Source organism: Corynebacterium vitaeruminis DSM 20294 (genome assembly GCF_000550805.1).
Lineage (GTDB): Bacteria > Actinomycetota > Actinomycetes > Mycobacteriales > Mycobacteriaceae > Corynebacterium > Corynebacterium vitaeruminis.
Map to the genome: position 1 here is coordinate 1,650,694 of NZ_CP004353.1, position 57,671 is coordinate 1,708,364.

Consider the following 57,671-nt stretch of genomic DNA (forward strand, 5'->3'; position numbering starts at 1 on the left):
GACATCGGCATCCGCGCTGTGCTCGAGCATCGCCTCGCGCATCTCGCGGGCGGAGACCACCTTGACGATCCTCGCGCCGCTCGGGCAGTCGAGCTTGTCCGTGGCACCTGCCACGATGGTGACCTCGGCCCCCTTGTGCGCAGCGATCTCCGCGAGCGCGAATCCCTGCTTGCCGCTCGAGCGGTTGCCGACGTAGCGCACCGGATCGATGGCCTCCTGGGTGCCGCCAGCCGAGATGACCACCTTCTTGCCCTCCAGCGTGCGGTCCAGCCGGTGCCCGGCGAGCACCGTGCGGGCCAGCTCGGCGATCTGCTCGGGCTCCGTTAGGCGGCCCGGACCGGAGTCCTTGCCCGTCAGTCGCCCGTGGGCAGGCTCGAGCACGGTGATGCCCCGCGAGCGCAGCGTGGCCACGTTCGCCTGGGTGGCGGGGTTGAGCCACATCTCGGTGTGCATGGCGGGAGCAAGGACCACCGGGCACGTGGCCACGAGCAGGGTCGCCGAGAGCAGGTCGTCTCCCCTGCCAGCGGCCACGCGGGCCATGAAGTCGGCGGTGGCCGGGGCGACGACCACGAGGTCGGCCTCCTGCCCGATCTTGACGTGTCGGACCTCGTCGACGGCCTCGAAGACCGTGGTGGAAACGGGGTTACCCGAAAGCGCCTCGAAGGTAGCCTTGCCGACGAAGTTGAGCGCGCTTGCGGTGGGAACCACCCAGACGTCGTCGCCGGTTTCCTTGAAGTTGCGGATCAGGTGGCAGGCCTTGTAGGCGGCGATCCCTCCCGCGACGCCGACAACGATCTTTGACTGTCGTTCCACTTCTTCCCCTTCGCTACGGTCACCGTCGGTGACAAGATTCCTCATTCAAAAATACAGGCCTGCATGCCAAAAGGCCCCCACATCCTCGGATTTGGAAGAAATCCGGGAGTGAAGGCCTGAAGGTTCACACCGTAGGGCTTAGCCCTCTTCGTGATCGAGCAGTCCAGCCTCGATCTCGCGCAGTGCGATAGACAGCGGCTTCTCCTGCGCCTCTGGGGTGACCAGAGGACCGACGAACTCGAAAACGCCCTCGTCCGCCTGCTGGTAGTAGCTGTTGATCTGGCGCGCGCGCTTGGCCGCGAAGATCACCAGCGCGTACTTGGAAGACACGCGCTTGAGCAGCTCATCGATCGGAGGCGCGGTAATGCCGGTTGGCGGGTCGAAAACACCGTCGTTGCTGTCGTTCACGTTAGTCACGTTACTCACAGTCACCTTTTCTAGAAAGCTTGTGGTCAAGTAGCAAGACCGTCCACGCCGGGGTTACAGCCCCAGCAGGATATCTCGGATCTCTGCTACGGTCTCGTCGACGTCATCGTTGACGACGACGTGAGTGAACTCGTCCTGAGCGGCAAGTTCGGTCCGAGCGGTCTCGAGGCGGCGTCGGATGACGTCCTCCGGCTCGGTTCCGCGACCGGTGAGCCGCTCGACGAGCACGTCCCACGACGGCGGCGCCAAAAACACCGTCGCCGCTTCCGGCTTCAGGGCAGCCACGTTGCGGGCGCCCTCGAGATCGACCTCCACCAACACGGGACGTCCTTCAGTCAAGGCCTGATCCACTGGCCCCGAGGGGGTTCCAGATCGCTGCAGACCGCCGTGGATGTCCGCCCATTCGAGCATCTCCCCACGGTCGATGTGCTCCTGGAACTCTTCCGGAGTCACGAAGAAGTAATCCCTACCGTGCACCTCGCCGGGGCGAGGCTTGCGAGTGGTCATTGAGACGCTGAAGTAGAGATTGGGGACTTCCTCGCGGAGGCGACTAACCACGGTGGACTTTCCCACTGCAGAGGGGCCGGCTAGGACAACCAGCCTGCCGTTTTGGTCATCGCCCGGCATGGATTAGTCCTCCGAGAAGCCGAAACGCTCCAGCAGGGCGCGACGCTGACGGTCGCCGAGGCCGCGCAGACGGCGGGTCTGGGCGATCTCGAGCTCGTCCATGATCTCCTTGGCCTTCACCTTGCCGACCTTGGGCAGGGACTCAAGCAACGCAGAAACCTTGGTCTTGCCGATGATCTCATCGGTGGAAGCCTTGGCGAGCACCTCCTTCAGGGTGATATCGCCGCGCTTGAGCTGCTCCTTCAGCTCTGCACGTGCCTTGCGGGCCTCAGCAGCCTTTGCAAGGGCTTCCTTACGCTGCTCATCAGTCAACTGGGGAAGGGCCACGGGGTTCCTCCGATTCAAATTCTTATAGCTAACAATGCTGGCGCGGTACACGCCGAGAATCAACCATACACACGAACACCGGACGGGACACGGCTCAAGGGCTAAGTCCCGCTCATGAAGCGCCGGTGCACCGGCCACAGTTTCCCTGGTCCGAGGACCTAGAAACTCACGCCGAAAAGTCGCCGCAAACCGGTTGCGATTTGCTGGTGCATGAGCGATTTCCGCCTAGTGTACCACTGATTGACAAAAGTCTAGCCCGAGTTAGGTCAGATTAGTGCCGAAATTAGGGTTGGAGGATTTTGGTGACGATGGCTTGGGTGTCAGCGGGTAGCGGTGTCGCGGCGTGGATGGCGCGGCCGGCGACGGTGAGTTCGAAACTCCGGTACTTTTTCAAGGTTCTCACGAGTCGTTTGATGGTTTCCCCTGTGGCGTTTTCCATCATTTTGCTGATCGCGAGTGCAGCCATCACGATGTTGAGGTGAGCGTTGATGGAGTCGTGCTTGCGCGCGTATATCGGCCTGGCCTGGAGGTCTGATTTTGCCATCCGAAACGACCGCTCAATGTTGAGCAGTCGACGGTACATCCCCAACACATCAGAAGCAGACATGCTGGTCAGGGTGGTTTCGTATCCTTTGATTCCTGCTAGCTGCCGGTGTTTGGCAGCGAGTGTGAAGTTGACTTGTTTGTTCGGGGCTTTCAAATCAACGTAGCGATTGCGTTTGATGGCTACCTCACCGTTGACAGCACGCTTGGCTTTGGCGAGCTGCTCGTCGATCCCACGGACGGTTCGCCTAGCTCGATCAAACGAGTAGTGATAATGCGTCACCGAGTTCGGGGTACCGCTTTGACGTCCGTCGGAAAACGACGGCTGTGACCAGATCTGCCCGTGGGTGTACTCCAGTCCGGGATGTTGACGTACCCAGGAGGCAATAACCTCAGGCACGTTGGGCACTTTGGTGGACAAAATATAGTCCAGACCAGCATCGATAATCGCTTGCTTGTTACCAGCAGAAAACATGCCCGCATCAGCGACGACAGTGACCTCGTTTAAGTTGTAGGCCTGCTGGAAAGCTCGAATCATCGGCAGCATCGTGTGCGTTTCTGCTTTGTTGCCTTCGAACGCCCCAATATGCAGTGGAAAACCGGTTTGGTCGGCGAGCAACCCGACCAAGATTTGGGGTTCGACTCGCCGTTCTTTGGAGTACCCAGATTTGCGAAGATCATCCGGGGTGTCAGTTTCGAAATACAAGGTCGTGACATCGTAGAGAATGAAACTTCCCCGACCAACACCTGCGTGACGAGCCAAGCACTGGGACAGGATTTCCCGGAAATCATCCGTCGCGTACCCGGGTAGTCGGCGTTGGATCGTTTTGTAGCTTGCCGACGCAACACCTACTTCCGCAAGAGTTTCAATCGAGTCCAATTTCGATCCGGGTTGGATAATCCGAGCCCTGACTAGATCCAAAAACACCTGATCGTCACCGGTTGCAACATCCAAACCAAGCCGCTGGTAACACGCGTCAATACAGTCAAGTAGATACCCGGCCTTCTGCCCCGTCACCGGGAGTGGATTGTCCTTCGAACCGGATCCGCCTAGGGCTGTGCCCAAGCCCCCTAAGGGGAGATCTAAGACCAGCTGGTCCCCGTCGATGATGCGCTGCGCTTGAGCCTTTAACAACGACAATTCATGCTCATCGTGAGCTGATCCGACATGCCGCAGCGTCTTTTTGCCCGCATGCTCACCAAAAACAACTTGCACAGCGGTAGCCCCAGAAGCAGTCTTCACAGTACGGACATAGGGACTCATAAAAGATCACACTAACAGCTACCCCCACGACCGCACCCTTAGTGCCGAAAAACCACCACCAACCAACACAAACCACCAGGTCAACACGTCAAGGACTAATATGTCACACCAAAATGACCTAAGTCAGGTTTCCCTGGTCCGAGGACCTAGAAACTCACGCCGAAAAGTCGCCGCAAACCGGTTGCGATTTGCTGGTGCATGAGCGATTTCCGCCTAGTGTACCACTGATTGACAAAAGTCTAGGTAAAGGGGCATAAACTTTCCAAACACGCAGGTCGCGCCGTTTTGTGCGACCTGCGGTTTTAGGATTAAATCCCACCGACGTAATTTATCCTACAAGCTGAAACCGATTGCGTTTTGCCGCGCGTTTTGGGGTGCTTTATTTAAAGCTCGCCCCAGCCTCCACGACCGCTTGCGTTAGCTTGTCGACGCCAGGGCCTTGCCGCAAAATGGCGCGAGACACGTTCGGGAATCCGAGCTCCACGACGCCCTCGGTCAGCCGGAGCACGTTCTCGGCCGTCGCCCCCTGAGCGCCCACGCCAGGAAGCAGAATCGGGCCGTTGAGCTCCGAGAGCGCAGGCGGCGTGGCCAGGGTCGCGCCCACCACGACGCCAACATTGCCGTAGTGCCCATCCGCCTTCCACTGGGCGTTTGAGGCCGCGGCAGCGTCGACGACCTGCTGCGAGATGGAGCGACCGTCACCGCCCCGCTGATCCTGCAGCTCACGGGCCTCGGGGTTGGAGGTGGCCGCGAGGACAAACACGCCCTTTGCTTGTTCCTCAGCAAGCTCCAAGATTGGCTTGAGGGAACCGTAACCGAGGTACGGGGAAACCGTGACCGCGTCCGCGACCAGCGGCGAGTCCGGATCCAGCCACGCGTGGGCGTACCCGGCCATCGTCGATCCGATGTCGCCCCGCTTGGCGTCCGCGACGACGAGCGTGCCCGCCTCCCGCAGCTCGGCCAGTGCCTCTTCGAGCACCGCGAAGCCGGCGGAGCCGAACGCCTCGTAGAAGGCGACCTGGGGCTTGACCAGCGCCACGTTTCCCTTGAAAGCAGCCACGCAGGCCTGGGTGAAGGCCCGCAGGCCCTCGACCGTGGTGCCGAGCCCCCACTGCTCCAGCAGCGCCGCGTGCGGGTCGATTCCCACGCACAGGCGCCCGTGGCGTCGGCCCGCCTCAACGAGCTTGTCACCAAAAGTCTTCATGAGTGATCCCTGTCCTAAGTAAGTATGTAGACGAAAGCCGCCGTCGTTTCGAGAAACGAACGTGACGGCGGCTTCATGGGTGTCAACCGCGTTTAGGCGGAGTGGTCGAGCTCCTGGAGCGCGCGGACCTTGATCTCGCCCTCGCGCAGAGCCTCGATGCCCTGGACCGCAGCGGTAACGCCCTGGACGGTGGTCACCAGGGACACGCCGACGTTGACGGCGGCGGCGCGAATCTCGTAGCCGTCGTGGCGCGCACCGGCGGAACCAGCCGGGGTGTTGAGGATGAGGTCAACCTCGCCAGCCTTGATGAGGTCGACGATTGAGCGCTTCCCGCTCTGCTCCTCGCCGCGGACCTCGCTCTGCTTTGCCACGGTCTCGCAGTCCACGCCGTTGCGGCGCAGCATGGCCGCGGTGCCGCTGGTGGCGAGGATCTTGAAGCCCATGGAGGCTAGGCGCTGGATCGGGAAGATCAGCGTGCGCTTGTCGCGGTTGGCAACGGAGACGAACACGGTTCCCTCGGTGGGCAGCGGGCCGAAGGCACCGAGCTCTGCCTTGCCGTAGGCGGCACCAAAGTTATCTGCCAGGCCCATGACCTCGCCGGTGGACTTCATCTCGGGGCTGAGCAGGGTGTCCATCATCGTGCCGTCCGGGCGGCGGAAGCGGTTGAACGGAAGCACCGCCTCCTTCACCGCGATCGGCGCGTCCAGCGGCAGGGAGCCGCCGTCGTACTCGGTCGGGATGAGCCCCTCGGCCTGCAGGTCCTTGATGGAGGAACCGGTCATGATGCGCGCCGCGGCCTTGGCCAGGTGCACGCCGGTGGCCTTGGAGACGAACGGCACCGTGCGCGAGGCGCGCGGGTTCGCCTCGATGACGTAGAGGATGTCGTCCTTCAGCGCGTACTGGACGTTCATGAGGCCCTTGACGCCGATACCATGCGCGAGCGCGGCGGTCGAGCGGCGGACGTTTTCGATGTCCTCCGGGCCGAGCGTCATCGGCGGCAGAGCGCAGGCGGAGTCACCGGAGTGGATGCCCGCCTCCTCGATGTGCTCCATGACGCCGGCGAGGTAGACGTCCTCGCCGTCGCACAGCGCGTCGACGTCGATCTCGATGGCGTTGTCGAGGAACCGGTCGACCAGCACCGGGTGGTCCGAGGTGATCTCGGTGGCGCGGTCGATGTAGTCGTGCAGGGAGGCCTCGTCGTAGACGATCTCCATGCCGCGGCCGCCCAAGACGTAGGACGGGCGAACGAGGACCGGGTAGCCGATCTCGGAGGCCACGGCCTTTGCCTCATCGAAGGAGGTGGCGGTGCCGAACTTCGGGGCGGGCAGGTTCGCCTTGCGCAGGACCTCGCCGAACTCGCCGCGATCCTCGGCCAGGTCGATCGCCTCCGGGGTGGTGCCGATGATCGGCACGCCAGCGTCGCGCAGCTTCTCCGCCAGGCCCAGCGGGGTCTGGCCGCCGAGCTGGACGATGACGCCCGCCACGTTTCCGGACAGGGTCTCGGCGTGGTAGACCTCCATGACGTCCTCGAAGGTCAAGGGCTCGAAGTAGAGGCGGTCGGCGGTGTCGTAGTCGGTGGAGACGGTCTCCGGGTTGCAGTTGACCATGACGGTCTCGTAGCCGACGCGGGAGAGCTCCAAGGCGGCGTGGACGCAGGAGTAGTCAAACTCGATGCCCTGGCCGATGCGGTTCGGGCCGGAGCCCAGGATGATGATCTTGTCCTTCTCAGTCTGCGGGCGCACCTCGGACTCGGCGGCCGGGTCGAGCTCGTAGGCCGAGTAGTGGTACGGGGTGGTCGCCTCGAACTCGGCGGCGCAGGTGTCGACGGTCTTGAACACCGGGCGGATGCCTAGCGACCAGCGCAGGCGGCGCACGCCGTCCTCGCCCGCGAACTCCGGGCGCAGGGCCGCGATCTGGCGGTCGGAGAGGCCAAAGAACTTTGCGCGACGCAGGAGCTTTTCGTCGAGCACCTTGGCGTCGACAAGCTCAGTGCGGAAATCGACGAGCGACTTCAGCTCCTCGAGGAACCACGGATCAATGCCGGAAGCCTCGTGGACCTGCTCGACGGTGGCGCCCAGGCGCAGCGCGAGCTCGGCGTCGTACATGCGGCCCTCGGTGGGGCGGACGAGGTCCTTGAGCACCGCGTCGAGGTCGCCCGCACGCTCGCCGGCGAAGGACTCGTCGGAGACGGTCCAGAAACCGGCCTGCTTGTTCTCGAGCGAGCGCATGACCTTGCCGAGGGCGGCGATGTAGTTGCGGCCCAGGCTCATGGCCTCGCCGACCGACTTCATCGTTGTGGTCAGGGTGTCGTCGGCGCCGACGAACTTCTCGAAGGCAAAGCGCGGGGCCTTGACCACGACGTAGTCGAGGGTCGGCTCGAAGGCGGCCGGGGTGACGCCGGTGATGTCGTTGGTGATCTCGTCGAGGGTGTAGCCGATGGCGAGCTTCGCGGCGATCTTCGCGATCGGGAAGCCGGTGGCCTTCGAGGCCAGCGCCGAGGAGCGGGACACGCGCGGGTTCATCTCGATGGTGATGAGGCGGCCGTCGTTGGGGTTGACGGCGAACTGGATGTTGCATCCGCCGGTGTCCACGCCGACCTCGCGGATGATCGCGATGCCCTGGTTGCGCATCTTCTGGTACTCGCGGTCGGTCAGCGTCAGCGCCGGGGCGACGGTCACGGAGTCACCGGTGTGGACGCCGAGGGCGTCGACGTTCTCGATGGAGCAGATGACGACCACGTTGTCCGCGCCGTCACGCATGAGCTCGAGCTCGTACTCCTTCCAGCCGAGGATGGACTCCTCGATCAGGACGTTCGCCTCGGGCGAGGCGGCCAGGCCACCGCCCGCGATGCGGTCTAGGTCCTCCTGGTTGAAGGCGAGGCCGGAGCCCAGGCCACCCATGGTGAACGAGGGGCGGACGACGACCGGCAGACCGAGCTCGGCGACGGTCTCGTGGACCTCGTCCATGTTGTGGCACACGCGCGAGCGGGCAGACTCGCCGCCGATCTTGGCCACGATGTCCTTGAACTTCTGGCGGTCCTCGCCGCGCTCGATGGCGTCGATGTCGGCACCGATGAGCTCGACGCCGTACTTCTTCAGGGAGCCGCGGCGATCCAGCTGGATGGCGGCGTTGAGAGCGGTCTGGCCGCCCAGGGTGGCCAGCACGGCGTCGATCGGGTGGCCCTGCTCGATCTCCTTCTCGAAGATCTTCTCGATGTACTCGGGCTGGATCGGCTCGACGTAGGTGTGGTCGGCGAACTCCGGGTCGGTCATGATGGTGGCCGGGTTGGAGTTGATGAGGGTGACCCGCAGGCCCTCCTCCTTGAGCACGCGGCACGCCTGGGTGCCGGAGTAGTCAAACTCGCAGGCCTGGCCGATGACGATCGGTCCGGAACCGATGACCAGGACGTGGTTGATGTCAGTGCGCTTTGGCATAAGTTCTTCTTGCTCCTGGTCTCTGCTTACTTGGCAGCCTTGGTGGACTGCATGAGTTCAATGAACTGGTCGAACAGCGGGTTCGCGTCGTGCGGGCCGGCGGCGGCCTCCGGGTGGTACTGGACCGAGTAGGCCATGCCGTTCTTCAGGGCCACGCCCTCGACCGTGCCGTCGTTGAGGCAGGTGTGGGTGACCAGGGCGGTGCCGAAGGGGGTCTCGAACTCCTTGCCCGCCTCGCCCTTGAGCGCGAAGCCGTGGTTCTGTGCGGTGATGTCGATCTTGCCGGTGAGGTGGTTGAGCACCGGGACGTTGATGCCGCGGTGGCCGAACTTCATCTTGTAGGTGTCAAGTCCCAGCGCGCGGCCCAGGATCTGGTTGCCGAAGCAGATGCCGAACAGCGGGATCTTGGCGTCTAGGATCTCCCGAACGATGCCGACCATCACGTCGGCGGTGGCCGGGTCGCCCGGGCCGTTGGAGATGAACACGCCGTCCGGGTTGTAGGCCTTGATGTCCTCGAAGGAGGTGTTGGCCGGGACCACGATCGTCTTGATGCCGCGCTTGGCGAAGTTGCGCGGGGTGTTGGTCTTGATACCCATGTCGTAGGCGACCACGGTGAAGGTGGGCTCGCCCTCCGGCTCGACGACGTAGGCGGCCTCGGTGGAAACCTCCTTGGCCAGGTCGGAGCCCGCCATGGACGGCTGGGAGTTGACGATGGCCACGAGCTCTTCTTCCGGCTTCTCCGCGTCGGCGCCGGAGAAGACGCCAGCCGCGATCGAGCCGAAGTTGCGGAGGTGGCGAACGATCGCGCGGGTGTCGACACCGGAGATGCCCACGATGCCCTGGGCGATCATCTCGTCCTCGAGGCTGCGGTTGGCGCGCCAGTTGGACACGCGGTGGGAAAGATCGCGGATGACGAGGCCTGCGACCCAGATCTTATCGCCGTGGGACTCACCGTCCTCGTCGTTCCAGCCGGTGTTGCCGATCTGCGGGGCGGTAGCCACGACGATCTGGCGGTGGTAGGAAGGATCGGTCATCGTCTCCTGGTAACCCGTCATGGCGGTGGTGAACACTGCCTCACCCAGGGTGGTGCCCACGGCACCAAAGCTCTGGCCACGGAACACGCGGCCGTCTGCCAACACGAGGACAGCTTCCGAACGGGGGTTGGACGTCACTGCGTCGCCTTTCTGCTGATCTTTCGATTCACGTTTCTATGCGGTCCGTCTCAGTGGAGGTCGCATATTATTTTGGTTTTCTATTATATAGGGCGGTTCTTGTGCCGTCTTAGGCACCCGTGCGCGGAGCCGCGGCCTCGCCGTCCTCGCAGGTCACGCGGCCGCGAAGGATCGTAGCCACGACCTTGGTGTCGAACTCCATGCCCTCATAAGGCGTGTTGCTTGCCTTGGAGGCCAGCTCGGCACCGGAAACGGTCCAGGTCTCACCCGGCTTGACCACGGTGAGGTTGGCGGGCTCGCCGACGGCGACCGGACGGCCGTGGTCGGGCAGGCGGGTGATCTCGGCGGGACGCTCGCTCATCACCTTGGCGACGAAGCGCCAGTCGGCGAGTCCCGGCTTGACGAAGATCTCGGCGATGATCGCCAGCGAGGTCTCCAGGCCCAGCATGCCGGGACGTGCGTGCTCGAACTCGCAGCACTTCTCCTCCGAGCCGTGCGGGGCGTGGTCGGTGGCCACGCAGTCGACGGTGCCGTCGAGGAGTGCGTCGCGCAGCGCGAGGGTGTCGCGCTGCTCGCGCAGCGGCGGGTTAACGCGGTAGACACCGTCGTAGGACTCCAGGCGCTCGTCGGTGAGCAGCAGGTGGTGCGGGGTGACCTCGGCGGTCAGCGGGATGCCGTGATCCTTGGCCCACTTGACCAGCTCGACGGTCCCTTCCGTGGAGGCGTGGCAGATGTGCATGCGGCTGCCGTAGTCGCGGGCGAGGATCGCGTCGCGGGCGACGATCGACTCCTCCGCCACGCGCGGCCAACCGCGCAGGCCGAGGCGGGCGGCGACCTCGCCCTCGTGGGCGCAGGCGCCCTCAGTCAGGCGCGGGTCCTCGCAGTGCTGGGCGAGCAGGACGTCCATGCCGCGGGCATACTCGATGGCGCGGCGCATGATGAGCGGGTTGTCCACGCACTTGCCGTCGTCGGAGAACATGCGCACCTTCGCTTCGGAGCGGGCCATCATGCCGATCTCGGTGATCTCCTTGCCCTGCAGCCCCTTGGTGATGGAGCCTACCGGGTGGACGTCGCAGAGGTTGATGTTCTGGCCCTTGAACCACACCGACTCGGCGATGACCGGTTGATCCATGACGGGCTGGGTGTTGGCCATGGTGAACACGGCGGTGAAGCCGCCGCGTGCGGCCGCGGCCGAGCCGGTGGCGATGGTCTCGGTGTCCTCGCGGCCAGGCTCGCGCAGGTGCACGTGCATGTCCACGAGGCCCGGCAGCAGCACGCCGCCCTGGCCGTCAACCTCGCGGTCGGCCGAGGTCTCCTCGGTGCCGATCTCGGTGATGACGCCGTCGGTGATCAGCACGTCGAGCGGCTCGCCCTCGCCGTAGGGGCGGACGTTCTTGAGAAGCAGGGTTCCCGCCTGCGCGGGTGCAAGCTCGCCGGTGGCCGGGTAGTTGTTTTCGGTCTGGGTGTTCGACATCGTGTCCAAGATTCCTTTCTAGTCCAGTCGTTTTCGCGTATCCGGGCTAGAAGCCTGGGGTGTCGGTGCTTGCGATGAGGCTAAACAGCACGGCCATGCGGGTGTGCACACCGTTGTTGACCTGCTGCAGGACGGCCGTGCGCGGGGCGTCGGCCACGCCGAAGTTGATCTCCATGCCGCGCAGCATCGGGCCGGGGTGCATGATGATCGCGGAGTCCTTGAGCTTGGACTCGCGCTCGGCGGACATGCCGTAGAGTGCCGCGTACTCGCGGTGGGACGGGAAAAATCCGCCGTGCATGCGCTCCTGCTGGACCCGCAGCATCATGACGACATCGGCGTCGTAGATCTCGGCGTCCATGTCGTAGGAGTAACGCACCGGCCAGTTGTCCACCCCCGGCGGGAGCAGGGTCGGCGGACCAACGAGGACGACCTCGGCGCCGAGGACGCTCAAAAGGTCGACGTTCGAGCGCACGACGCGCGAGTGCAGGCAGTCACCGACGATGACGACCTTCTTGCCGTTCGCATCGCCGATGCGCTCGCGCATGGTCACCGCGTCGAGCAGCGCCTGGGTCGGGTGCTGGTGCGCGCCGTCGCCGGCGTTGATGACCGAGGGGCCGTTGCCCTCGGGGGCCACCCACCCGGCCAGCTGCTGGGCTGCGCCGGAGGACGGGTGGCGGATGATGATCGCGTCAGCGCCGATGGCGGTGAGCGTAAGCCCGGTGTCCTTCAGGGACTCGCCCTTCTTCACTGAAGAGGAGGAGGCGGAGATGTTGATGACGTCGGCGCTCATCCACTTGCCCGCGGTCTCGAAGGAGGAACGGGTGCGGGTGGAGTTCTCGTAGAAGAGAGTAAAGATGGTGCGCCCGCGGAGGGTGGGCAGCTTCTTCAGCTCGCGGCCCTCGAGCGCCTCGCGGAAGCGGTCGGCCTCGTCCATGAGCCCGATGATTTCGTCCTTGGTGAGATCGGAAATGGAGAGTAGGTGCTTCACTGGTACTCTCACTCCCCCTTCTTCGTGAGCAGTACTGCGTCGCGGCCGTCAATCTCCTTGGCCAGCACCGTGACGTCTTCGTTGCGGGCCGTGGGGATGTTCTTACCCACGTAGTCGGCCCGGATGGGTAGCTGGCGGTGACCGCGGTCGACGAGGACGGCGAGCTGGACCTGCTCGGGGCGTCCGATGTCGCGGAGGGCATCCAGCGCCGCACGGATGGTGCGACCGGAGTACAAGACGTCGTCGACGAGCACGACGGTCACGCCGTCGATCCCGCCCTGCGGGATGCGCGTCGGTTGGAGGGCGCGGTGCGGCTTGCCGCGCAGGTCGTCTCGGTACAAAGTTATGTCGATCGAGCCGGTCGGGACGGTAGTTCCCGTGAACTCGGCGATCTTCGATGCCAGCTTTTCTGCCAACGGCACTCCACCAGAAGGAATGCCCAAAAGAATGATTGGCACGGCGTCCTTGGAATCCAACGCCGTCTTTTCAATAATCTGGTGCGCGATGCGTGCAACGGTTCGCGAGACATCGTCGCTGCTCAGCAGCACGACGCTCTCTCCACTGTTATCGCTCATCGTGACCTCCTTCCCCGCCTCTCTGTGCGGTCCGTTAAAGGATGTCTGTTTTCAGTTCGAGTGCCCTGCGGCGCGTGCGCCACACGGCGGTGAAATAGGTGAACCACTATTTACCCGATCCGAAAACGAACACGAAAATAGCTTAAGTCAAACCAAATTTCTTGAGAGAGGGCTCATTTACTCTCACCTCAGTCGCCCAGCATATCAGCTCCTCCCCCGGCGTCGGAAACCTTTGCCCTCTTTTTGGCGGCGGTCAGCGCGAATTGCCCCCAAACGCGTATCGACGCCCAGCGGCGGGCAACCGCGGCTGCCAGGGGTACCCGTCGATAAGCGACCGCAACCGCGCACCGCTCGGGCCGCGACAATACGACGCCGTGTCGGGGCCGCGAACTAGACTTGCGGGAAACGACCGTTACGAGACCTCCCAGCAGCACAAAAGGGGCGAAACATTGAGCATCTCCACCACCCACATCGTCGCGGCACCGCGCGAGCTGGTGTGGCGCTGGCACGAGCAGCCGGGCGCGGTCGCACGCCTGACCGCGCCATTTTTCCCGCTCACCCCGAAGAAGGTCTCCGCCAACCTCGCCGAGGGCACCGACCTCTTCTCCCTCCCCGCGGGGCTGCGCTGGGAGTCCCGGCACGACCTCTCCGGCTATGTCAAGGGTTACCGCTTTACCGACGTCTGCGTCGCCTCCCCCATCAGGGCCTTCGCGCAGTGGCGCCACGTCCACTCCTTCTCCGATCACCCGGACGGCACCCGCATCAGCGACGAGGTCACAACGCGCGTGCCCAAGTCGACGCTGGTACCCATGTTCGCCTACCGGCAGCAGCAGCTCATTCGGGACCTCGCATTCGCCACAAGCCTCCACGAACGCCTCGGGGCCGTGCCCTTGTTCTCTGAGCTCCCAGGTGCCTCGGGCCCCGCGGAACAGCCCGAAGTGGACGAAACCGCATCCGGTGTGCCCGCTCGCCCGCTGACTATCGCGATCACCGGCTCGCGCAGCACCACCGGCCGCGCGCTGTCCGCCCAGCTCACCACGCTCGGGCACACCGTCATTCAGCTCGTGCGCCCCACCAAGTCCCGGCCCAACGCCAAGCCCGGCCAGCGCCTCTGGGACTCGGCGAACCCCGATCCACGCCTGCTCGAGGGCGTCGATGCGCTGGTCCACCTCGTGGGCGAGTCGCTGCTGGGCAGGGGCGCGGAGGTGCAAAAACTCGATAGCCTGGCCGAACGCATCGCCGCAACCCGCAGGCTCGCGGACCTCGTGGCGCACAGCCCCAGCTGCCGCGTCGCCCTCGTGGCCAGCGCGATCGGCGCCTACGGTTCCGACCGCGGCGAAGAGCCGCTGACCGAGGAATCCGGCATGGGCAAGGACGAGCTGGCCACGGCCGTCGGCCGGTGGGAAAGCGCCTTCTCCCCCGCGGTTGCCGCCGGTGCCCGGGTCGCGTTCGTCCGCACCGGCATCGTGCTCAGCGGCTCGGGCGGCGTCCTGCCCGTGCTGCGCACGCTCTTCTCGGCCGGCCTCGGCGGGAGCGTCTCCCGCACCGGCGAGTGGTTCTCGTGGATCTCGCTCGACGATCTGACCGACATCTACGTCACGGCGCTCGCCGACCCGCGTTACTCGGGCACGATCAACGCCGTCTCCCCCAACACGGTGCGCAACAACGAGCTGGCCAGCTCGCTCAACCTCCAGCTTCGTCGCCCGGCGTCGTTCCCGATCCCCGGGCTTCGTCCCAAGGCGCTGCCCGGCACGGGCGGCACCGCGCCGCTCGAGCTCGCGCCGCAGCGCGTCTTGCCCACCTTCCTCGTCGCCGCCGAGTTCTCCTTCCGCTACCCTGAGCTAGGCGCCGCGCTCGCCCACGAGGTGGGCACGGAGCGGCTCTTCGACGCCAGCTAGCAGGTCGCTTTCGCGCTTGTTTTGTGCTTTTCGACGTATCACCCCCTATCCAAGGAACCCCATGACCCCCGCAGGCTCCAGCCCCGATCCCGAGCTCAACCTTGACTTTGCCCCAGTGGATGCCGACCGCATCGCCGCGATCCTCGCCGACGAGTCCCTCGAGTACGCCATCGAGGTCCCCCACCCCGAGGCGTCGTTTAGCTCCCAGGTGCGCACCGGCTTCATCAACCAATCGATCCTCCTGCAGGCGGGCGACAACGGGCTGGGCGCGGTGTCCACCTGGCGCGGGCGGCTCGCGCCCGAGGACGCGGCCAAGGGGCTGGCCATGGTCAACGAGTGGAACCTCCACCAGATCGCGCCCACGGTGTACATGCTCGAGTCCGAGTCCCACGAGATCGCCTTCGCCGCGCGCAGGACCCTGGGCAGCCCGCGGGCGAGCACGAACCAGCTGGGGGCCTTCCTCGTGTCCACGATCGACTCCTTCGTCGCGGTGTGGGACTACTTCGAGTCCGCCCTGCCCGACTCGGTCACCTGGACCGAGCCCGAAGCAGACTAGACCCCTCACCCGGCACCCCTTAAGGAGACCCCATGACTTCCTCCCCCGAAAGCGACAACACCCGATCCTTCGACGACCTCAAGGTCACCATCGAGCGCGTCACCGCCGCCATGAGCGAGTTCGGCATCACCCTTGATAGCGCGGGAAGCGGCGACCAACCCGTCGCCTTCGCCAACCTCAACGGCGTGTCCATGCTGTTCGCGGCGATGCCCTCGGTGCTGCTCGTCCGCGGCGACGTGAGCACCACGTCCCGCTCGGTCGATGCCGAGCCCAGCTACTACCTCGCGGCCAACCAGCTCAACGCCACCTCCGACGCCGCCAAGATGTGCATCGTGGACAAGACGAGCACGCTCATCGTCCGCGCCGAGGCCGAGACCATGAGCGCCGCTGGCCTCGACGACCGACAGCTGCGCCACGCGCTGAAGTCCGGCGTGGACGCCGTGCTGGGGCTGCACGAGGCCTTCGAGAAGGCCCACGCCGCCGCCCGCGCCTAGCGAGCACAAAGGCCCGGCACACTTGCGGTGCCGGGCGTGTGTCGAAGTGCTAGTCCATGGCCTCAAGCTTTGCCTTTTGCTCCTCCACGTCGAAGTCGGCGGGAGGCCAGGACAGGTTCATGTCCTCTAGCGCCCCGAGGAGCAAGTACTTCACGGCCATGCGGGCGTACTGCTTGTTGTCGCTCGGGATGCAGTACCAGGGGGCATCCTCGGTGGAGGTCTCCGTCAGGGCGATCTGATACGCCTCTTGGTAGGCGTCCCACTTCGAGCGGGTGTCCAAGTCGCCGGGGTTGTACTTCCAGTACTTCGCCGGGTTCTCAAGTCGCTCCAAGAGGTTGTCCTTCTGGAACTGCTTGGAGATGTGCAGCATCACCTTGATGATCTTGGTGCCGCCCGCGACCAGCTCCTTCTCGAACTGGCGGATGGCCTCATAGCGCTCGGTGAGCACCTGCTCGTTGGCCCAGCCCTCCACGCGGTGGATGAGCACGTCCTCGTAGTGGGAGCGGTCGAACACGCCGACCATGCCGTTGTCCGGCAGCTGCTTGCGGATGCGCCACAGGAAGTCGTGCGCCTTCTCCTCGTCGGTGGGCACGCCGAAGGAGGCGAGCTTCACGCCCTGCGGGTCCAGCACGCCGACGGAGTGCTTGATGATGCCGCCCTTGCCCGAGGTGTCCATGCCCTGGAGCACGAGCAAGACGTTGCCGACTTTGATCCCCGAGCGGTGGTTCGCGTAGAGCTTCTGCTGCAGCTCGTAGAGCTGGGCGTCGATCTCGGAGTTTTCTTCCGCGACCTTGTTCTTGCCGCCCTTGAGGCCGGGGGTGGAGGCAGGGTCGACATCGGCGAGAACGAAGCCGGGGCCCACGAAGGTCTTGCGGGCGTCTTTAACGTCAAAATCACTCATGCTGGACATGCTAGTGCACATCCGGCATGAGTGATTCGGCATTGAGCACGCGATTTTCGCTCGCGCGGCCTATGGGCGGAAGCCTTGGCCGTCGACAAGCGAAAAAGCGTTGACCAAGCGGCTACTCCTTACCCGCGGCGTCTTCGGCGTCTACGGGGTCTTCAGCACCCTCGACGTCCTCCGGCCCGACCAGGTCGTCGAGACCGGCGTCGGAGTCCTGCGCCTCGCCAGCGGCGTCCTCGATCGGCTCGACCGGGGCGTCGGTGCGCAGCTCCTCGATGTTCTTCGCCATCGAATCGAGCACAGCGTGGATGTAGGACGGAGCCTCGTCGCCCGAGTACTGGGAGGCCAGCTCCACGGCCTCGACGACGGCGGTGGCCACCGGCACGTCCTCGTTGAAGATGAGCTCCCACACGGCCACGCGCAGGATCGCGCGGTCGACGGCCGGGATGCGGTCGAGCTCCCAGTCCTCGCTCAGGTGCGCGCCGATGAGCGAGTCGATGCGTTCGAGCTCCTGGGCCGCGCCCTCCACGATCGCCTTCGTGTACGGGTTCACCGGGGCGACGGCGTTGTCGATGTCGCGCGACAGGGCGATGCGATCGCTAACGATCGCGACCGGGTCGATGTCGCGGGCCTCGGCCTCGAAGAGGATGTCCGCGGCACGGCGACGCGCCTTGTAGCGGGACCCGTGGCGCTTGTACTCGCGCGACGCGGCCCCGGACTTCTTGTCTTCGCTCACCTTAGTTGTTCACTCGGGACAGGTAGGAGCCGTCGCGGGTGTCGACCTTCACCACGTTGCCGGTCTCGATGAACAGCGGGACCTGGATCTCGGCGCCGGTCTCGAGGGTGGCGGGCTTGGTGCCGCCGGTGGAGCGGTCGCCCTGCAGGCCCGGATCGGTGTGCTCGACCTTGAGGTCGAGGGAGATCGGGAGCTCGGCGAACAGCGGCTCGCCCTCGTGGAAGGAGACCTGAACGGTGGTGTTCTCCAGCAGGAAGCGGGCGGCGTCACCGAAGACGTGCGGTGCCAGCTCGACCTGCTCGTAGGTCTTCTCGTCCATGACGACGTAGGAGGTGCCGTCGTTGTACAGGTAGGTCATGTCGCGGCGGTCGACCGTTGCGGTCTCGACCTTCACGCCAGCGTTGAAGGTCTTGTCGGTGACCTTGCCGGTGACAACGTCCTTGAGCTTGGTGCGCACGAAGGCCGGGCCCTTGCCTGGCTTGACGTGCTGGAACTCGACGATCTGCTGAAGCTTGTTGTCGATCTTGAGGACAAGACCGTTCTTGAAATCAGAGGTAGTTGCCACGCGCAAAACTTCCTTATTTTCGATTGTCAATGGAGCGAACCCTCAGGCGACCTCCTGCCACCCGCGGTACCGAAGCGGGCGCAACCGCCTTGTGGGGCGCCCGGATTAGCCTACTTATGCTAGCAAACCCAAGCTCACGATGCACGCACGAGGGCCCCGGCGAGTCGAAGGTCACCGCCGGGGCCCCGGGTTGCTCGCGCGGTCAACGCTTCAAGCGGACGCGCCGTGAAAAGCCCCGTCTAGTCGAGGACGAGCAGCCGCTTGTCCAGCTTGGTGAGGTTCTCCGGCACGCCGTTGGTGATGATGAGCGAATCTTCGATGCGCACGCCGCCCTTTCCCGGGACGTAGATGCCGGGTTCGATGGTCAGCGTCATGTTCTCCTGGAGCACGCCGGTGCCGGTCCGCGCAGCGGACGGCGCCTCGTGGACATCGAGGCCGAAGCCGTGCCCGGTGGAGTGCACGAAGTACTCGCCGTAGCCCGCCTTCTCGATGACTTCGCGGGAGGCCCAGTCGACGTCGACGAGCGCTGTGCCCGGCGTGGCCGCGGCGCAGCCGGCGAGCTGGGCCTCGAGCACGACCCCGTAGATCTCCTTGGCGAACTCGCTGGCCTCCCCGAGCACGACCGTGCGGGTGGTGTCCGAGTTGAAGCCCTTGGCGTGGGCGCCGAAGTCGACCGTGACGAGGTCGCCGCGCTCCAGCACGCGGTCGCCCGCGCCGTGGTGGGGCTTGGCCGAGTTCGGGCCCGAGGCGACGATGGTGTCGAAGCTCGTGCGCTCGGCGCCCTTCATCCGCATGCGGTACTCTAGGTCGGCCGCGATCTCGTACTCCCTGCGCCCCACGGCGATCCCGCCGTCGGCGATGAGCTCCGCGAACGCCGAGTTGGCGAGCTCCGCGACCTCCCTCAGGCGCAGCAGCTCGAGCGGGTCTTTGCGCAGGCGGATGCCCTCGATGACGCCGCTGATGGGGACCAGCGCCACGTCCTCGCCCGCGGCCTCCTTCAGCTTCTCCAGCTGCGCGTATGAGACGTAGTCGGCCTCGAAGCCCACGCGGCGCGGTCCGGTGACCTCGCGCAAGAGGGCGACGGCGGTATCGCGGGCCTCAAGGCACTCGAGGTCGCGGACCTCCTCGGCGATCTGGGTGAGGTAGCGACCGTCGGTGGACGCCCTTGCGGTCAAGTCCTTGGACAGGATCACGGAGCCGTTCGAGCCGCTGAACCCCGAGAGGTAGCGCACGTGCGTGAGGTGGGTGACCAGCATCATGTCCACGCGCTGCCCCGCCAGCTTCGCCGCCAGCGCCCTCCGCCTCGTGGCAAATCGAGTATCCGACAGCGCCATGTCCTGCCCCACTTTCTTCTCTTCTCGCGGCCCCCTTTAGGGCCCACTCCAGCGTCGATGGCCTCGACTAGAGTCAACCTTACCCACTTTGCGCAGGCGTCGAGCGAGGTTGCGATTGCTTGTCGACGCCTACGGCGACCGCGGTGGGCGCAAAGCGTGCCGCCCGCGCTGCGCTAGCTACTGCGCGAAGTAGCGCAGCGCGTACTCGTAGCCCGCGATGCCCAGGCCGGCGATGACGCCGCGGGCGATCGGCGAGAGGTAGCTGAAGTGGCGGAACTCCTCGCGCGCGTGCACGTTGGAGATGTGTACCTCGACGAATCCGGCGCCGTCGGCGACCTCGGCGAGCGCGTCACGCAGCGCGACGGAGGTGTGGGTGAACCCGCCGGGGTTGATCACCACGGGCCAGCCCTCGTCGGCGGCCTCGTGCGCCCAGTCGATGAGGTCGCCCTCGTGGTTGGACTGGCGGAACTCAATCGAGATCCCCAGCTCACCGGCCAGCTCCCGCAGTCGCTTTTCGACGTCCACCAGGGTGGTGTGGCCGTAGACCTCCGGCTGGCGCTTTCCCAGGCGGTTGAGGTTCGGGCCGTTGAGGACGAGGACGGTGGTCATGGGGTCTCCTTGATGCGAGTGCGGGCGTGGCCCTAGTTGGCGATGGCGTTGTAGGCGGCTTCCAGCTCGGCGTCGGTGGCGTCCTCCAAGCGCGTGGTCTTGGCCAGGCCCTCGAGCGCCACGAAGCGGATGTGTCCGCCCTTGTTCTTCTTGTCGCGGCGCATGCCCTCGAGCAGCTCCGCGAAGTGACCCCCATCATAGCTAGTCGGCAGGCCGACCGAGCGCAGGATGGACTCGTGGCGGGCGACGAGTCCCTCGTCGATGAGCCCGCGGGAGTGCGCGAGCTGGGCGATGAACATCATGCCCACCGCCACCGCGCGCCCGTGGCGCCACGTGAAGTTCTCGCGCAGCTCCACGGCGTGGCCGAAGGTGTGGCCGTAGTTGAGGATCTCGCGCAGGCTCGACTCCTTGAGGTCCTGGCTCACGACGTTGGCCTTGACTGCCACCGAGCGGGCGATGAGCTCGGGCAGGTGGCCGTCGGCGCGCAGGCACGCAGCAGGGTCCGACTCGTAGAGCTCGATGATCTTCGGGTCGGCGATGAACCCGGTCTTGATGATCTCAGCGCTGCCAGCGACGATCTCGTCCGCGGGGAGCGTGCCCAGGAAGTCAAGGTCGATGTAGACCGCCGAGGGCTCGTGGAAGGCGCCCACGAGGTTCTTGCCCGCATGGGTGTTGATGCCGGTCTTCCCGCCCACGGCCGCATCAACCATGGCGAGCAGGGTCGTGGGGACCTGGATGAACTTGATGCCGCGCATCCAGGCCGCGGCCACGAACCCTGCCAGATCGGTCGCGGCGCCGCCGCCCAGGCCGATCACCGCGTCCCCGCGGGAGAAGTTGTGCGCGCCGAGCTCGTCCCAGCAGCGACCTGCCACCTCGAGGGTCTTGCCCGCCTCGGCGTCGGGCACCTCGATAATGAGCGGGGTGACCCCGGCGGCGGAAAGGGCCTCTGACAGCGCGTCGGCGTAGGCGCGAACGCTCGGCTGCGTGACCACGGCGACGTTGCGCACGCCAAGGCCCGCGGTGAACCCCACGATGGAGTCCTTCAGTCCGCTCTCGATGGTGACTGCGTAGGGCGAGTTTCCATTGACTTCAATGACGGTCACGATGTTCTCCTTCATCGATCGCAGGCCCCGGGGTCCTCGCCGGAGCGCTGGTTCTCCTGTAGGTGGCTGTAGCTACGTGGGCTTGTAGGGCTTCTAGTTGGCGCTCTCGAGGAACCCGAGGATGTCGGCGACGACCTTCTGCGGGCTGCGGCGGTCGGTGCGTGCGCGGAAGCGGGAGACCTCGCGATAGAGCGGGCGGCGCTCCTCCACGAGCATCCGGTAGTGTTCCGCGGGGTCGGAGGCAGCGAGCACCGGGCGGGTGTTCTCGCTGGCGGTGCGGCGCGCCCCCTCCTCCGGGGAGACATCGATCCACACCACGTTGTGGCGCTTGAGCAGCTCGCGAATGGACGGCGTGAGCACCGCACCCCCTCCGAGGCTGACCACGCCGGTGGTCCGCAGCGCCTCGGCGACGCGCGCCGCCTCGAGCTCCCGGAAGGCGGGCTCGCCGAGCTCCGTGAACACCTCGCCGCAGGTCTTGCCCTCGGCCTCCTCGATGAGGACGTCGGAATCGGTAAGTCCCAGGTTGAGCGCGCGGGCGAGGCGGCGGCCGATGGTGGACTTTCCGGCACCGGGCGGCCCCACGAGGACGACGACGGGGCACGGCCGCGGCTGCTCGAGCTCGGAGTCGATGTACTCGCTCTGCGTCACCTGGACGACCCCGCTGGATTCGGGCATGTCGTTGGGCGTTGCCCCCTCGCGGTCGAGGAGGCCTTCCGGCTGGTCACCGGCGGCGACTAATTCGTCTTGTGCGATCGACATCGTCGCTTAAGCCTCCTCGCCGAACGCCAGGCGCTCGGCCACGTACGCCTGGTAGGACTCGATGTTGCGCTTGGTCTCGCCCAGGCTGTCGCCCCCGAACTTCGCGAGCACGGCGCGGGCGAGGACGAGCGCCACCATCGCCTCGGCGACGACGCCGGCGGCGGGGACCGCGCACACGTCGGAGCGCTGGTGGATGCCGGTGGCGGGCTTGCCCGAGGACATGTCGATGGTCTTGAGGGCACGCGGCACCGTGGAGATCGGCTTCATGGCCGCGCGGACGCGGAGCACCTCGCCGTTGGTCATGCCGCCCTCGAGGCCGCCGGCGCGGTTCGAGCGTCGGACGATCGCGCCGTCGACACGCTCGATCTCGTCGTGCGCCTCGGAGCCGCGGCGGCGGGCCTCCTCGAAGCCGTCGCCGATCTCGACGCCCTTGATGGCCTGGATACCCATGAGCGCGGCGGCGAGCTGCGCGTCCAGGCGGTCGTCGCCGGAGATGTGGGAACCGAGCCCGATGGGCAGGCCCTTGACCACGACCTCGACGATGCCGCCTAGGGTGTCGCCCTGCTTCTTGGCGGCCTCGATCTCGGCGATCATGGATTCCTCGGCGGCCTTGGAGAAGGCGCGCACCGGGGAGGCGTCGATCGCCTCAAGGTCGGCGAAGTCCGGCTCCGGGCCCGCGTAGGCCTCGGAGCGGCCAATGGAAATGACGTGGGAGACCACCTCGACGCCGAGGGTCTCGCGCAGGAAGGAGCGGGCGACGGTGGCGGCGGCCACGCGCGCCGCGGTCTCGCGGGCGGAGGAACGCTCGAGGACCGGTCGGGCCTCGTCGAAGTCGTACTTGAGCATGCCCGAGAAGTCGGCGTGGCCAGGCCGCGGGCGGGTGAGCTTGGCACCGCGGCCGGAGCTCATCGCGGCCGCGACCTCCGGATCCTCCATGTCGATGGGGTCCGCGGACATGATCGTGGTCCACTTCGGCCACTCGGTGTTGCCCACCATGATGGCGATCGGGCTGCCCAGGGTCTTTCCGTGGCGGACACCGCCCAACAGGGTCACCTCGTCGGCCTCGAACTTCATGCGCGCCCCGCGGCCGTAGCCCAGGCGGCGGCGCGCCAGCTGATAAGAGATCTCCTCGCGAGTGATCGGAACGCCAGCCGGCATGTGTTCGATCATGCTCACGAGAGCCTGGCCGTGCGATTCTCCTGCAGTAGTCCAACGAAGCATAGAGGTCATTATGTCATGTCCCCGCCCCATCACCTGTTTCGCCCCTCACATGGCGTCACCCCCGGCCACGGGCTCACGCGAGCGGCTCACAACAGGACGAAACCGGCGCAGGAGGCCACCGCCGCGGCGATCATGTGCGGTCCGTGAGCCAGCGTCCCTCCCCTCCCCGACGCTCCCACGCACACGCGCCGGATGCCGAACTCGCACAGCGCCAAAAGGCTCGCACCGGCGCTGGCGAGCAAGACCAGCGGCACCGAGAACACCCCCACCAGCGTCCCGAGCCCCGCGGCGAGCTTAACGTCTCCCCCTCCGATTCCCCCGCGCAGACCCGCCGCCAGGTACACCCCGGCCCAGACCGCTCCCCCGAGAATCGCGGCCTCCCGGCCCGCCGCGAGCGACCATCCCACGGCCTGGAGGAACAGGAGGGCCGTCCACTGGTTCGGTAGGCGTCGACACGCACAATCCCACGCCGCGAGCACCGCAAGCGTGACAAGCAGCGCCGCGCCGAAGAAGGCGAGCGCAAAAGGGCTAAGCGAAACGGCGTGTAAAGGCTCCATGCCCGAAACGCTAGGCGGGGCCGAGAAGGCGTGCCACCGGAAACCCCGGAGGCTGTGGACAGTGGTGCTGGTGGGATCTAGGCGGCCCCGAGAGCACAAAACCAGCAGGTCACAACCCTAAGAAGTTATTCACAGGCCTCCGGTCACGAGACCCTTAACGTTTAGAAGCTGGGCTAGCTCTCGTCGACCCCGTCGAGGCTCGCCATGAGCGCCGCGCGCATGGCGGCCTCCGGCGCAGGGTGCCCGGTGTACTGCTCGAACTGGCTCAGCCCCTGGTGCAGGAGCATGGAGTGCCCGCCGACGGCCGAGTAGCCCTTCGCGCGCGCGGCCGTGACCAGCGGCGTCGGCCACGGATCGTAGATGACGTCGAGGACCGGTCCCCCGGCGAGCTGTTCCTCCCAGCCCGCGATCGCGGCCGACGGCACGGTGGAGATGACCACGGCGGCGCCAGCGCACAGGTCTCCGATGCCCTCCTCGAAGCCGCTGTAGCTGAACTCGGCCCCGCCGCGCTCTGCCAGCGGACGCAGCTCATCGGACTTGTCGGTGCGGTTGATGAGCAGGATCTGGCCCACGCCCAGCTCCGTCAGCGCCCAGAGCGCGGGCCTGGCGGTGCCGCCGCCGCCCACGACGACGGCGGCGTCCGTCTTGCTCAGGCTCGTGATGCCCAGTTCCGCCAGCGCGCCCAGGACGCCGAGGCAGTCGGTGTTGTCCGCGCGCCAGCCGGAGTCGGTGCGCACGAGCGTGTTCGCCGAGCCGATGAGCCGGGCCCGCTCCGTGAGCTCGTCGGCGAACTCGAGGGCAGCGAACTTCGCCGGCATGGTGACCGAGAACCCCCGGTAGCTCTCGTCGGCCCCGCCGACGATTCCCGCCAGGTCGCCCGCGGCGCACTCGAAGCGGCCATACTCCCAGTCGTCGAGCCCCGCGGCCGCGTAGCCCGCGTTGTGGATCACCGGCGAGAGCGAGTGCTCGATGGGCTGGCCCAGTACTGCGGCCCGCTTGATTGCGTTCACGGAAATTCCTTCGTTCCTAAAGTTTTCGGTTCGTTGTTGGTGCGCCGCCACGAGAGCAGACGGATAAAGAAAGAGCCCCGCCTGCCGCAAGGGGAGGCGAGGCGCCGGAGGCCGCCCGGCAATGTGGTGGCTTGGCGGGAAGAGCTTAGCGGTTGGAGTCCAACACGCCATTCTGGATCGACTGCTGCACCGCGGCCTCGTGCTCCTCGAAGGTGTTGCTGAAGACGGTGGTACCGTTCTTGTCCACGGTCACGAAGTACAGCCAGTCGCCCTGAGCCGGGTTTTCGATCGCCTCGATGGCCTGCAGCGAGGCGCTCGCGATCGGGGTGGACGGCAGCCCCTCCATGGCGTAGGTGTTCCATGGGGTCACCCGCGCGCGGTCCTCGTCGGTGGTGGCCACCTCCTGCTCGCTCAGGTCGTAGTTGACCGTGGAGTCGAACTCCAGGCGCTGGTTCTTGGCCAGGCGGTTGAGGATGACGCGGGCGACCTTGTTGAAGTCGTTGGCCGGGGACTCGCGTTCCACGAGGGAGGCGGCGGTGAGCAGCTGGTACGGCGTGAGGTTGATCGCCTGCGCGCGCGACTCGATGTTGGTCGACTCGAACTGCTTGGCCGAACGCGTGATGAGGTCCTTGAGGATCGCCACCGCGTCGGCGCTCGGGTCGACCACGTAGCTACCCGGGATGATGAGCCCCTCGAGCCGGCGCGGGTCGTTGCCGCGCGCGGTGACGGCGTCGATGGCCCAGGACGGAACGCCGAGGTCGGCCGGGGCGGTGTTGGCTGCCGCCTGCTGCAGCTGCTCGGCGGTGACGCAGTTGTCGCTGTTTTCCTGGCAGCTCACCTGGGAGATCTGCGAGTAGATGCCGGACCGGGTGCTGCCGCCGACGACGTTGACGTCCATGAGCGTGGAACCGCCCTGGATCTCGAGCATCTGCACCTTATTATTCGGGTCGAGCAGGGCCGCCACGGCGGACGACGCGCTCATGTGTTCCTGCAGGCGGTAGAAGCCGGGCTTGACGTCGGCCGCGCCCTTGTTGGAAAAGGCCGCTGATTGGAAGGCGCCGTCGGAGGCGACGATCCCCTTGCTCACCAGATCCGGCCCGAGCTCGGAGAGGCTGGAGCCCTCCGGGATCTCGACCAGCTGCACCACTCCGTTGCCGGAACCACGGTAGTCCTCGTTTCCCCGATTGACCACGGCAACACCGATGTAGATCACCGAGCCAATCAAAAGAACAAGCGCCGCAATCAACACGGCCAGGCCCCGCTGGCGGCGCTTGACGTACTTGGGTTCCATTCTCATCGTGGAATTGCCTTTCCCTTCCCTACTGCACCCCACAAGACACAGGGGTAAACAGAACTATCTCGCAAGCGTACCGTAGAACACACTTAACACTGTCTTTTACGCACCATGTCCGCGGGCGAAGGTGAGGTTTTTCTCACTTCTGCGGCGCCTTCGGCGGTTTTCGCTTCTCGACGGCCAAGGTACGCACGCCGCTCGTCCAGCCACGACTGCAGGATCTCCACGGCGGCGATCTGGTCGACCACCGCCCTGCCCTGGCGCTCGTTCTTTCCTGACATGTGCAGCGCCTGGTACGCGATGACTGTGCTCAGCCGCTCGTCGGCCATCCGGATCGGCAGGGGCTTCCCGGCTGCAGTCAGACGGCGATTGATACGGAAGGCGAAGTCTTTGGCGTGCTTGACGCTGCGCGAACCCGAGCCGTCAAGGTTGCGGGGCAGGCCGACCACGACCTCCACCGCCTCGTACTCCTCGATGATCTCGAGGATGCGGTCGATGTCCTCGCTGTCGCGATCCTTGAGCCCGGTCGTGCGCCGCACCGTCTCCACGGGGCTGGCGAAGGTCGCGTCGCGATCGGAGGAGGCGACGCCGATGCGAACGCTGCCCACGTCAATGCCGATGCGACGCCCGCGGCCCGGGTCGTCCTCACCGGGGGTATCGGGGGTGACTTGTGCCATGTCCGGTAGCCTACCTGCCGCCGCCGAAATCCGGAAAACGGGCTGGTTGCCTAGGGGGCGGAAAAAGCGGGATGGGGCTTGTCCCCATCCCGCTTTGTTTCCTCGAAGAGGGTCTACTTCAGCCCGCCGAGGAGGTCGCGGACGGCGTTGAAGCCTGCCTGCAGGCCCTCGGCATTGGAGCCGGAACCCTGAGCCATGTCGGGCTTTCCGCCACCGCGGCCGTCGATGTAGCCGCCGAGGGTCTTGACCAGTTCGCCGGACTTGACCCCGCGGGCCACGGCCGCCTTGGTGGCCGCCGCCACGAACGGCACCTTGCCGGAACCGTCCTCGGCGGCGAGGACGACCACGCCAGCCTTCTCGCCGAAGGCGTTCTTCACGTCGGTGGCCACGGTGCGCAGGTCACCGGCGGAGGTGCCCTTGGACAGGGTCAGGGTGATGACCTCGAAGCCGTTGAGCTGGTCGGCCTTGGCAGCAAGACCCGCGGACTCGGCGAGCAGCTGCGCCTTGCGCATGTCGTCGATTGCCTTCTCGGCCTCCTTCAGCTTCTGGGTCAGCGCGGCAATGCGGTCCGGGACGTCGGTGGACGGGGCCTTCAGCGAGGAGGCCACGCCCTCCATGAGCGCGCGCTCCTTGGACAGGTAGCGGAAGGAGTCCATGCCGGAGTAGGCCTCGATGCGGCGCACGCCGGAGCCGACGGAGGCCTCGCCGAGGATGGCCACCGGGCCGATCTGGGAGGAGTGGGCGACGTGCGTGCCGCCGCACAGCTCCATGGAGAACGGGCCGCCCATCTCGACGACGCGGACCACGTTGCCGTAGTTCTCGCCGAACAGCGCCATGGCCCCCATGGCCTTGGCCTCGTCGAGGGTGGTCTCTATGGTGTTGACGGTCCAGTCGCTGTCGACGGCCTCGTTGGTAATGGCCTCGATCTGAGCGAGCTGGGACGGGGTGAGCGACTCGGTGTAGTTGAAGTCGAAGCGCAGGTAGCCCGGCTTGTTCATGGAGCCTGCCTGGACGGCCGTGGGGCCGAGCACCTCGCGCAGCGCGGCGTGGATGAGGTGGGTCGCGGAGTGCGCCTGGCGGGCGGCGTGGCGCCACGCATCGTCGACGGTCGCGGTGACCGCGTCGCCGACGGCGAGGCCGCCCTTTTCCACGGTGGCCTTGTGCACCCAGAGCTTCTTGCCGATCTTCTGCACGTCGTCGATCTTGAGCAGCGAGTCGCCCATGGTGATCACGCCGCGGTCGCCGAGCTGTCCGCCGGACTCCGCGTACAGCGGGGTGACGTCGAGGACGACCTCGACCTGCTGGCCCTCCTCGACGGCCTGCACCTTGGCGCCGTCGGCAAGCAAGCCAATGACCTTGGAGTTCGTCTCGAGCTCCTCGTAGCCCGCGAACTCGGTCGGGTTGTTATCCACCCACTCGCGGTAGATGGACAGGTCCGCGTGGCCGTGCTTCTTGGCGCGGTTGTCGGCCTTGGCGCGGGCGCGCTGCTCGGCCATGAGGGCATCGAAGCCCTCGGAGTCCACCTCAAGCCCGGCCTCGGCGGCCATCTCGAGGGTGAGGTCGATCGGGAAGCCGTAGGTGTCGTGGAGCGCGAAGGCGTCGGCGCCGGCGATGGTGGTCTTGCCGGACTCCTTCACGGCGGCGGCCGCGTCCTCGAACAGGGCCGTGCCGGACTCGAGGGTCTTGAGGAAGGCGTTCTCCTCGGTGACGGCGACGCGGAGGATGCGCTCGCGGTTATCGGCGATCTCCGGGTAGGACGGGGTCATGGTGTCCATGATGGTGTTCATGAACTTCTCCATGGTGTGGCCCGGTGCGCCCAGCAGGCGCGCGGAGCGGATGATGCGGCGCAGCAGGCGGCGCAGGATGTAGCCGCGGCCCTCGTTGCCCGGGGTGACGCCGTCGAGGATGAGCATCATGCCGGTGCGGGAGTGGTCGGCGATGACGCGGAAGCGGATGTCGTCCTCATGCTTGACGCCGTACTTGGCGCTGGTCAGCTCCTGGGCGACGTCGATGACCGGGCGCAGAAGGTCGGTCTCGTAGACGTTGTCCACTCCCTGCAGGATGCAGGCGACGCGCTCGACGCCGAGGCCGGTGTCGATGTTCTTCTTCGGCAGCGGGCCCAGGATCTCGAAGTTGTCCTTGCCGATGCCCTCGCCGCGCTCGTTCTGCATGAAGACCAGGTTCCAGATCTCCATGTAGCGGTTGTCGTCGGCGATCGGGCCGCCCTCCTTACCGTACTCCGGGCCGCGGTCGTAGTAGATCTCGGAGCAGGGGCCACACGGGCCGGGAATGCCCATGGACCAGTAGTTATCCGCCATGCCGAGGCGCTGGATGCGCTCTTCGGGGATGCCGATCTCCTTGTGCCAGATGTCGGCGGCCTCGTCGTCGTCGAGGTAGACGGTCACCCACAGGCGCTCCGGGTCCAGCCCGAAGCCGCCGTCCTCCACGGAGTCGGTCAGCAGCGACCAGGCGTGCTTGATCGCGCCCTCCTTGAAGTACTGGCCGAAGGAGAAGTTACCGGCCATCTGGAAGAAGGTGTTGTGGCGGGTGGTGATGCCCACCTCTTCGATGTCGAGGGTGCGCACGCACTTCTGGATGGAGGTTGCGGTGCCGTTCGGGAACGGGGGGTTCTGCTGGCCGAGGAAGTACGGCTTGAAGGGAACCATGCCGGCGTTGACGAACAGAAGGTTCGGGTCATCCAAGATGAGCGACGCGCTTGGGACCGGGGTGTGCCCAGCCTTGACAAAATGGTTCGTGAAGCGGTCCCGGATCTCATGGGTCTGCACGGCGGTATGTCCTCGTTTCTCGACGATCATATTTTCTAACGAGCGTTAACTCTACCCCATGTCAATCGCGTGCCGCGCACTGCCGCTTCCTAGCCGCGCGAAAGCCGATCAGCGCTTCCCGCGCACGATTCTGCGCAGCCGTCCGATGTAGTCGGCGACGCGTTTTTCCGCACCGTGGTCGGTTGGTTGGTAGTACACGGCGTCGTCTAGGCCGTCCGGTATGTATTGCTGCGTGACGACGCCACGCGGGTCATCGTGCGGGTACACGTAGCCCACGGCGTTGCCGAGCTTCTTCGCGCCCTCGTAGTGGCCGTCGCGCAGGTGCGGCGGGACCGGCGGGGTCTTGCCGTGGCGCACGTCGGCGATCGCGGAGTCGATGGCCGCGATGACCGAGTTCGACTTGGGCGCCGTGGCCAGATAGATGGCGGCTTCGGCCAGCGGGATGCGTGCCTCGGGCATGCCGATGAGCTGCGCCGCCTGTGCGGCGGCGGTGGCCACCTGCAGGGCCTGGGGGTCGGCCATGCCGATGTCCTCGGCGGCGTGCACGATGAGCCTGCGGGCGATGAACCGCGGGTCCTCGCCGGCGTCGATCATCCGGGCGAGGTAGTGCAGGGTGGCGTCGACATCCGAGCCGCGGATCGACTTGATGAACGCGCTGGTGATGTCGTAGTGCTGGTCGCCGTCGCGGTCGTAGCGCACGACGGCCCGGTCGATGTTGGAGGTGATGACCTCCGTGGTAATCGCCGCGCCGTCGGGAAGCCCCTCGGCGACCGCCTCGAGGTAGGTCAGAGAGCGGCGCGCGTCACCGCCTGCGAGCTGCACGAGCTGCTCGAGCGCATCGTCGTCAATGGTGACCCGGCCGCCGAGGCCGCGGTTGTCCTCGATCGCGCGCAGGAGCACCTTTTTGATGTCGGCTGGCTCGAGGGCCTGCAGGTGCAGGATGAGCGAGCGCGACAGCAGCGGCGCCACCACGGAGAAGGAGGGGTTCTCGGTCGTCGCCGCGACCAGCAGCACAGTGCGGTTTTCCACCGCCGCGAGCAGCGCGTCCTGCTGGGTCTTGCTGAAGCGGTGCACCTCGTCGATGAACAACACGGTGCGCCGACCGTGGATCAGGTCCCTGCGGGCGGCGTCGATGACGGCGCGGACCTCCTTGACCCCGGAGTTCAGCGCGGACAGCCCCACGAAGCGGTGGCCGGTCGCCGAGCTGATGAGCGAGGCGATGGTGGTCTTGCCCGTGCCGGGCGGGCCGTAGAGGATCACGCTCGCCTCGCCGGAACCCTCGATGAGCCGGCGCAGCGGCTTGCCCGGACCGAGCAGGTGCTCCTGGCCCACGATCTCGTCGAGGGTGCGCGGGCGCATGCGGGCGGCCAGCGGCGAGTGGGCGCCCGATTCGAAGACCGGCGAGGAATCGGGCTGCGCCCCAGGAACCTCAAAGAGCCCACCGGCGTCGTCCATCGCAGCCACCCCCCTTTCCTTACTAACTAGAAAGGATAGGAGGCCGGGCGGCGTCCTATCCCTTCGGCGCTTTATGCCTCGTCGGAAAGCAAATCCATGACGGAGGCGGCGAAGCTGGCCACGGCCGGGAACCGCGGGTCGGCGCCGCGTTGGGCGAAGCGTTGCATCGCCTCGAAGGTCTCGCGCAGATCCTGGCGGATCATGTCCGCCTCCTCCGAGATCTCCTCCGGGTTCTTCACCAGGACCTGATCCGCGATCGGGGCCAGCTTGTCCACGATGGTGGCGAGGTCGAGGTGCTCGATGACCACGTTGCCGCGGAACAGCTCCGCGGACAGCTCGCCCTGGGCGCTCAGGTGCATCATCGACAGGCTGGTCAGCGCCCAGCCGACCATCGCGGTGACGATGCGCGCGGACAGGCGGGTGGAGTTGTTCACGTTCGGCCAGATCTTGCCCACCTCGTGCACCCACGACTCGATGAACACGTCAGCCTCGTCGTCGGTGATCGGCTGGCTGAACAGGAACTGCGGGAAGCCGGCGATGACGCAGGCGACGTCGAAGGTGGCGTCCCTGAAGCCCGCCCACTCGTAGTCGAGGAAGTGCGTGCGATCGGAGACGATGATGTTGTCCGGCGACAGGTCGAAGGGAGTAAACGCGCGGTGCTGGCCGCTCATGAGGCGGCGCCCGGCGTCCTCGGCGAAGTCGCGCACCGTCTGGCTGATCTGGATGCCCGCGCGCGAGAGCAGCTCGAGCCCCACGGTCATCGACGCCATGAGCAGGCGCTCGCGGTAGCCGAACAGCGCCTGGACGTCCGGGTACTTGGCGAACATGCGCTTGAGCAGAATCTGGAAATCCTGCTCCTTGCTGGCCGTGTCGGCGTGCATCTTGCCGATCGCTTCGCCGAGGTTGCGCAGAATGGACACGCGCAGCTGCTCGTCGTGGGTGTCGAGCAGGTCCGCGAAGGTATCACCGTCGCCGGAGTCGCTCAGGATGATGAGCCGTTGATCGACGTCGTAGGCGAGCAGCACCGGGCCCGGGCGCACCTCCTCGCTCAGCGAGGTGGTGAACTGGTAGGCGACGATCTCGCGCAGCAAGGTCGACTTGTCGTAGAGCAGGTCGGTGACCGGCATGTACTTGATCACCACGGAGCGCTGCTGCAGGAACGGCGACGGCGCCACGCGCGCCCGCAGGACAACAGCGATGCCCGAGCCCCCGAGATCCTTGATCTCGCTGAGCTTTTGGTTTCCGCCATAGCGCTGGCTGAGAAGCTTTTCAGCCGTATCGACGACCATGGCCACCAGCTCCTCGTCGGAGGAGGCTGCCAGCTTGGTGTCGTCGAAAGGCATTCCCGCCTGCGGGATCTGCGCCGGTTCGGAACCGTTTGCGGACTTGTTGGGGCTCACTGATTCACTCCTTGTGGACGCGAACTTGGCGGGTGCGCAGGCCGTGCTCGCCGATCTGGCATTCCCGAGACTCATTCTAGGTGGTGCTCGCGACTTGCTGTTTAGTCTTCGTCAATTCTTCAGGCTTTCCTCGGCGATTCTCAACGTCGGGAACCGACCCCGGACACGGCTGTGTGGTGTGCTTAGATCCAAAGCACACCACACACCGAATAGTCCTCGTGCGAGGCACTGGCCCGAGCGTGGCCTTAGGCCTCCTTGGCCGCTGCCTTCTTCGGCTTGAAGTCGACGCCGGTCTCCTTGCGCTGTTCCGCAGGGATCGGTGCCGGGGCGTCGGTGAGAGGATCGACTCCGCCGCCGGACTTCGGGAACGCGATCACGTCGCGGATGGACTCGAAGCCACCCAGCAGCGAGACGATGCGGTCCCAGCCGAAGGCGATGCCGCCGTGCGGCGGGGCGCCGAAGGCAAAGGCGTCGAGCAGGAAGCCGAACTTCTCGCGGGCCTCCTCCTCGGTGATGCCCATGACCTGGAACACGCGCTCCTGGACGTCGCGGCGGTGGATACGAATGGAACCGCCGCCGATCTCGTTGCCGTTGCAGACGATGTCGTAGGCGTACGCGGTGGCCTCGCCCGGGTTCTGGTCGAAGCTGTCCATCCACTCCGGCTTCGGGGAGGTGAACGCGTGGTGGACCGCGGTCCACTTGGAGTGACCGAGCGCGACGTCGCCGGAGGCGGTGGCGTCGGCGGCTGGCTCGAACAGCGGGGCGTCGACGACCCAGGTGAACGCCCAGTCGCCGTCCTTGATGAGGCCGAGCTTCTTGGCGATCTCGCCGCGTGCCGCACCCAAAAGCGCGCGGGAGCTCTTGGTGTCACCGGCGGCGAAGAAGATGCAGTCGCCCGGCTTGGCGCCGACGTGGGCGGCAATACCCGCGCGCTCGGCGTCGGTGATGTTCTTGGCCACGGGGCCGGAAAGCTCGCCGTCCTCGCCGACGAGGATGTAGGCCAGGCCCTTCGCACCGCGCTGCTTGGCCCAGTCCTGCCAGGCGTCCAGCTGGCGGCGCGGCTGGGAGGCTCCGCCGTCCATGACGACCGCGCCAACGTACTCGTTCTGGAACACGCGGAAGGTGGTGTCCTTGAAGAACTCGGTGCACTCCACGATCTTGATGTCGAAGCGCAGGTCGGGCTTGTCGGAGCCGTAGTACTTCATGGCATGCGCGTAGGTCATGCGCGGGATCGGGGTGGTGATCTCGTAGCCGATGAGCTTCCACAGCTCGACGAGGATTTCCTCGGCAAGGGCGATGATGTCGTCCTGGTCGATGAAGCTCATCTCGACGTCCAGCTGGGTGAACTCCGGCTGGCGGTCAGCGCGGAAGTCCTCGTCGCGGTAGCAGCGGGCGATCTGGTAGTAGCGCTCCATGCCAGCGACCATGAGCAGCTGCTTGAACAGCTGTGGGGACTGCGGCAGGGCGTACCAGCTGCCCGGCTTGAGGCGGGCCGGCACGAGGAAGTCGCGGGCGCCCTCAGGCGTGGAGCGGGTCAGCGTCGGGGTCTCGATCTCCACGAAGTCGTGGCGGTCGAGCACGCGGCGGGCGGCCTGGTTCGCCTTGGAGCGAAGGCGCAGGGCGTTGCCCTGGGTCGGGCGGCGCAGGTCCAGGTAGCGGTACTTGAGGCGGGTCTCCTCGCCGACCTCGCCGGACGAAGCGGCGTCGTCGATCTGGAACGGCAGCGGCGCGGCCTCGTTGAGCACCTCGAGGTCGGTGACGTTCACCTCGATCTCGCCGGAAGCCAGGTTCGGGTTCTCGGAGCCCTCCGGGCGGGGCTCGACCACGCCGGTGACCTTGATGCAGAACTCGCTGCGAAGGTGGTGTGCCTTCTCCGCGACCTCGTTCTCGCGGAAGACAACCTGGGCCATACCGGAGGAGTCGCGAAGATCAATAAAGATCACGCCGCCGTGATCACGACGACGCGATACCCAACCGGTCAGGGTAACGGTCTGGCCGGCGAGATCCTTTCGCAGGTCACCGGCGAGATGAGTGCGCAGCACGTGCACCAATTCCTTTCGACTTGGAGGCGTGTAGGAGAGGTGTCGCCACAACCCTACAGAGCATTTCAAGTCAACAAGTCTACCCCGCCATAGCTCGCGCGCTCGCACGTGCCCCGTGGTTGGCGCCGTCGGGCGCGCGGTGGCATCCTCGACGAGGTGAGTACTTACGCGATTCGACGCGCCTCCGTAAACGACCTCGACGTGCTGAGGGAGCTGGGGCGGCGGACGTTCACCCAAACCTTCGGCCACCTTTACGCCCTCACCGATCTCGCCGCCTTCCTGGAGGACGCCTACTCGAGGGAGAAATTCGGTGCCCGCCTCGCCGATGAGCGGACGGCCTTCTGGCTCCTCGAACGCGACCAGGAGCCCATAGGATTCGCAGAGGCCGGGCCGTGCCATCTCCCTCACCCTGACGTTCGCGAAGGCGACGGTGAGCTGCGTAAGCTCTACGTCCTCGCCTCGCACCAGGGCGGCGGACGAGGCAGGATGCTCCTTGAGACGGCCCTCGAGTGGCTGCCCACCGCCAATCCAGGCACGCAATGGCTCGGCGTCTGGAGCGAAAACTTCGGCGCCCAGCGCCTCTACACTAGCTACGGCTTCGCACGGGCCGGCGAGTATTACTTCAAGGTCGGCGACCACCGAGATTTCGAGTTCATCTTCCGACGGGAAAACTGAGCTAACCCCTGAGCGTCACTTTCGTGGATTTAAGGACATCCATATGAAAGAATCAGCTCATGACGTTTCGTGGTGATATCCAAAAGTCCGAGAACCGCGCCCGCACCGGTGGCGGCGGCGGACGCATCGCGGCCGGTGGCGGCATCGGCACGCTCTTGCTCGTGGGTCTCTTCCTGCTCATGGGCGGCAACCCCTCAGAGATCGGCCAGATTCTCGACCAAAACCAGCAGGTTCAGTCCGGCGACGAGACCAGCGCCTCCGGCGGGCTCGACCACTGCCAGACCGGCGAGGACGCCAACAAGTACGCCGACTGCCGCGTCGAATTCACCGCGATGAGCGTCGACCAGATGTGGAAGGAACAGCTGCCCAAGCAGGCGGGAATCGAGTACACCGAGCCCGGCCTCGTCGTCTTCACCGACACCGCCTCCTCCGGCTGTGGACAGGCGTCCTCGGCCACCGGCCCCTTCTACTGCCCCGGCGACGAGACCGCCTACTTCGACGTCTCCTTCTTTGACCAGCTCCCGCAGTACGGCGGCGACAACACCCCCTTCGCCGAGGAGTACATCGTCGCCCACGAGTTCGGACACCACATCCAGAAGCTGGAGGGCACGCTTGGGCTGTCCAACTACAACGACCCCGGCGCGGATTCGAACGCCGTGAAGATCGAGCTGCAGGCTGACTGCTACGCGGGCATCTGGGGCCACTACGCGGACCAAGGCGCGGACGCCTTCCTCGAGACGATCACCGAGCAGCAGGTCAACGACGCCATCACCGCGGCGCGCGCGGTGGGTGACGACAACATCCAGAAGCGTTCCAGCGGCCAGGTCCGACCGGACACCTTCACGCACGGCACCTCCGAGCAGCGCCAGCAGGCCTTCCTCGCCGGCTACAACTCCGGTCAGATGAGCGCCTGCGACACCCTGGGTCGCGGGGTCTACAACAGCTAGGACCACGCGCCCTCTCACCCCGAGCCGCCCTCACGCGGCCCGGGGTTTTCGTTTCTTTGCCCTCAGGCCGCGCATCTGCGCCCCGGCCGCGCCCCAAACCCCAGGTGGCTAGATCTGCTACGCCGCAAACGCGCGGCTACGTGCTAACTGCCTCCCCCGGCGTTTCCTCGACGGAAACCGGCGCCGCCGCGTCTAGGCCTAGGCGCTCGCGCTCCTGCGCGATGATCTGTTGCGCCAGCTTCGCCTCCGAGACGTCGATGGCGTCCGGGATGGCGGCGGTGTCAGACTCGCGGGCGAAGGAGTCGAAGGCCTTGCGCTTGTGCTCGAGCACCTCGAGCAGTCGCTCGTCGACGGTCTCGTCGCCGACGATGCGGTGGACCTGCACCACCTGGGTTTGCCCCATGCGGTGCGCGCGGGCGATGGCCTGGTCCTCGATGGTGGGCTTGACCTGCACCTCGGCGAGGATGACCACGGAGGCCTTCTGGATGTTGAGCCCCACACCACCTGCGCCGATCTGCGCCAGGAGGATGTTGCCGCTGCGGCCGAGCTCGTCGACGAGCTGCTGGCGCCTGACCGGCGCCACATCGCCGCTGATGACGCCCACGCACCGCGCGCCGAACTCCTCCTCCAGGCGCGAGAGCACCTTGCGGAAGTAGCTGAACACTAGCACGTTGCGCTTGTCCGCGGTGGCCTCGGCGACCAGCTCCTTGATGCGCTCCACCTTGGCCGAGGAGGGGCTCGGCGAGAGCATCGCCGCCTGGCGCGCCTTCATCCAATTGCCCTCGGCGATCGCCTGGGAGTAGGCGGCCTGGTCGGCCTCGCTGAGGTCGACCCAGTCGATGGTCTCGACCTTCTCCGGCAGTTCGTCGAGGACGTCGACCTGGTTGCGCCGCAGGTAGAAGGGGGCGACCTTCTTTCGGAACGCGGACGGGGTGCCGGCGTTGTCGGGGTCGACGAGCTTCGGCTGGAGGTAGTTGACGAGGTTGGCGAACTCCGCCACGCGGTTCTCCATCGGTGTGCCGGTCATGAGCACGGCAAACTGTGCCTCCCGCAGCAGCTTGGCGGCGGCCTGCGAGCGCTGGGCCGCGGGGTTTTTAATCATGTGCGCCTCGTCGACGATCACGAGCGTGGCGGGCGGCAGCGGCTGAGAGCGAATGCCCTCATAGGTCATGATGAGCACCCCACCGCGGGCGTTCCACACCTCCGCGATGCCCTCCTTGGCCTCACCGTGGCCGATGAGCACCTCGAGGTCGCTGAAGTTGGCCAGCTCGCGGCGCCAGTTGACGATGAGGCTGGCCGGAACCACGACGAGCACGCGGGCGGTCTCCGGCAGCGCCGTGTAGAACTCCGGCGGCGAGGCCTGCCAGCCAGGGCGCCCGGAATCCGAGTCGGGCTCCGCGCCACCCTGGGGTTCGGCGCCCTGGTCGTCGGCAAGCGAGCTGCGAAGGGCGGAAAGGTGCGTGGCGAACTCGCGCGCGGTGTACTCGCTCGACAGGTGCGCGGCGGCGGCGATCGCCTGGACCGTCTTGCCCAGGCCCATCTCGTCGCCGAGGATCACCTTGTTCTGCACGAGGCAGAACTTCGCGCCGAAGGACTGGTATCCGCGCAGGTAGAGGTCCTTCAGGTGCTCCTGGTTGAGGTGGAGCGAGCGGATCGCGGCGATGGTCTCCTCCGACAGGCCGTCGAGCGAGGTTCCCACGGCGACGTCGGAGTCGAGCAGCGCGTTGAGCAGCGACTGGTAGTGCGCGGGCCGGGAAAGGTAGTCCTCCCATACGGGTACTGCGGGCGGGACGACGGGCCCGGGCAGGAAGGAACTCGGCGCGGCGTTGGCCCAAGAGATGTCCTCGATGAACTGGTCGTAAAAGGTCTCCCCCGTCTTGGCCAGCACGAACGGCTGCCCGTAGGCGGCGAGCGTCTCGGGGAAGCTGCGGAAGTAGCCGACCAACCGGTCGCGGCGGGCGGCCTGCTCCTCGCTGAGGGTGTTCGACTGCTCGAAGGCGTTGAGCACCTCGACCAGCGCCACAGCTGGAGCGAGCCTCTCGTCGCCGATGTTCTTGTCCTTGGCGATGCTGGCCTCGGTGAGCAGGGTCTGGGCCGCGGCCTTCATGCGCTTGGCGGTCTGCGCGCCGATGCCGGGCACCTGGGTGAGGACCACCTCGGGGCGGTCGATGACGTCGGCGACGGTGCGGATGCCGTGGTCAGCAAGCCCCTTGAAGCGCAGCCGCTCGTTGGTGACCTCCTTGAGCGCTTCCACGTCGAGCCCCTCGAGCATGCGCCTGGCGCGCAGGGCGGACAGGGCCGCCAGCTGGGCGCGCGCGGCCTTCTCGAGGTTCTCCGGCGAGTGCGGGTCGTTCTCGATTCCGGCCACGACCTCCCGGGTCGGCACCACGTACTTGCGGTCGAGGGAGTCGATGACGCTGCCTGGCATCTGGAGGGCGTCGAGCAGCTCCCCGCGCGCGGCCGCCATGTAGGGCTCGGGGCAGCCGTGTGCGCCGGGGCTGAGGTACACGCCCTGCCTCTGGATCGCCACGGCGCGGTCGGCGCGCGCGAGCAGGTCGGCGACGGTCACCTCGAGCTCCTTTAGCTGCGGCCCCTCGAGGATGCCTTGGAGCTCCTCGGCCGCCTGGGTGGCCATCTGCATGCTCGGGCCCGAGCCGAAGCTCATGCCGATGCGCGTGAACAGGCCCGCGTCGGCGCGCTTGGCGAGGTCGAGCAGCCCGGGGATCGGCTTGGTGAGCTGGGAAAACTGCTCGAGCACCGCGAGCGTGCCCTCGGTGTCGCCGGAGAACTCCGCGCGCAGGAACAGCCCGCTCGGCCAGGAGATGAGGCCGGAGTCCATGAGCACGAAGCGGTCGGCGGCCTCCCCCAGCTCCGCGGCGGGCCCCACCCGCACGCTCGCGGGCTCCTCGCGCAGGATTCCGGCGAGCGACGCGGCCCTCGCCCTCGCGTCGACCAGGCGTGCGGCGTGGTCGCGCACCGCGCCAAGCGTCATCTTGTCCATGGCTTCCATTATCTCCACACGTCCCAGGCAGCAAGAAATGGGCCCTTCCGCGGCGCGTGCTTGTCGACGCCTACGGTTCCGGGCCCGTTGCTTTGATTCTCAGCCTGGGTTAGACCGCCACCTCCGGGTGGAGGTCCTTCATCTGCATCTGGCGCTCCCGGCGCGCCGAGAGCGAGGAGGCGACGAAGAAGATGACGAAGATGAGCGCCATCACCCACATCGCCTGCCACACGCGGGGATCGCCGCTGGTGGAGGGGCCGTAAATCATGTGGCGGATGAGGTTGACCGTGTAGGTCATGGGGTCGTAGGTGTTAAACCAGCGCAGGGGCGCGGGCTGGGTCTCCGGGGGATACAGGCCACCGGAGGAGACGATCTGCAGGCTCATGAGCGCGATGCACAGCACGCGGCCGACGGTGGCGCCGAAGACGGAGTTGAGCCCCTGGGTGACGCAGATGAACAGCAGGGAGGTCGCGGCCATCGCCGCCCACAGCCCGAGCTCCGTGGAGGCGTGCAGGCCGATGAACAGCTTCTGCACGAAGAACATCACCGTCGCCTGGCACACGCCGACGATGGCGGCCGGGGTGTAGGTGGCCAGCACCGCGCGGGCTGGGTTCATGCGGGATTCGATGGCGCGGCGCTGCAGCGGGCGCATGACCATGAAGCAGACGGTGCCGCCCATGAACAGGCCCAGCGAGATGAACATGGGCGAGAGACCCAATCCGAACTTGCTCATCTGGTCCTTCGGCACGCCGAGCGCCACCGGGGTGGAGACGTTGGTGGAGGCCGCGTCGATGGTGTCGTTGGAGAAGCTCGGGACCTTGCCCGCGCTGTCGTTAAGCTTGAGCGCCAGCTCGCCGGAGCCGGAGTCGAGGGTGACCAGTCCGGAGCTGAGCTGCTGCGCGCCCACCGTGAGCTGCTCGGATCCGGCCGCGAGCTTGCTCGTGCCGTCGGCGAGCTTCTTCGCACCCACGACCAGTTGCTGGGAGCCGTCAGACAGGGTGTGCAGGCCGGTGGCGAGCTCCTGGGAGCCCGCGGCCGCCTTGTCCACGCCCGCGCGGTACTCGGCGGTGGGGTCGACGAGCTGGCGCTGGACCTCGGCGGCACCGTCGCGCAGGGAGTGCAGCTGGGTGATCATCTGCGAGTCCTGGCCGATCCCCGTGCTGTTGAGCTGGGTGATGATGGCGTCGGCCTGGTCGGCCATCTGGCTGGCCTGCGGCAGGCCGGTCGAGCGCAGCTGCGCGGAGAGGTTGACCAGCGGGGCGACGAGCTGGGACTGGGCGGCGCTTGCCTGGTCCGCCATGCCCACGACCTGGTCGACGCCCTGGGAGACCTGGCCCGCGCCGTTGCCGAGGGTGTCAGTGGCGGCGTCGAGCTGGCTCAGCCCGCTGGCCAGCGAGTCCGCACCCTGGGAGGCGCTGGTGATTCCGGCGTCGAGCTGCTCCGCGCCGGTGGCCAGCTGCTGCGCGCCGTCGTCGGCGGTCTTCATGTTGTCCGAGAGCGTCTGCGCGCCGTCGGCCAGGGTGGCGCCGCCGTCCTTGGCCTGGGTCGCGCCGTCGGCGAGCTGGTTGGCGCCGTCGCCCGCGGTCTTCAGCCCAGAGCCGATCGTGTTGAATCCCACGAGCAGCTTGTTGGCCGCCTCGGAGCCGACGTTCTCGTTCACGGTCGCCAGCACCTTGCTGACGACCTGGTTGCCTAGCATGGTGGCCAAGAAGCCGTTGTTATTGTTGTAGACCGCGTTGAGTGTGGCCTGGTGCGGGTTGTCGGAATTCGCGCTGACGGCCGCCTGGCTGAAGTCCGTGGGCAGCTCGATGCCGAAGTAGTAGGTACCATTCTCGATGCCGGTCCTAGCCTCGTCGGCGCTGACGGCGACGAACTTGACGTTCTTGTTCTCCAACAGGCCGTCGACGACCTGATCGCCGGCGTTGACCTGCTGACCGTTGGACTCGGCGCCCTCGTCGGAGTTGACCACCGCGACGGGCAGCTTGTCCAGCCTGCCTACCGGGTCCCAATAGCTCCACACGAACAACCCGCCGAAGAGCAGCGGCAAGAGGATGATGACGAGCAGCGCCAGCGGCGGCAGCTTCCCGTGCCCGAATCGACGGAACTCGGAACCGATGTGAAAGAGGTTCATCTGCTGCTACTCCGTTTCTTCGCGGGCGGGAAAGGTGGTGGTGTCTGCCGCTGCCGGGGCGGGCTCGGGTCCGCCGGATTCTTCGCGGGCTTCTTCCGAGGCACCCGCGAGATGAATGACCTCCCGGCACTCGGGGATCGAGTCCGGGTTCGCCGAGAAGGCGATGACGGGGATCTCCCGGCTCACCCTGGCCAGTCGCTCAAGGACCTCGTGGCGAAGCTCCATGGAGCGGACCTGGTCGATGTCGTCGACGATGAGCAGGCTCGCGTTCGGCCGGGCGACGAGCGCCAGGGCGATGCGCAGCAGCAGGCGGTTCTTCGGGTTCATCCCGCCGACGGTCTGCTTCTTCGCCATCTCCTTGGTCACCTCGAGGCCTAGCAGGTCGCAGGCCCAGCGGAAGGACGCGATCTTGGTCACGTCGTAGGGCACGAACTTGTACCACGGCTGCGCCCAGGCCGCCTGCTCGCGGATGACCACCCGCAGCGGCACGAGGCGCTCGAGCTCGTCGAGCTGCGACACCCCTGCCAGGGCCACGTCCCGGTGCAGGTGCGATGGCTTCGTCTGCTCGTCCCCGCCGAGCGCCACGGCGCCGTTCTTGGGCTTCATGCGTCCGGCAAGCGTCATGGCGAATACCGTCGCCGACGACTCGCGCTCGGCGTGGATGAGGGTGAGCCCCTCACCGATGTCGAGGTCCGGCTTCCGCGAGCCGGTGCTGAGCACAAGGTCGTGGGTGCGAAGAACGGGGCCTTCTCCCGACGACCCCTCGCGTGAAGTGTTTTCCACCGTCATTGGCTCCCTTGAGTATTCGTGCGAAATTTCGGCCGCGCCGCGGCAACCGCCGTCCCGCGTTCCCACTAAGAGTAATCGTGCGCGGCTTCTCACAACCACGCACGCAGCGGGAGGAAGGCCAGGCTCGGCCGACCTAGCTACAAAGGGCAGAAAACACCACTTTCCCGTATTAGTCAAATACCATAAACACGCAGGTCACAGCGCGTACGTACGGCCCGAAAACTTGCAGAGTGGCCGCGAAAAATGCAAGTTTTACCTAAGCGCATCCTGCGCGCCCACTCCCCCGTTTGCGCCGGGTTCTTAAGTTCCTCTCCCGCAAATCTTGAGCATTTTCAAGAATCTTCCCTTTTCGACGACGCAGACGCCACGAAACAGCGAAGAACATGAAATAATCAATGAGTTCCGCGGCGCCGCCACCCGTACCCACACGGAGACGCCCGCGCTCGTTGTTTGTTTGAAGAATTGTAGGTATTCAGTGCGTTCCGATGCCGCCCGCCGCCGCCAGCTCATCATCGACGCAGGTTGCGAACTGCTCATCAAGAACGGCCAGCACATGACCCTGGAGTCCGTGGCCGAGCGCGCCGGGGTCGGCATCGCCACCCTCTACCGTAACTTCTCCACCCGCAACGACCTCATCTATCACTGCATCATCCAGATCACCAAGCAGCAGATGAACATCCTCACCACCACCCAGCAGGAGTTCCGCGCCGAGGGCTCCGACCCGGAGAAGAAGCTACGCGAGATCATCCCCCGCACCATCCCGTGCGGAATCAACGTGCTGGTCCCCGCGCTCATGACCGCGCCGCTGGAGTCGCTGGACTCCACGCTCATCGACATCCGCGAGGAGTTCGTCACCAAGGTCCAGGAGATGGTCGGCACTTTGCGCGAGATGGGGCTCCTCCACGAGTCGGTCGGCCTACTCGACTTCCTCCAGGGGCTTATCGCCTTGTACACCCCGCCGCAGTTTGACGTGGGCCTCGACTACGACTACCCCTACGACGTGTCCAAGGCCGTGGATATCTTCCTGGTCGGCTGCAAGAACGGCCCGCACTTCGCCTACCCCATGTAGGCTTCCCAACCCGATTCCCGCCGCCCCGGGGTCCCACCGAACTTCTCTATCCTCCGCTTGCGTCTCGCCGCAGGCGCCGCACTACACTGTGCCCCATGAGCACTCTGACGATCGTCCACGCGGGGGTTTCCTCCCCATCGAGCTCTTTCCACCTCGGCCAGCGCATCGCCGAACGCGCCGCCGCCATCGCCAAGAATCAAGGCACGACCCTGGAAATTAGGGAGCTGGCGATCAAGGCGATCGGCCACGACCTCGTCGACTGCCTGCTTGACGGAGGCAAGAAGTCGCCCGCGCTCGCGGATGCCATCGACTCGCTCATCTCCTCCGACGCGATCATCGCGGTCACCCCGGTGTATCAGTCGAGCTACTCGGGCCTGTTCAAGATGTTCTTCGACTGCATCCCGCCCCGCGCGCTCGAGGGAATCCCCGTTCTCATCGCGGCCAACGGCGGCTCGCCGCGCCACGCGCTCGTCCTCGAGTACGCGGTCCGCCCGCTGTTCGCCTACCTGCGCACGGCCATCGTCCCCACCGGCATCCTGCTGACTCCGTCCGATTCCCGCCCCGAGAATCAACAGCACGTCTCCGCCCGCATCACGCGCGCCGCCAACGAGCTCGTCTCGCTCATGGCCATCGACCGCAGGTGCGCCGACCAGCAGGCCTAGCGTTCCCGCCCTCGCTGCGGCGTTTCGTGGGAGACTGGAGGTCATGAGCGCCACCGACAGCGACCGCCTCCGCGCGACCACGTTCCTTGCCCACTTCAACGAGATCGAGCTCGTCCTCAAGAAGCACGCCCGCGCCGACAACCGCGACAGCTTCACGTGGATGGTCCGCCAGGCGCTCAAGGACGGACTGCTCACTGGCAACCAGGCCGATGCGCTTGTCGAGTTCTCGCAGCTGCGCAACGCGATCGCGCACGGCAGGTATTCCAAGGAGCTCCTGCCCATCGCCATCCCGCTCCCAGAGACCGTGGAGCACATCGGGCGGATCCGCAGCTCGCTCACCTCCCCCAAGCGCGCCCTCGACTTCTGCCTCGAGGAGCAGCAGCGCCCGCCCATCACGTTCGAGCCCGGCACCAGGTTGCAGGAGCTTTTCGACGCCCATGGCAGCGACCACATCGCCAAGTTCCCGATCTACACCCCCGAGCACGTCTTCTCCGCCCTGCTGACCGCCAGCAACCTGTTCACCTGGGTGGCCGCCCGCGGCGCGAACCCCGCCGTGACCGCGGGCGAGATCATCGCCCACGCCCCGCAGCTCGGCATGGAGGTGCGCCGCTGCCACTTCCTCCCGAAGACCGCCTCCATTCAGAAGGCGCTTACGCTGCTGTCCACCCCCACGCCGGGCAACCGGCTGCCCCAAGCGCTCATCATCTCCGAGGCGGGGTTGGAGGCGCAGAAGCCGCTGGGGATCATCTCCGGCTCGGACGCCCAGGGTCTGCTGCGCTACATCGAGCACCCGATTTAGATTTCTATCACTCGACAGGTACACTGAGTTTGGCTCCCCTAGAATGGTGAACCACACCACCTCTTCTCGCGAAGGATCCGACACGTGACCATCAGTACCCTCGATCTTTTCAGCATCGGCGTGGGACCATCCTCCTCCCACACCGTCGGCCCCATGCGGGCGGCCCTCGACTTTTCCACCAACCACGTCACCGAGGGAAGCCTCGTGAAGATCCTGCTCCGAGGCTCGCTCGCGGCCACCGGCGCGGGCCACGGCACCGACCGCGCGGTCCTGCTCGGACTCGTGGGCTACGATCCGGAGCACGTCTCCGACACCGACGGGATCCCCTTCGGCGCGGCGATCCCGGCGCGCGGCACCGTCTCCGGCCCGAAGGGCACGGTGAGCTACGAGCTCGCCTTCGACCGCTCGCCACACCCCAAGCACCCCAACTGCCTGGCCTTTTCCACGAAGGAGGGGCAACGCGAGGAGACGGACACCTACTTCTCCGTCGGCGGCGGATTCATCCTCACCGAGGCGCAGATGCGCGCCTCCGAGCAAAGCGGCAAGCCCCTGGGATCGGGCGTGTCCACCACCGGCCGATGCGGCGAGATGCCCTATCCCTTCTCCACCGCCCGCGAGCTGCTCGAGGTGTGCGTCGACAACGGTCTCAGCATCCCCGAGATCATGCTCGCCAACGAGACGAGCCTGCACGGCGACCAGGCCACGGTCACCCGCCACCTTGATCGCGTGTGGGAGGTCATGCAGGCCTGCATCGACCGTGGGCTTCGCACCGAGGGGACGCTGCCCGGCGGCCTTAAGGTCCACCGCCGCGCGCCGGAGCTCCACCGCCACCTGCGGGAGGCGTCGGCAAGCAACGACGCCGACCCCCTGCGCGCGATGGAGTGGATCAACCTGTACGCGCTGGCCGTGAACGAGGAAAACGCCGCGGGCGGGCAGGTGGTGACCGCGCCCACGAACGGCGCGGCAGGCATCGTGCCCGCGGTGATGCGCTACGCGGCCGAGTTCCTCCCCGGACTGCCTGCCGACGCGCACCGCGACTACCTGCTCACCGCGGCGGCCGTGGGCATCATCATCAAGGAAAACGCCTCCATCTCCGGCGCTGAGGTCGGCTGCCAAGGCGAGGTGGGGTCGGCATCCGCGATGGCGGCGGCCGGGCTGTGCCAACTCTTGGGCGGCGACCCCGAGCAGGTCGAGCACGCGGCCGAGGTCGCCCTCGAGCACAACCTGGGGCTCACCTGCGACCCGGTGGGCGGGCTCGTGCAGATACCCTGCATCGAGCGCAACGCCATCGGCGCGGTCAAGGCCGTCAACGCCGCGCGCCTCGCGCTGCTGAGCACCGGTAACCACCGGGTCACCCTCGACGACGCCGTGCGCACGATGGCCAGCACCGGCCGCGACATGCTCTCCAAGTACAAGGAGACCGCCACCGGCGGGCTCGCCGTGCAGCTGGGGCTGCCGGTCAACCTCACCGAGTGCTAGTCCCTGGCGCGAAATAAGGCCAGCCCCCGTTACCTGTACTGGTCCCCGGGAGCTGGCCTTTTCGTTGTCTAGGCGGCTACTGCGCGAGCCGCTTGCCGAGCTCCGCTACCACCTCGTCGAGGGCGATGTCGTGCTGCTCGTGGGCCGCCAAGTCCTTGACGGCCACGGTCTTGTTCTCCAGCTCGCGGTCGCCGAGCACGAGGGCGAAGCGCGCGCCCGCCTTGTCGGCGCCCTTCATGGCCCCCTTGAGGCCGCGGTCTCCGTAGGCCATGTCGGCGCGGATGCCGGCTGCGCGCAGCTGGTCGATGATGCGCACCATCTCGCGCTTGGCGTCCGCGCCCATGGGCACGCCGTAGACGGCGACGCGGGAGCCGTCGGTCATGGTCTGCTTCTCCGCCTCGAGGGCAAGCAGGCAGCGGTCGACGCCGAGGGCGTAGCCGATGCCGGAGAGGTCCTGGCCGCCGAGCTGGGCCATGAGGCCGTCGTAGCGCCCGCCGCCGCCGATGCCGGACTGCGCGCCGAGGCCGTCGTGGACGAACTCGAAGGTGGTCTTGGTGTAGTAGTCGAGGCCGCGGACCATGCGCGGGTTGACCTCGAAGGCCACGCCGAGGTCAGTGAGCAGCTGGAGGACGGTGTCGAAGTGGCGCTTCGACTCGTCGTTGAGGTTGTCCAGCATGAGGGGCGCGTCCGCGGTCATCTCGCGCACCTCCGGGCGCTTGTCGTCGAGCACGCGCAGCGGGTTGATCTCCGCGCGGTGGCGGGTCTCCTCGTCCAGCGGGAGCGTGAACAGGAACTCCTGGAGCTTCTCGCGGTAGGCCGGGCGGCAGTTGTTGTCGCCCAGGCTGGTGAGCTCGAGGCGATAGCCGGAAAGCCCGATGGCCTTGAGGCTGCGGTCGGCTAAGGCGATGACCTCGGCGTCAAGCGCCGGGTCGTCGACGCCGATGGCCTCGATCCCCACCTGCTGCAGCTGGCGGTAACGGCCGGCCTGCGGGCGCTCGTAGCGGAAGAAGGGGCCGTAGTAGTTGAGCTTCACCGGAAGCTGGCCGCGGCCGAGGTTGTGCTCGATGACGGCGCGCATGACGCCCGCGGTGCCCTCCGGTCGAAGGGTCACCGAGCGCCCGCCGCGGTCGGCGAAGGTGTACATCTCCTTGGTCACCACGTCGGTGGACTCGCCCACGCCGCGGGCGAACAAGGTGGTGTCCTCGAAGACGGGAAGCTCGATGTGCTCGTAGCCCGCCAGGTGCGCCTGGTGCGCGAACATGTCGCGCACGGCGAGGAACTCGGGAGAGACGGGCGGGAGGTATTCCGGAACGCCCTTGGGCGCCGTGATTACTTGGAGCTTCTTCTTGTCAGTCACGGTCATACAGTTTAATCCCTGAACGCCTGAAGAAAGGGATTGGTCATGCGTTCGGCGCGGATGGTGGTGGTCCCGCCGTGGCCGGGCAGCACCTGCAGGGCGTCGTCTAGCGGCAGCACCACGTCGCGCAGGGTCACCTGCATGTCCTCCGGGGAGGACTGCACAAGGTCGGTGCGGCCGATCGAACCGCGGAAGAGCACGTCGCCGCTGAAGCAGATCTCGGACCCCACCAGCAGCGTCGAGCCCGGCGAGTGGCCCGGCGCGTGGCGCGGGACGAACTGCTCCCCCGCGATCTCGAGGGCCTCTCCGTTACAAAGGTGGCGCAGGTCCTTGATGGGGGTCATGTTCTTCGCGTCGAAGAGAATCTTCGACTTCTCGGAGACGCCGTCGCCCGCGTCGAGCATGAACTCGTCGTTCGGGTGGATGTACACCGGCACCTGGTAGCGGGCGGCCAGGGTCCCCGCGTCGCGGGTGTGGTCGATGTGGCCGTGGGTGAGCACGATCTGCACCGGCTCGAGCCCGGTCTCGTCGAAGAACTCCACGAGCTTTGCTGCCGCGTGCATGCCCGGGTCGATCACCGTGACTTTGTTGTCGAGCGCGTCGTAGACCAGGTAGCAGTTGGTTTGGTAGGGGCCGGTGGCGAAGCCGCGAATCTCCATGAGTTCTTCCTTCTTGGTTGTTTCTCGCGTTGACAGTCTAGGCTTTAGCGTCGACAAGCCAAAAGCGTAAAGCCCCCGTTCCGCGAAAGAAACGAGGGCGTAGGAAGCGCCGCTTACAGTGCCTTGAGCGCTGCCTCGTAGTCGGGCTCGGTGGTGATCTCGTCAACCAGCTGCACGTGCTTGACGACGCCTTCGGCGTCCGCCACCACGACGGAGCGGGCCAGAAGCCCCTTGAGCGGGGAATCCAGCAGCGTCACGCCGAAGTCCTTGCCGAAGGTCGAGCGGAACGCAGACGCGCTGACCACGTTCTCGATGCCCTCCGCGCCGCAGAAGCGAGCCTGGGCGAAGGGGAGATCCTCGGAGACGCACAGCACGACGGTGTTCTCCAGCGCGGCGGCCTCCTCGTTGAAGCGGCGCACCGACTGCGCGCACACGCCGGTGTCGATGGACGGGAAGATGTTGAGGATGATCTGCTTGCCCTCGAAGTCGGCGCCTGTGACCTCGGCGAGGTCGGTGCCGACGAGCGCGAAGGCGGGCAGCTGGGAGCCGACGGCGGGAAGCTCGCCGATGGTGGACACGGTGGTGCCTTGGAAGTGAGTATTAGCCATGCCTCACATCTTAGGAATCGCGGCCAGTGGCCGCCACAAATAATCTCCTGGAGTGCGCTCTCGCGGGCACTCGCGGGCGCGGGCACCCGTAGCGATTGCTCCCGCCCGGCGCCCCGCAGGTAGACTCGTGGGGAGTTTGTCTGTACATCCCCGCGGTGCGCGGGTCTTTCCCCGAGCGCCGGATGCGAGAACTAGAGGTTTAACAAGGTGAGTTCGAACAAGGAACGCCGCGAGCAGTCGCTGCGCGCGCTGGAGAAAGAGATCAAGTCTCGCGACCGCGCGGAGAAGACTCGCCCGCTCGGCGTCGCCGCTGCCGCGGCCGTGGCCATCGCCGTCATCGTCGGCGGCATCGTCTATCTGAACAATCAGAGCAATGACAACAAGGCGGAGAACACCGCCGCGGCCACCACGTCGGCCACCGCCGACTACCAGCCGCTCGCGCTCACCCGCTCTCAGCCGCTTGGCGACACCGTCACCTGCTCCTACCCCGCCTCCGGCACCGCCGCTAAGGCCGTCGACGCCCCGGCCACCGAGAACGTCTCCGCGACGGGCACCGTCACCGTCACGCTGCAGACCAACAAGGGCGACATCCCCATGGAGCTCGACCGCAGCGTCTCCCCGTGCACGGTCAACGCCGTCGAGCACCTCGCGCAGGCCGGCTACTACGACGACACCGTCTGCCACCGCCTGACCACCCAGGGCATCTACGTACTCCAGTGCGGCGACCCGACCGGCCAGGGCAGCGGCGGCCCGGGCTTCCAGTTCGCCAACGAATACCCGACCGACGAGGCCACTGACACCAATACCCCGGTGATCTACCCGCGCGGCTCGATCGCGATGGCCAACGCTGGCCAGGACACGAACGGCTCGCAGTTCTTCCTCAACTACCAGGATTCCCCGCTGCCGCCGATGTACACCTACTTCGGCCAGATCAGCGACACGGGCCTTGCCAGCCTCGACTCCATCGCCGCCGCGGGCGTGCAGGATGGCGGCTCCGACGGCGCGCCCGCCGAGGAGGTCCGCATCACCAAGGCTGTGGTCGCGAGCTAGCTGAATTTCGATCGTTTTCTAAATACCGGAGACGGGGTTACCGTTTCCGGTATTTTTTACCCCCGCAACTGCTTTTGTGCAGCTAATTAAGGTGACGGGGGCGAAACGTGGATTAATCAGCGGCGATGCATCAAAGGTGGTCGCACCGTTCCAGTAGTTTGCCCTCTCACGCTCTTCTCACTTGATTCTTATGTTCAGGTGGTGCCGCGCCACCGTTGCGCGAAGGGGGATTATGAGTTAGCATGTCCGAGAAATTTAAACCCCCTCCTCGAAGGACATTTCATGAAGCTGTTTTCCCGCAAGGCACTCCTGTCTGTCGCCACCGCCACCGCTCTGACCGCTGGCTCCCTCTCCGCTCCGGCCTTCGCGCAGGACAACACCCCAGTCACGACCACCCAGGGTTCCGCGAACCTCGGCTCCTCCACCACCACCGATACCGCCGCGACAGATGAAACGGGCACCGACCCTGGGGCCGCCTCTAACGCCTCCTCCGACCTGCTCGCTGGCTCCTCCGATTCCAACGGCAAGATCGATCCGAAGCAGATCGCCGCTTGGATCTCCATCGTCGGCACCGTCATCTCCGTGCTCACCGCAGCCGTGACCTTCGCCGCTAAGGTTGGCAGCCTCTCCAAGTAATCCAAGGCTCGCTGACGATCCTTGCGTTATCCCTTCGCTGCGCTTAGCGCGCGGAGGGATTTCTCATACCTGTATCCCGCGCCCCTTCTCCCACCGCCGCTCCCCGGGAGTGCGCGCGAAAAGGGGTAGGCGCGGGGTCATCCGAAACCTGCGAATTTGCTTGCCTTGGCTCGACATTGGGGGCATCGCTACTAACGTGTCCCTTGTTGTCTTCTCCTATCGCCATCGTTGAAAGAAAGTTGAAGGAATACTCCTCATGAAGCTGATGAACCGCACCTCGCTCGTCGCCGTCGCCACCTCCGTGGCCCTTACTTCCGGCGCGCTCGCCGCGCCCGCGATGGCTCAGTCCTCCGACGCCTCCGCCGCATCCGACACCACCGTGAGCACCGTCGACTCGGCCGCTGATACCGCCGGTACCTCGACCTCCTCGAACATCGTCTCCTTCGTGGACACCCTCGCAACTTCCTCCAAGCAGATCACCGACTCAGACGCCTACAAGTGGTTCACTGTTGCCGCTGCGGTGCTAAGCGTCGTTGCTGCAGGCATCACCTTCGCCCTGCGCATTCAGTCGCTCATCTAGTACCTCAGTTCCCGCGATTAAATGAGCAAAGAGCATCCGAGAATTCCTCCCGGATGCTCTTTTTGCTTCCTTTGAATGTCGTCGCTTGTGGCTCGAGCCTAGCCGCCGGTGGTCACACGGTAGACGTCGAACACGCCCTCCGTGTTGCGTAGCTGCGTCATGAGCGCACCCAGCTGCTTGGTGTCGGAGACGCTGAAGGTGAAGCGCACGGTGGCCACGTGGTCCTCGGAGGCGTGGGAGTTCATCGACACCACGGACACCTTCTGCTCGTTGATAACGCGGGTGAGCTCCATGAGCAGGCCGTTGCGGTCAAGTGCCTCTAGCTGCAGGGTCGCGGCGAACACGGAACCGCCCTCGGCCGCCCAGGAGACGGAGATGAGGCGCTCGGGCTCGTCGCGCAGCTTGTCGGCGTTGGTGCAGTCCGTTCGGTGCACGGAGACGCCGCCGCCGCGGGTGACGAACCCGAAGATGTCGTCGCCGGGCACCGGCATGCAGCACTTGGCCAGCTTGGCCATGACGTCGGGGCTGCCCTCCACGAGGATGCCGTTCTCGTCGGAGACCTGCTGCTTCTGCCCCACCAGCTCGCTGAACGGGGTGCGGGAGACGAGGGTGTCCTCGGCCTCGTCGGCATCGCCGAAGGCTGCCATGAGACGGTTGGCCACGTGCTGGGCCGAGACCGACCCGGAGCCGATGGCGGTGTAGAGGGCGTCGACGTCCGGGTAGTGCAGCTCCGTGGCCACCTGCTTCATCGACTGCGCGGTAAACAGGCGGTGCATCGGCAGGCCGCCGCGCTGGACCTCGGCGGCCAGCGCGTCGCGCCCGGCCTCCAGGTATTCCTCGCGGCGCTCCTTGGCAAACCACTGGCGGATCTTCGCCTTGGCGCGCGGGGAAACCACGAACTCCTGCCAGTCGCGCGAGGGACCGGCGTTCTGGTCCTTGCTGGTGAAAATCTCCACGCGGTCGCCGGACTTGAGCTTGGACTCGAGCGCCACGAGCTTGCCGTTGATCTTCGCGCCGATGCAGCGGTGGCCCACCTCGGTGTGCACCGCGTAGGCGAAGTCCACCGGGGTGGAGTTGATCGGCAGGTTGACCACGTCGCCCTTCGGCGTGAACACGAAGATCTGCTTGCTCGTGAGGTCGTAGCGCAGGCTGTCGAGGAACTCGTTCGGGTCCGCGGCCTCCTTCTGCCAGTCGAGCAGCTGGCGCATCCAGGCCATCTGGTCGACCTCGGCCTGCTCCCCGCCCTGGTGGCCCTTGGTTTCCTTGTAGCGCCAGTGCGCGGCGATGCCGAACTCGGCGTTGTAGTGCATCTCGTGCGTGCGCACCTGGACCTCGAGCGGCTTGCCGCCCTCGGCCATGACGGTCGTGTGCAGCGACTGGTACACGCCGAACTTCGGGCTCGAGATGTAGTCCTTGAACCGGCCCGGCATCGCCGCGTAAATCGAGTGAACCACGCCGATGGCCGCGTAGCAGTTGTTCACCGAGTCCACCAGCACGCGGATGCCCACGAGGTCGAAGATCTCCTCGAAGTCCTTCCCGCGCACGATCATCTTCTGGTAGATCGACCAGTAGTGCTTCGGGCGGCCCATGACCTCCGCCTCGATGTGGTTTTCCTTCAGCGCCGACTGGAGCTGGGCGATGATCTCCTTCAGGTAGCGGTCGCGCGAGGGCGCCCGGTCCGCGACGAGGCGGACCACCTCCTGGTACTTCTTCGGGTACAGGATCGCGAACGAAAGGTCCTCGAGCTCCCACTTGATGCTCGCCATGCCCAGGCGGTGCGCCAGCGGCGCGATGACCTCGAGGGTCTGCCGCGCCTTCTTGGCCTGCTTCTCCGGCGGGAGGAAGCGCATCGTGCGCATGTTGTGCAGGCGGTCGGCGACCTTGATCACCAGCACGCGGGGGTCCTGGCTCATGGCCACGATCATCTTGCGGATGGTCTCCGCCTCCGCAGCGGCTCCCAGTGCCACCTTGTCCAGCTTGGTCACGCCATCGACAAGACGGGCGACCTCCTCGCCGAAGTCGGCGCTGAGGTCGTCGAGGGAATAGTCGGTGTCCTCCACGGTATCGTGCAGCAGCGCCGCGACGAGCGTGGTGGTGTCCATGCCGATCTCCGCGGCGATTGTGGCCACGGCCAGCGGGTGCGTGATGTACGGGTCCCCGGACTTGCGGTAGACCCCCTCGTGGAGGCGCTCTGCGGTGGAGTAGGCCTTCTCCAAAATCGCCGCGTCCGCCTTGGGGTGGAACTCGCGGTGGATGCTCAGCAGCGGCTCGAGGACGGGGTTGACCTTGACTCGGTTGCCCGTCAGGCTGCGTGCGAGGCGAGCAGACATGCTGCGCATGGGGTTCTGCTGTTTGACCGAACGATTATTCGTCATTGTGTGCTCCCTCGTTCACGTACCGCCGCGCGGTGTGCGCGCGACCCATCACCCCGGCGTCACTCGGGCCTTAGGTTCATTGTAGACAGCGCCGCCGCGGCCGTTCGCTTTTCGCTTCTTCGCTTATCGACGCCTCTCGGCGCCAAACCCTATTGGTTGACGACGTAGACCGGCTTGTCGGGAGCCTTTCGCGCCCGCCGAGCCCATCGACTTCGAGGACCACTCCGTAGCCCACGACGCTACCACCGCAGCGCTCGATGAGCTTGCGGGCCGCCACGAGGGTCCCGCCGGTGGCCAAAACGTCGTCGATGAGCACCACGCGCTGACCGGCGAGATCGAGGGAGTCCGCGGGCAGCTCGAGCGCCGCGGTGCCGTACTCGAGGGCGTACTCCTCGGAGACGACCGGCGGCGGGAGCTTCCCGCGCTTGCGGATGGCGAGGATGCCGTTGGCGGTCCGGTAGGACACCGCGGAGCCGAGCAGGAAGCCGCGGGCGTCGAGGCCGCCGATGAGGGTCGCCTCGCACTCCATGGCGAACTCGGCGAGCTCGTTGACGATCAGCCGGAAGGCCAGGCCATCGGCGAGCACCGGGGTGAGGTCCTCGAACAAGACCCCCTCCACCGGGAAGTTGGGCACGAGCCTCGTCTTCTTGGCCAGCGCGTCCTTCGCCGACGTGAAGGATGACTGAATGGTCATGTGTGTACGCTCCTTGCGCGTGTCGTCAAATACGCTCGATGCACCTCGAGCGCGCCCCCAAGAATCCTAGTGAATGGGTGGTTTCCAAGGAGCGAATTGGGCCTACTTCTTCGCCGAGTACTTCCATTTGTTCATGTTCCACCCGATGCCCGAGGTGTCGGTGTTGGCCACCACGTTCTCCACGCCCTTGTGAGTCACGAACACCCGCGGCTGCGAGGCGAGCGGGATGGTTTCCACCCGATCCCAGGAGTCGGTCTCCGCGGCGCGGATGCCCTGGATGTCGGTGCTCGCCGGGGCGATCGTGGGGAACTCCGACATCGGGTCGACGGCCTGGATGAACGCGTCGGCGCTGCCGGGGACGAAGGTCTCCGCTCCCCCGGCGTCGACGGAGGTCTTGCTCAGGTTGCCGAGCGAGGAGGCGTCGGCCGAGGCGTCCACGACCGTGATACCCGCCGACTGGCAGGTGCGGTTCATGTCCTCAACCATGGCGGCGAATCTTTCGTTCGGGCCCGAGTATCCCACCCGGATGGTCTGTCCGCGCAGGGGTGCCGCCGCCTCGAGGTTCACCGCGAGGTGGGGGTCGGTGATGTCCTTCATCTGGCTGGCCGCGGGGTCGGTGGCGCGTACCACCCGGGTCGCGACCGGTTGGACGTCGACGCCGGACTTCTCGAAGGAGACCGACGCGATGGAGGCCTGGTCGATGCAGGCGGCGAACGCCTGGCGTGCCGCCTTGTCGTAGAAGACGCCAGCGTTGCTCAAGAAGAGCTGTTCGGTGAGCACGCCCGCCTCGGACTCCACGTGATAGGGATTGTTGGTGTCCTCGGTGTTGATCCAGTCGAGGGCGGAGGTGGACGCCGCCTCCGCCACCTGCAGGCCTTCGCCGTCGGCGAGGTCCTTGAGGCTCTTGCTGTTGGGCCAGACCGTGAGTGTGTCCAGTTCGGCCTTCTCCCCGACGTAGGCGTCGTTGCGCTTCAAGACCACCTGGCCCTCAGAGCCCACGGAGTCGATCTTGTAGGGACCGGTGGACACCTGCAGCGTCGGATCGAAGTTGCTTAAGTCGAAGCCGTGCTTCCAGATCTCGGCCACCGGGGCGAGCGCATCCTCGTCCTTGTTGCTGGCGGCCGCGTTGAGTTCCTCGAGGCTCATTCCGGCCTTCTCCGCGATCGCGTGGGCGGGCATGAGCACGCCGGGGCCGAACAGCTGGCGCCAGCGGGCGCCGAAGCCCTCCTTGAACACGACGGTGGCCTGCTTCGAGCCGGGGGTGCACTCGACCCGGTCGACCTGCTGCATGAGCGGCAGGTGGGAGTCGAAGAGATCGGGAAGGCTGCCGGCGGTGAAGGCGAGGAGGTAGGAATCGCAGGTTACGGGCTTGCCGTCGGAGTAGTTGGCGTCCTGGGAGATGTTGTAGATCACCCGCTGGGTGGCCCCGGGCAGGACCTGGGTGTTGACGAAGTCCGAGTTGGGGATGAGCTGCCCCTTCGGCCCGGGCACGTGCGCCGAGGGATACAGGCGACCGGCCAGCACCTGAGCGTTGGTGCTCACGCCCACGTTGGTGCCCGCGTTGGTGGTCACGAGTTGCTCGTTGACCGCGTAGCCGAAGGCGGCGGCCTCGTCGCTGCTGCCGGAGCCAGAACCGGTGGAGCAGGCGGCAGCCCCCACGGCGAGCGCGCAGAGAGAGGAGAAGACCGCCAAACGCACGGAAGCGGAGCTAGGTCGAATCATTGTCACCATAACTTGGGTCGATGTGAGCCTGAGGGATTCCTCGTAGAGAGGCCGTACCCCTTCTACGGTATCGGATACTTAAAAAAGTATAAAACCCGTGACGCGTCCCGTTAAATCCCCAGTGTGGCCCACGACATACACGCACCCCACCTCCGTGATCGGAGATGGGGTGCGATGCTTTAGGTGTCGGAAAGCGAAATGCTTTTAGCGGTTGGGACGCCAGGAGGCACCGGTCGAGCGCGGCGTCTGGGTAGAATCCACCCGGCGCTTCGGCTGTTCCTTGGGCTCCTCCGGCTCCTCGTCCGCGGGTGCGCGGTGCTCGGGGTCGCGGAAGGCGGCAACCTTCTCGTTGTGGGCCTTTGTCTCCTTCGTGCGGTTCTTCAGGCTGACCAGGATCGGCGTGGCCAGGAACACCGAGGAGAACGTACCCTCGATGACGCCGATGAGCTGCACGAGCGCCAGGTCCTTCAGCGTGCCCACGCCCATGAGCCACACGGCGACGATCATGAGCGCCAAGATCGGCAGGGCGGAGATGACGGTGGTGGAGATCGAGCGCATGACCGTCTGGTTGATGGCCAGGTTCGCGTGCTCGGCGTAGGTGCGGCGGGTGTTGCCCAGGTAGCCTGCCGTGTTCTCACGCACCTTGTCGAAGACGATGACGGTGTCGTAGAGGGAGAACGCCAGGACCGTGAGCAGGCCGATGACGGTGGCCGGGGTGACCTCGAAGCCGACGAGCGCGTAGATGCCCGAGATGGCGATGAGGTCGACCAGGAGCGCGGCGATCGCGGCGACGGCCATCTCGCGCTGGAGGCGCACGGCGATGTAGACGAACACCGCGCCCAAGAAGACCAGCATCGAGATGATCATGCGGTTGGTGATCGTCGAGCCCCACGACTCGGACACCGTCGAGTCGCCGATGACGTCCGGGGTCTGGGTGCCGGCCGCGTCGACCGGCTTGTAGGCGTCGTACATCGCCGAACGGGCGGCGTCGATCTGCTCCTCGCTCAGGCGAACGGAGCTGATCTCCAAGATGCGGGAGTCACCCGAGCCGACGATCTGCACCGACTCCGGGGTGACCCCGGTGGCGTCGGTGAAGGTCTGGGAGACCTCGCTGGTGGTGAGGTCCGAGGCGGGCAGGTTCATCTTCGTTCCGCCCACGAAGTCGATGCCGAGGGTGAATCCCCGCAGCGCGATCGCGAGGATGCACACCACGATGACGCCCGCGGCGATCGAGTACCACGTGCGGCGGCGGCCGACGAAGTCGAGCCCACCCTCGCCGGTGTACAGCTTGTTCAAAACTCCAGTGTTGCTCATGATGGGTTACTCCTCCTCTCCTTCTGCCTTTTCTGATGACTCTTTTGCCTCTTGTGCCTTTTCAGCCTTTTCTGCCTCTGCCGCCGGAGTCTTTTCGGTCTCCGCCGCGGGCGCTGCCTTATGCTCGCGGGCAACGGCCATGACCCTACCCAGGCCGTTGGCGCTGGGCTTGGAGGTCCACGGCTTGCGGGAGGCCAGCACCACCAGCGGCGCGGTCACAAGGAAGGTAACCACGATGTCGAACAGGGTGGTCAGCCCCAGCGTGAAGGCGAAGCCCTTCACCTCACCGACGGCGAGGATGTAGATGACCACGGCCGCGATGAGGGTCACCGCGTTACCGGTGATGATGGTCTGCTTAGCGCGGTCCCAGCCACGCGGCACGGCCGAGCGGAAGGTGCGGCCCTCGCGGACCTCGTCCTTGATCCTCTCGTAGAGGACCACGAAGGAGTCCGCGGTGGTGCCGATACCGATGATGAGGCCGGCGATGCCCGCCAGGTCGAGCGAGTAGCCGATCCAGCGGCCGAGCAGGACGAGCGCGCCGTAGACCAGCGCGAACGAGGCCACCAGCGAGAACATCGAGATGAAGCCGAAGAAGCGGTAGAAGAACAGCGAGAACGCCGCCACCGCGAGCAGGCCCACGAGGCCCGCGATGAGGCCCGCCTGGAGAGAGGCGATACCCAGCGAGGCGGGAACGGTGATCGCGGTGCCGCCGGACTCGCCGTTCTCACCCGCGAAGCTGAGCGGCAGCGCGCCGTACTTGAGGTTGTTGGCCAGCTCCTGGGCCTCGGTCTGGGTGAAGTCGCCGGTGATCGCCGTCGCGGAGCCGACCGGGGTGGCCGACTGGATGACCGGCGCGGAGATGATCTGGGAGTCCAGC

Annotated in this window: 49 protein-coding genes and 1 pseudogene (2 of these 50 only partly in view); 12 read left to right on the forward strand and 38 right to left on the reverse strand. The window is 66.2% G+C overall.

The window, feature by feature from the left end; genetic code table 11:
• The 11 genes from coaBC to pyrR form a co-directional block, all read right to left on the reverse strand.
• Window positions 1–858, reverse strand: partial view of a bifunctional phosphopantothenoylcysteine decarboxylase/phosphopantothenate--cysteine ligase CoaBC gene (gene coaBC, locus B843_RS07550; RefSeq protein WP_051483474.1) — the 5' portion only. 420 nt of this gene lie to the left of the window's left edge; only the first 858 of its 1,278 coding nucleotides appear in the window; it begins with the start codon at window positions 856–858; the stop codon falls past the left edge of the window.
• Between the two features lie 93 nt (window positions 859–951).
• The gene (gene rpoZ, locus B843_RS07555; protein WP_025252906.1) at window positions 952–1,230 is read right to left on the reverse strand and encodes a DNA-directed RNA polymerase subunit omega; all 279 of its coding nucleotides are present in this window, start codon (window positions 1,228–1,230) and stop codon (window positions 952–954) included.
• A gap of 63 nt (window positions 1,231–1,293) precedes the next feature.
• Window positions 1,294–1,866 carry a guanylate kinase gene (gmk, locus tag B843_RS07560; RefSeq protein ID WP_025252907.1) on the reverse strand — a complete coding sequence of 191 codons (573 nt, stop codon included), beginning with the start codon at window positions 1,864–1,866 and terminating at the stop codon, window positions 1,294–1,296.
• Window positions 1,867–1,869: 3 nt separating this feature from the next.
• On the reverse strand, window positions 1,870–2,193 hold the full coding sequence (gene mihF / locus B843_RS07565) for an integration host factor, actinobacterial type (protein WP_025252908.1): 324 nt from the start codon (window positions 2,191–2,193) through the stop codon (window positions 1,870–1,872).
• A gap of 283 nt (window positions 2,194–2,476) precedes the next feature.
• The gene (locus B843_RS07570; RefSeq protein ID WP_025251850.1) at window positions 2,477–4,000 is read right to left on the reverse strand and encodes an IS1634 family transposase; all 1,524 of its coding nucleotides are present in this window, start codon (window positions 3,998–4,000) and stop codon (window positions 2,477–2,479) included.
• 379 nt (window positions 4,001–4,379) lie between these two features.
• Window positions 4,380–5,204 (reverse strand): orotidine-5'-phosphate decarboxylase, encoded by an 825-nt coding sequence (gene pyrF / locus B843_RS07575; RefSeq protein WP_025252909.1) that lies wholly within the window; start codon window positions 5,202–5,204, stop codon window positions 4,380–4,382.
• 92 nt (window positions 5,205–5,296) lie between these two features.
• Window positions 5,297–8,638: a carbamoyl-phosphate synthase large subunit gene (gene carB / locus B843_RS07580; RefSeq protein WP_025252910.1), complete on the reverse strand. Its 3,342-nt coding sequence runs from the start codon at window positions 8,636–8,638 to the stop codon at window positions 5,297–5,299.
• A gap of 26 nt (window positions 8,639–8,664) precedes the next feature.
• Window positions 8,665–9,810 carry a glutamine-hydrolyzing carbamoyl-phosphate synthase small subunit gene (carA, locus tag B843_RS07585; RefSeq protein ID WP_025252911.1) on the reverse strand — a complete coding sequence of 382 codons (1,146 nt, stop codon included), beginning with the start codon at window positions 9,808–9,810 and terminating at the stop codon, window positions 8,665–8,667.
• A gap of 109 nt (window positions 9,811–9,919) precedes the next feature.
• A complete protein-coding gene (locus tag B843_RS07590; protein WP_034650701.1) occupies window positions 9,920–11,284 on the reverse strand; it encodes a dihydroorotase in 1,365 nt (454 codons plus the stop codon).
• 46 nt (window positions 11,285–11,330) lie between these two features.
• Window positions 11,331–12,272, reverse strand: coding sequence for an aspartate carbamoyltransferase catalytic subunit (locus B843_RS07595; RefSeq protein ID WP_025252913.1), 942 nt, complete (start codon window positions 12,270–12,272; stop codon window positions 11,331–11,333).
• A gap of 8 nt (window positions 12,273–12,280) precedes the next feature.
• The gene (gene pyrR, locus B843_RS07600; protein ID WP_025252914.1) at window positions 12,281–12,847 is read right to left on the reverse strand and encodes a bifunctional pyr operon transcriptional regulator/uracil phosphoribosyltransferase PyrR; all 567 of its coding nucleotides are present in this window, start codon (window positions 12,845–12,847) and stop codon (window positions 12,281–12,283) included.
• Between the two features lie 449 nt (window positions 12,848–13,296).
• Here pyrR and B843_RS07605 point away from each other — a divergent pair, with 449 nt between their 5' ends.
• The 3 genes from B843_RS07605 (at window position 13,297) to B843_RS07615 (ending at window position 15,795) form a co-directional block, all read left to right on the forward strand.
• Entirely contained in the window at window positions 13,297–14,745 is a 1,449-nt protein-coding gene (locus tag B843_RS07605; RefSeq protein WP_025252915.1) for an SDR family oxidoreductase, read from the forward strand.
• 61 nt (window positions 14,746–14,806) lie between these two features.
• On the forward strand, window positions 14,807–15,301 hold the full coding sequence (locus tag B843_RS07610) for a YbjN domain-containing protein (protein WP_025252916.1): 495 nt from the start codon (window positions 14,807–14,809) through the stop codon (window positions 15,299–15,301).
• Between the two features lie 32 nt (window positions 15,302–15,333).
• Window positions 15,334–15,795 carry a YbjN domain-containing protein gene (locus tag B843_RS07615; RefSeq protein ID WP_025252917.1) on the forward strand — a complete coding sequence of 154 codons (462 nt, stop codon included), beginning with the start codon at window positions 15,334–15,336 and terminating at the stop codon, window positions 15,793–15,795.
• Between the two features lie 49 nt (window positions 15,796–15,844).
• Here B843_RS07615 and B843_RS07620 read toward each other — a convergent pair whose 3' ends face one another.
• The 16 genes from B843_RS07620 to aspS all read right to left on the reverse strand — a co-directional run bounded on the left by B843_RS07620 (window position 15,845) and on the right by aspS (window position 34,247).
• A complete protein-coding gene (locus B843_RS07620) occupies window positions 15,845–16,696 on the reverse strand; it encodes a PPK2 family polyphosphate kinase (protein ID WP_025252918.1) in 852 nt (283 codons plus the stop codon).
• A gap of 121 nt (window positions 16,697–16,817) precedes the next feature.
• On the reverse strand, window positions 16,818–17,435 hold the full coding sequence (gene nusB / locus B843_RS07625; RefSeq protein ID WP_025252919.1) for a transcription antitermination factor NusB: 618 nt from the start codon (window positions 17,433–17,435) through the stop codon (window positions 16,818–16,820).
• A gap of 1 nt (window position 17,436) precedes the next feature.
• Window positions 17,437–18,000: an elongation factor P gene (efp, locus tag B843_RS07630; RefSeq protein WP_025252920.1), complete on the reverse strand. Its 564-nt coding sequence runs from the start codon at window positions 17,998–18,000 to the stop codon at window positions 17,437–17,439.
• Window positions 18,001–18,239: 239 nt separating this feature from the next.
• Window positions 18,240–19,334, reverse strand: a complete 1,095-nt coding sequence (locus B843_RS07635) for an aminopeptidase P family protein (RefSeq protein WP_025252921.1) — start codon at window positions 19,332–19,334, stop codon at window positions 18,240–18,242.
• A gap of 177 nt (window positions 19,335–19,511) precedes the next feature.
• Window positions 19,512–19,943, reverse strand: a complete 432-nt coding sequence (gene aroQ, locus B843_RS07640; protein WP_025252922.1) for a type II 3-dehydroquinate dehydratase — start codon at window positions 19,941–19,943, stop codon at window positions 19,512–19,514.
• A gap of 32 nt (window positions 19,944–19,975) precedes the next feature.
• Entirely contained in the window at window positions 19,976–21,046 is a 1,071-nt protein-coding gene (gene aroB, locus B843_RS07645) for a 3-dehydroquinate synthase (RefSeq protein ID WP_025252923.1), read from the reverse strand.
• A gap of 93 nt (window positions 21,047–21,139) precedes the next feature.
• Window positions 21,140–21,721, reverse strand: coding sequence for a shikimate kinase (locus B843_RS07650; RefSeq protein ID WP_081751639.1), 582 nt, complete (start codon window positions 21,719–21,721; stop codon window positions 21,140–21,142).
• A 90-nt stretch (window positions 21,722–21,811) separates the two neighbouring features.
• Entirely contained in the window at window positions 21,812–23,035 is a 1,224-nt protein-coding gene (gene aroC / locus B843_RS07655; protein ID WP_025252925.1) for a chorismate synthase, read from the reverse strand.
• A 77-nt stretch (window positions 23,036–23,112) separates the two neighbouring features.
• A complete protein-coding gene (locus B843_RS07660; RefSeq protein WP_025252926.1) occupies window positions 23,113–23,583 on the reverse strand; it encodes a prepilin peptidase in 471 nt (156 codons plus the stop codon).
• Between the two features lie 173 nt (window positions 23,584–23,756).
• Window positions 23,757–24,599 (reverse strand): shikimate dehydrogenase, encoded by an 843-nt coding sequence (locus tag B843_RS07665; protein WP_376780247.1) that lies wholly within the window; start codon window positions 24,597–24,599, stop codon window positions 23,757–23,759.
• A 139-nt stretch (window positions 24,600–24,738) separates the two neighbouring features.
• Entirely contained in the window at window positions 24,739–25,890 is a 1,152-nt protein-coding gene (gene mltG / locus B843_RS07670) for an endolytic transglycosylase MltG (protein WP_025252928.1), read from the reverse strand.
• 86 nt (window positions 25,891–25,976) lie between these two features.
• Window positions 25,977–26,564 (reverse strand): Holliday junction resolvase RuvX, encoded by a 588-nt coding sequence (ruvX, locus tag B843_RS07675; protein WP_025252929.1) that lies wholly within the window; start codon window positions 26,562–26,564, stop codon window positions 25,977–25,979.
• Window positions 26,565–26,677: 113 nt separating this feature from the next.
• Window positions 26,678–29,350, reverse strand: coding sequence for an alanine--tRNA ligase (alaS, locus tag B843_RS07680; protein ID WP_025252930.1), 2,673 nt, complete (start codon window positions 29,348–29,350; stop codon window positions 26,678–26,680).
• A 108-nt stretch (window positions 29,351–29,458) separates the two neighbouring features.
• Window positions 29,459–30,805, reverse strand: a complete 1,347-nt coding sequence (locus B843_RS07685; protein WP_038595389.1) for a replication-associated recombination protein A — start codon at window positions 30,803–30,805, stop codon at window positions 29,459–29,461.
• Window positions 30,806–30,876: 71 nt separating this feature from the next.
• Window positions 30,877–32,148: an aminoglycoside phosphotransferase family protein gene (locus tag B843_RS07690; protein ID WP_038596040.1), complete on the reverse strand. Its 1,272-nt coding sequence runs from the start codon at window positions 32,146–32,148 to the stop codon at window positions 30,877–30,879.
• Window positions 32,149–32,450: 302 nt separating this feature from the next.
• On the reverse strand, window positions 32,451–34,247 hold the full coding sequence (gene aspS, locus B843_RS07695; RefSeq protein WP_197020815.1) for an aspartate--tRNA ligase: 1,797 nt from the start codon (window positions 34,245–34,247) through the stop codon (window positions 32,451–32,453).
• A 156-nt stretch (window positions 34,248–34,403) separates the two neighbouring features.
• On the opposite strand from aspS, the gene B843_RS07700 reads away from it, so the two are divergent.
• Window positions 34,404–34,922, forward strand: a complete 519-nt coding sequence (locus B843_RS07700; protein WP_169729842.1) for a GNAT family N-acetyltransferase — start codon at window positions 34,404–34,406, stop codon at window positions 34,920–34,922.
• Window positions 34,923–34,981: 59 nt separating this feature from the next.
• Window positions 34,982–35,869: a KPN_02809 family neutral zinc metallopeptidase gene (gene ypfJ, locus B843_RS07705; RefSeq protein WP_025252935.1), complete on the forward strand. Its 888-nt coding sequence runs from the start codon at window positions 34,982–34,984 to the stop codon at window positions 35,867–35,869.
• A 136-nt stretch (window positions 35,870–36,005) separates the two neighbouring features.
• Here ypfJ and B843_RS13260 read toward each other — a convergent pair whose 3' ends face one another.
• The 3 genes from B843_RS13260 to B843_RS07725 form a co-directional block, all read right to left on the reverse strand.
• Window positions 36,006–38,870 carry a DEAD/DEAH box helicase gene (locus B843_RS13260; RefSeq protein WP_025252936.1) on the reverse strand — a complete coding sequence of 955 codons (2,865 nt, stop codon included), beginning with the start codon at window positions 38,868–38,870 and terminating at the stop codon, window positions 36,006–36,008.
• 109 nt (window positions 38,871–38,979) lie between these two features.
• Window positions 38,980–41,001 (reverse strand): YhgE/Pip domain-containing protein, encoded by a 2,022-nt coding sequence (locus B843_RS07720; protein ID WP_025252937.1) that lies wholly within the window; start codon window positions 40,999–41,001, stop codon window positions 38,980–38,982.
• Between the two features lie 6 nt (window positions 41,002–41,007).
• The gene (locus B843_RS07725) at window positions 41,008–41,784 is read right to left on the reverse strand and encodes a hypothetical protein (protein ID WP_155895124.1); all 777 of its coding nucleotides are present in this window, start codon (window positions 41,782–41,784) and stop codon (window positions 41,008–41,010) included.
• A 481-nt stretch (window positions 41,785–42,265) separates the two neighbouring features.
• Between B843_RS07725 and B843_RS07730 the strand changes: the two genes are divergently transcribed.
• From B843_RS07730 to B843_RS07745, 4 genes are all read left to right on the forward strand, one after another.
• Window positions 42,266–42,859, forward strand: a complete 594-nt coding sequence (locus tag B843_RS07730; protein WP_025252939.1) for a TetR/AcrR family transcriptional regulator — start codon at window positions 42,266–42,268, stop codon at window positions 42,857–42,859.
• Window positions 42,860–42,954: 95 nt separating this feature from the next.
• Window positions 42,955–43,521, forward strand: coding sequence for a CE1759 family FMN reductase (locus B843_RS07735; protein ID WP_025252940.1), 567 nt, complete (start codon window positions 42,955–42,957; stop codon window positions 43,519–43,521).
• A 43-nt stretch (window positions 43,522–43,564) separates the two neighbouring features.
• Window positions 43,565–44,320 carry a CBS domain-containing protein gene (locus B843_RS07740; protein WP_025252941.1) on the forward strand — a complete coding sequence of 252 codons (756 nt, stop codon included), beginning with the start codon at window positions 43,565–43,567 and terminating at the stop codon, window positions 44,318–44,320.
• 84 nt (window positions 44,321–44,404) lie between these two features.
• Window positions 44,405–45,799 (forward strand): L-serine ammonia-lyase, encoded by a 1,395-nt coding sequence (locus tag B843_RS07745; RefSeq protein ID WP_025252942.1) that lies wholly within the window; start codon window positions 44,405–44,407, stop codon window positions 45,797–45,799.
• Between the two features lie 76 nt (window positions 45,800–45,875).
• On the opposite strand, the gene hisS is transcribed toward B843_RS07745, so the two are convergent.
• From hisS to tpx, 3 genes are all read right to left on the reverse strand, one after another.
• Window positions 45,876–47,156 carry a histidine--tRNA ligase gene (gene hisS / locus B843_RS07750; protein ID WP_025252943.1) on the reverse strand — a complete coding sequence of 427 codons (1,281 nt, stop codon included), beginning with the start codon at window positions 47,154–47,156 and terminating at the stop codon, window positions 45,876–45,878.
• A gap of 11 nt (window positions 47,157–47,167) precedes the next feature.
• On the reverse strand, window positions 47,168–47,815 hold the full coding sequence (locus B843_RS07755; RefSeq protein ID WP_025252944.1) for an MBL fold metallo-hydrolase: 648 nt from the start codon (window positions 47,813–47,815) through the stop codon (window positions 47,168–47,170).
• A 113-nt stretch (window positions 47,816–47,928) separates the two neighbouring features.
• Window positions 47,929–48,423: a thiol peroxidase gene (gene tpx, locus B843_RS07760; RefSeq protein ID WP_025252945.1), complete on the reverse strand. Its 495-nt coding sequence runs from the start codon at window positions 48,421–48,423 to the stop codon at window positions 47,929–47,931.
• Window positions 48,424–48,630: 207 nt separating this feature from the next.
• On the opposite strand from tpx, the gene B843_RS07765 reads away from it, so the two are divergent.
• The 3 genes from B843_RS07765 to B843_RS07775 all read left to right on the forward strand — a co-directional run bounded on the left by B843_RS07765 (window position 48,631) and on the right by B843_RS07775 (window position 50,689).
• Window positions 48,631–49,473 (forward strand): peptidylprolyl isomerase, encoded by an 843-nt coding sequence (locus B843_RS07765; protein ID WP_025252946.1) that lies wholly within the window; start codon window positions 48,631–48,633, stop codon window positions 49,471–49,473.
• 282 nt (window positions 49,474–49,755) lie between these two features.
• Window positions 49,756–50,109, forward strand: coding sequence for a hypothetical protein (locus B843_RS07770; RefSeq protein ID WP_025252947.1), 354 nt, complete (start codon window positions 49,756–49,758; stop codon window positions 50,107–50,109).
• 256 nt (window positions 50,110–50,365) lie between these two features.
• Entirely contained in the window at window positions 50,366–50,689 is a 324-nt protein-coding gene (locus tag B843_RS07775; RefSeq protein ID WP_025252948.1) for a hypothetical protein, read from the forward strand.
• A gap of 98 nt (window positions 50,690–50,787) precedes the next feature.
• Here the strand turns inward: B843_RS07775 and B843_RS07780 are convergent, their stop codons facing one another.
• The 5 genes and pseudogenes from B843_RS07780 to secD all read right to left on the reverse strand — a co-directional run.
• Complete coding sequence (locus B843_RS07780; RefSeq protein WP_025252949.1) at window positions 50,788–53,064, reverse strand: RelA/SpoT family protein; 2,277 nt, start codon at window positions 53,062–53,064, stop codon at window positions 50,788–50,790.
• A gap of 149 nt (window positions 53,065–53,213) precedes the next feature.
• Window positions 53,214–53,758, reverse strand: a pseudogene (locus B843_RS07785) (adenine phosphoribosyltransferase).
• 102 nt (window positions 53,759–53,860) lie between these two features.
• Window positions 53,861–55,480: an ABC transporter substrate-binding protein gene (locus B843_RS07790; RefSeq protein WP_034650764.1), complete on the reverse strand. Its 1,620-nt coding sequence runs from the start codon at window positions 55,478–55,480 to the stop codon at window positions 53,861–53,863.
• A gap of 204 nt (window positions 55,481–55,684) precedes the next feature.
• Complete coding sequence (secF, locus tag B843_RS07795; protein ID WP_025252951.1) at window positions 55,685–56,794, reverse strand: protein translocase subunit SecF; 1,110 nt, start codon at window positions 56,792–56,794, stop codon at window positions 55,685–55,687.
• Window positions 56,795–56,800: 6 nt separating this feature from the next.
• Window positions 56,801–57,671, reverse strand: partial view of a protein translocase subunit SecD gene (secD, locus tag B843_RS07800; protein WP_025252952.1) — the final stretch only. It continues 1,010 nt past the right edge of the window; the window shows 871 of its 1,881 coding nt (coding positions 1,011–1,881); its start codon lies off the right edge, out of view — the gene reads right to left on this strand; its stop codon occupies window positions 56,801–56,803.

Coding starts and splice junctions, on each gene's coding strand:
- B843_RS07660 (WP_025252926.1), bottom strand. CDS start 23,583: ATGGAGCCTTTACACGCCGTTTCGCTTAGCCCTTTTGCGCTCGCCTTC.
- B843_RS07740 (WP_025252941.1), top strand. CDS start 43,565: ATGAGCGCCACCGACAGCGACCGCCTCCGCGCGACCACGTTCCTTGCC.
- gmk (WP_025252907.1), bottom strand. CDS start 1,866: ATGCCGGGCGATGACCAAAACGGCAGGCTGGTTGTCCTAGCCGGCCCC.
- ruvX (WP_025252929.1), bottom strand. CDS start 26,564: ATGGCACAAGTCACCCCCGATACCCCCGGTGAGGACGACCCGGGCCGC.
- pyrR (WP_025252914.1), bottom strand. CDS start 12,847: ATGAGCGATAACAGTGGAGAGAGCGTCGTGCTGCTGAGCAGCGACGAT.
- B843_RS07775 (WP_025252948.1), top strand. CDS start 50,366: ATGAAGCTGATGAACCGCACCTCGCTCGTCGCCGTCGCCACCTCCGTG.
- B843_RS07735 (WP_025252940.1), top strand. CDS start 42,955: ATGAGCACTCTGACGATCGTCCACGCGGGGGTTTCCTCCCCATCGAGC.
- tpx (WP_025252945.1), bottom strand. CDS start 48,423: ATGGCTAATACTCACTTCCAAGGCACCACCGTGTCCACCATCGGCGAG.
- B843_RS07620 (WP_025252918.1), bottom strand. CDS start 16,696: ATGAGTGATTTTGACGTTAAAGACGCCCGCAAGACCTTCGTGGGCCCC.
- B843_RS07615 (WP_025252917.1), top strand. CDS start 15,334: ATGACTTCCTCCCCCGAAAGCGACAACACCCGATCCTTCGACGACCTC.
- aroQ (WP_025252922.1), bottom strand. CDS start 19,943: ATGACCACCGTCCTCGTCCTCAACGGCCCGAACCTCAACCGCCTGGGA.
- B843_RS07590 (WP_034650701.1), bottom strand. CDS start 11,284: ATGTCGAACACCCAGACCGAAAACAACTACCCGGCCACCGGCGAGCTT.
- mltG (WP_025252928.1), bottom strand. CDS start 25,890: ATGAGAATGGAACCCAAGTACGTCAAGCGCCGCCAGCGGGGCCTGGCC.
- secF (WP_025252951.1), bottom strand. CDS start 56,794: ATGAGCAACACTGGAGTTTTGAACAAGCTGTACACCGGCGAGGGTGGG.
- B843_RS07690 (WP_038596040.1), bottom strand. CDS start 32,148: ATGCCTTTCGACGACACCAAGCTGGCAGCCTCCTCCGACGAGGAGCTG.
- B843_RS07755 (WP_025252944.1), bottom strand. CDS start 47,815: ATGGAGATTCGCGGCTTCGCCACCGGCCCCTACCAAACCAACTGCTAC.
- B843_RS13260 (WP_025252936.1), bottom strand. CDS start 38,870: ATGGACAAGATGACGCTTGGCGCGGTGCGCGACCACGCCGCACGCCTG.
- B843_RS07635 (WP_025252921.1), bottom strand. CDS start 19,334: ATGGCGCTGTCGGATACTCGATTTGCCACGAGGCGGAGGGCGCTGGCG.
- B843_RS07790 (WP_034650764.1), bottom strand. CDS start 55,480: ATGATTCGACCTAGCTCCGCTTCCGTGCGTTTGGCGGTCTTCTCCTCT.
- B843_RS07770 (WP_025252947.1), top strand. CDS start 49,756: ATGAAGCTGTTTTCCCGCAAGGCACTCCTGTCTGTCGCCACCGCCACC.
- B843_RS07685 (WP_038595389.1), bottom strand. CDS start 30,805: ATGGACGACGCCGGTGGGCTCTTTGAGGTTCCTGGGGCGCAGCCCGAT.
- B843_RS07610 (WP_025252916.1), top strand. CDS start 14,807: ATGACCCCCGCAGGCTCCAGCCCCGATCCCGAGCTCAACCTTGACTTT.
- ypfJ (WP_025252935.1), top strand. CDS start 34,982: ATGACGTTTCGTGGTGATATCCAAAAGTCCGAGAACCGCGCCCGCACC.
- B843_RS07570 (WP_025251850.1), bottom strand. CDS start 4,000: ATGAGTCCCTATGTCCGTACTGTGAAGACTGCTTCTGGGGCTACCGCT.
- carB (WP_025252910.1), bottom strand. CDS start 8,638: ATGCCAAAGCGCACTGACATCAACCACGTCCTGGTCATCGGTTCCGGA.
- B843_RS07650 (WP_081751639.1), bottom strand. CDS start 21,721: ATGCCCGAATCCAGCGGGGTCGTCCAGGTGACGCAGAGCGAGTACATC.
- pyrF (WP_025252909.1), bottom strand. CDS start 5,204: ATGAAGACTTTTGGTGACAAGCTCGTTGAGGCGGGCCGACGCCACGGG.
- aroC (WP_025252925.1), bottom strand. CDS start 23,035: ATGACCTCTATGCTTCGTTGGACTACTGCAGGAGAATCGCACGGCCAG.
- B843_RS07780 (WP_025252949.1), bottom strand. CDS start 53,064: ATGACGAATAATCGTTCGGTCAAACAGCAGAACCCCATGCGCAGCATG.
- B843_RS07720 (WP_025252937.1), bottom strand. CDS start 41,001: ATGAACCTCTTTCACATCGGTTCCGAGTTCCGTCGATTCGGGCACGGG.